The following is a 57,671-nucleotide window of genomic DNA, read 5'->3' as shown; positions in this document are numbered from 1 at the left end:
GAATCGTTATGTTCCTTGTTGGCCGATAATTTTCAGATTATCGATTGCGCTTGAGTGTCGAAATTTGAAGTGTGGTGAGTATAGATCATCAGGCGAGGTTTTTTTCGGGCTATTGACACAGGATAACTAATAGGCAGCCCCGGTATGCTGCATTCACTGCCTGATCCGGGATTTCCATTGAGTGGGGGAGTCTATTCCATTGGTTTACTTGGTCACAATTTTGTCGAGATACCTTACATTTCCAGAATATCGAGTCCAATTATATAAAACAGCAAAATAATCAGCTATTTAGATTTATTTCACAACAATAAATACCCATTTCATCTATGATTTAATGACTCCAAAGTGTCAGAATAATTTACACATCCAAAGTTCATCACTGATTATAATTAATCTCAATGTTTTTTAGATTTCTAAACTGATTTCACAAAAAATAAGTAAAAATCTTTTCAATGAGTCAAGCTGTTTATCGTAAAAAATTGTCGATTTTTTTTACACATTTCTATCTTTGCCTTGCTGGCATAATCTACTTAGTCAAATAATTAATCCATCAGATTCAGCAATATCACTGTATTTCTTAAAACACAGAACAATTCCTGCAAGTCTGGCATGAAAAATGCATGCTTTATTAAGTGTGCATATTATAAGAATGTGCTTCTGTTGTTTTTTAAATTAGGAGAATAATGATGGAATGTATCAAAAACAAATCTATACTGCTGATTTTGATCAGTATAGCGGTATGGTTTCCTACGTTTGTGCAAGCGGTTCCCATACAAAAGGGTGACGTATTTGCAGGATCAAAGGATGGCATGGTTGAACACTATCGGCCTGGAGTAGGATTTCTTGCAGAGTACAACATTGGCGGATCGGGGGAAGTGACCGGAATGGCATTCGATTCGAACGGGAATCTTTATGCAACGCGCTTTGGATTTAGTACGATTGTAAAGCTTGACAATACTGGGAATGTTATCAGCAATCCTTTTGTCGCCAACGATACAGGCTCTCACAATGAATCTATTTTCTTCGACAAGACCGGAAATTTCTACGTAGGTCAAGCCGACGGGACAAGAGATATTATTAAACGTGCAAGTGACGGAACATTTATTGACAGATATGATGTCGCCACAGACAGGGGTTCAGACTGGATTGACCTGTCGTCCGACCAAGCGACAATGTTTTATTCAAGCGAAGGCAGAGCAATAAGGCGCTATGATGTGAGTACAGATACACAGTTAGCTAATTTTGCAACGCTCCCAGGAAGTGGCAATGCTTTTGCGCTTCGCCTGTTAGATGATGGCGGTCTTCTGGTCGCAGACAGAAACGATATAAAGAGACTGGATAGCAATGGTAATGTTGTGCAGACATATGATACGAACACTGAAAATTTCTGGTTTGCTTTAAACCTGGATCCCGACGGAAAATCCTTCTGGAGTGCTGGATATCAAAGTGGCTTAATACAAAGATTTGATATTGCAACTGGAAATTTGCTCGATTCTTTTACCTCTCAAGGTCCTAGCGGCCCATCTGGTCTTGTGGTTTTTGGCGAAATAACACAAGGTGGAGGCGGTAATGGCGGTAATGGCGGCAACCCAATTCCGGAACCCTTTACGTTGTCTCTATTCCTAATCGGACTAATCGGTCTTTGGTCAGTTAATCGCCGATAGATTCTGGAAACAATGCATCTTACACAGAATCTGTGAATACCGTTCCCGAACTACCGGCTAGTGCCGGGAGTTCGGGAACGAGTGCAAGCCCCATTAGCTCTTTCTGGACACCTTCGAAGTACTGCAACACGGTATCTGGATGCTACGGCAACGCCCTGTGGTTTGGTTCTCCGTGTGTTAGGTTATGAGTGAGTATAACTATCAACCGCAATCCTGATCTCGAAGTATTTGCAAGCAAGAATCTAACTTCAGAACAACGTTTTGATAACAAAAGTGAAACAATAACAAACCATTAATTTGCGGCCAGACGTTGAAGTTCTCGCTTCTCGGCATCGGTTAACAGACTTAAAGGTTTGTTGTGCAATTCGGACATTCGTTTCTTTCTTTGCATTTCCTGCAGTTTCTTTAATGTACCTGAGAATTCTGCTTCTAGATCCATTTCATCATCCAGATCAAGGATTTCGCTCTCGATTTTTTCCAGTAATGCTGCATAAGGACTGTCTTGTAGATATGTCAAGATCGAAACTGTCGACGCACTACTGACGATATCAGGGCGACTAGCCAGAAACTCAACCAACGATTTTAGTACGACGAACTCTTCATTACTGTCATTGGCGAGCGCCACCAGTTCTTTATCCAGAGCATGGTAATATCCCGGATTGTAAAGCAGCAGCAATATCAGCCTATGATAAGGCGATACAGGTTGTTTCCGGGGAGCATGCTTTTGCCCACGAACCGGAGCTGCACGCTTTATCTGTAAGAGGGTTTCTATCTCAGTTTGCTCGAGGCCACATAACCCGGATAACCGCTTTAACAGCATCAGCATGAGTGCAGGCGCCCTGATGCGCTGTAATAATGGCTTGGCATCCCGAATTAATTTGGCGCGATTTTCGCTGGTTTGCAAGTTCAGATCACGTGTCAACTCGAGCAACAAAAATTCGGATAACGGCGTCGATTGCGCTATCTGCTGCTCAAACGCATCCTTCCCATTTTGACTCACGTAACTATCTGGATCCTCGCCCTCGGGCAAAAAAAGGTAATGAATTGTTTTACCGTCGGTCAATTGGGCGAGGCTGTTTTCAAGTGACCGCCAGGCCGCTCTTTTCCCCGCATTATCGCCATCAAAACAAAAAACTATTTTATCGGTCTGACGCAGCAGTTTTTGTATGTGAAGCGTTGTAATTGCTGTGCCCAGTGTTGCTACGGCGTAATCAATGCCATGCTGGGACAATGCAACAACATCCATATAACCTTCAACAACGATAGCGCATCCTGCTTCTCGAATTGCCTTGCGGGCAGAAAACAGATTATAGATCTCCTGCCCTTTAACAAATAAATCCGTTTCCGGAGAATTAAGGTATTTTGGTTCACCCTGATCGATGATACGACCACCGAATGCAATAACCTGTCCCTTCTGATTCAAAATAGGAAACATAATACGATCTCTGAAACGATCATACTGTTTACCATCCTCTCCGGAAATAACCAGGCCAGCACGTGTGAGCGTAATTCTTGTTTTCTTGGATTTATAGTGTGTAAAAGGCGCCGAGAGATTATGCCAGTCGTCGGGCGCATAGCCAATTCCAAATTGCGCAGCCGTTTTTCCAGTCAATCCGCGCATCTTCAGATATTCAATCGCTTTTTCAGATTGCTTCAATTGATCGCGATAGAATTGAGTAGCCACTCGCATCGCTTCAAGCAAGTCCTGTACACTAGGAATTTCACTGTCATCCTGCTGACTGCTTTTTGGAGATTCACTTGCCTTGGCGTCAGGTTGTTGCTCCGGAACATGCATGCCTACAGAAACAGCCAGTTCATGTACCGCCTCAATAAAACCGAGCCCGCTATATTCAATCAAAAAGCTAATTGCATTGCCGTGTGCACCGCAACCAAAGCAATGATAGAACTGTTTTGTGGGACTCACCATAAAAGACGGTGTTTTCTCGCTATGAAACGGACAGCACGCAACAAAATTCGCACCCGATTTTTTTAGGGAAACATGACGGTCAATTGCGTCTATAATATCGACGCGGTTCAATAAATCATGGATAAAGGACTGCGGTATCATGGTTCGAGGGCGATCAAATAATATTGAACTAAAACATGTCTCTTAAATATATACTCATATCGCTGAATCCCTTGATTGAGCCAACGCGTCATACGCACACTGAATCTTGCGCAAAATTCCCCCGCCTTTTACATTCCAGAAATAACACCAGAAATTCTGCTTATGCTCGGGCCAATAGGCAATGATTGTATCGGCTGGCACGCTATCCATATGATATTGGTAGTAGGTTTTTTATGAAAGATCATTTTATGGCAATGTCGCCACAATGTCATTTACTCGATATTACAGCACATTTCAGATGAACATTAAATTTACCAAAATGCACGGCCTAGGCAATGATTTTGTTGTCATTGACTGCATTAACCAGTCTGTTTCGTTAAACCGGGAACAATTGCGCTTTATTGCCGACCGTCATTTCGGTATAGGCTGCGATCAAATTCTGCTGGTAGAAAAAACCAGCGGTAATGCAGATTTTTTTTATCGTATTTATAATGCCGATGGCAGCGAAGTTGAACAATGCGGAAACGGTGCGCGCTGCTTTGTACGCTATGTACATGATTATGGATTGACGCAAAAAAAACAAATTAGCGTTGAAACTCGCAGCGGTCTGATCACGCCAACGTTACAAAAAAATGGCGAAATAACCGTAGATATGGGCACTCCAAAATTTGAACCTGAAGAAATTCCATTTATAGCCGACCAGCAAGCGCCGACTTATTTGCTTGATGTACTTGGAAAGTCAGTTAAAATAAGTGCACTATCCATGGGTAATCCACATGCGATACGTATTGTCTCGGATATTAACACGGCCCCGGTCGGTAGCGAAGGCGCTTTGATTGAATTACACCCTCGTTTTCCCAACCGGGTTAATGTCGGCTATATGCAAGTGATTAACCGTCATTACATTCGATTACGCGTTTTTGAGCGTGGCGCCGGCGAAACACTCGCATGCGGTACTGGCGCCTGCGCGGCTGTGGTGGCGGGTATTGAGCGGAATTTACTTGACACCCCAGTGACTGTCAGTACACGCGGAGGCGATTTAACCATTAGCTGGGAAGGTGCAAACAATCCTGTTTTGATGACAGGTCCTGCTGTTACAGTTTTTGAAGGCGAAATTAACTTGTAGCACAATGTGGGAAACACTATTTAATACTTGTTAGTCGAGGAAAAATAATGAAACCGGAGAATGTCGCGCACTATCTTGTGAGTCACCCTGATTTTTTTAACGAACACGCTGAATTGCTTTCTGACCTGCATATTCCCCATCCACACGACGACAGGGTCATATCATTGCATGAACGACAGGCCATCGCATTAAGAGACAAAAACAAAGTCCTTCAGGATAAACTGTTAGAGTTGATCAGTTTCGGCGAAGAAAATGATGCTATCGGAGAAAAAATGCATCGTTTAACCATCGCTTTGCTGGCCGCATCCAGTTTTGATGAGTGTCTAAACAGCCTGAATTACAGTTTAAGGGAAGATTTTTCCGTTCCGCACTTTGTTATGCGGTTATGGAACATTCACTACGAGAACATGGATTACGTTGAATTTACCGAGACCAGCGAAGACGTACACGCAATAGCCGCGAGTTTGACCCACCCATATTGCGGCAATCATGTCGCCAATGAAATAAAAGCGATGTTCGCTGAAAACGCCGAGCTACTCCACTCTTTCTCCATGATACCGCTCAATACGACCCGGCCGATAGGATTGCTGGTTTTAGCCAGTCCGGAAATTGAGCGGTTTTATGCCGATATGGGCACATTACATTTAAAGCGGCTTGGCGATCTTATCAGTGCTTCAATCGCTCGTCACGAAATGGTCTCAGATACAACCAGTGATGTTTCGCAAAGCGCATCCGATGAATATCAAATCTGAATCACTGACCGAGGCTTTCAGAGGACATCTCGCCAATGAACGCCGGTTATCACCCCATACCTGCAAAAGCTATATCCATGATATTCATATCCTGATTAAATACTTGACGCCCGAAACACTGCAGGAAGTTCAACCACAGCATATCCGTATGCTCATTGCGCAACTGCATGGCAAGGGGCTATCTGGCAGAAGCCTGTCCCGCATGTTATCCGCTTGGCGCCGGTTTTATCATTACCTGATTCGCGATCATTGTTTCAGTCATAATCCTTGTACCGGAATACGTGTCCCTAAATCACCCAAAAAGCTGCCGAAAGCATTGTCGCCAGATGAAACCGCGCAATTATTGACATTTACAGCTCTGGACCCTTTGACGATCCGTGACCGGGCCATGTTTGAGTTATTTTACTCATCAGGACTAAGACTGGCCGAATTGACCCAACTTAGGCCTAAAGATATAGATTTCTCTGACGGTACAGTACGCGTCCTCGGTAAAGGCGGAAAAACACGCATCGTACCGGTTGGCAAGGTCGCGATTGAAGCATTGCAAGCATGGTTGGCGCATCAGAAAAAAATCGCCAAACCGGATGTCGACGCGATGTTTCTGTCGAAACATGGCGATGCGATCAGTTCCAGAACCATCAGCCACCGCCTGAAAGTACACAGCAGACATCAGGGTATCAATCAGAATGTACACCCGCACATGCTGCGGCATTCTTTTGCGTCACATCTTTTGCAGTCCAGCGGTGATTTGCGCGCTGTTCAAGAAATGTTGGGACACGCACATATCTCATCCACACAAGTTTACACGCATCTCGATTTTCAGCATTTAACAAAAGTATATGATGCGGCGCATCCACGCGCCAAAAAGAAATAAATCCAATAATGAGTGGCAATAGATTTATCAGGAATGAAGATTTGGTTATACTTAACGCGACCAAAAAACCAGTGATGCTAACGGCAAAACATCTACACACATCGTAGTTTCTGACGGACACAAACAACACAACTCTATTTATATTTTAACATCAATAGGTTAAAACCGCCCCGAAGACAACAAACAGTATCCGTTTTATTCGTTTCATATCCATCTTGCGTCACTACTCGGGCGACGCAAGGATGAAGGGTGAATATCTAAAGTAGAGTTTTGGTAATATACTACCCTATGAATTTCGGTCAGGTGTTAAGTGGCCCTCATCCTGGAATCTCACTGTTTGAAATACCCGGGTATCTCAATTTTATAGTTTTTGTAGTGGTCGTTCGGTTGCACCGGGTTTCTTGTTTTTTATTGAGTTATAGAAGCAATTCAACATCCGGCTTGGCGACAGCGCTTTGATCCTTATTATTTTCTGGAGATGATATGGCGGTTCTAGTCACTGGTGGAGCAGGTTATATTGGCAGTCATACGGTAGTGCTGCTGCAAGAAGCAGGACATAAAGTTGTTGTATTTGACAATCTTTGTAACAGCCATCCTGAAGTTTTTAATCGGATAGAACAGATAACCAATATTCGACCTGTTTTTGTAGAAGGCGATATTCGTGACAAAGCCTCATTGGGACAGTTGTTTGCCGAATACGATATTGATTGCGTAATTCACTTTGCAGGCCTGAAAGCAGTTGGCGAATCGATGGACAAACCATTACTTTATTACCAGAATAATGTGGTCGGTTCTCTGAATCTATTTGAGATCATGGCGGCCAACAGCTGTAAGCGAATTGTATTCAGTTCTTCCGCCACAGTTTATGGCGATCCGGCTTCAGTACCCATTCGAGAAAATTTCCCGCTCTCGGCAACTAACCCGTATGGTCAATCGAAACTGATGATTGAGAATATCCTGCGCGATCTCGCAGTCGCCGATTCTACATGGCAGATTTCATTACTGCGTTACTTTAATCCGGTTGGAGCGCACCCCAGTGGATTGATAGGGGAAGACCCAAATGGAATTCCTAACAATCTGATGCCGTATGTTGCCCAGGTTGCAATTAACCGGTTAGAGAAACTGTACGTATTTGGTGGAGATTATCCAACTGTTGATGGTACCGGTGTCCGCGATTATATTCATGTCATGGATCTTGCAATTGGGCATCTAAAGGCGATGAGCGCACTTGGTCCGAATCATCACTGTCAGGCATATAACCTTGGAACCGGAAAAGGCTATTCAGTGTTGCAGGTGGTTAGTGCCTTTGTCAAGGCTGCCGGCCGGGAAATTGCGTATCAGATAACAGATCGCCGCCCTGGGGATATTGCCGAGTGTTTTGCCGATCCCTCATTCAGTGCGGAAAAACTTAACTGGAAGGCTCAATATGGCTTGCCAGAAATGGTACGAGATCATTGGCATTGGCAAACGCAGAATCCAAATGGTTACGAATCGTCTCTTGCCTGGTTGGCACCAAAACCAAAATCGCCAGTTTGACCCATGCACGATTGACATTGTTGGATGAACCAATTACGGCAACAGCACACAAACTTGCTCGTTTGATCTACACTGCTGGCGAAAGGAACCAAGTATGGTGATAAAGGGCAGGATTATTATGAAGAGCGATACCACCAACACATATTGCATCATTTGACTATACGCGTCCGCAAGCCGGAATCTGATCTCACTCCTGCTTCCGATATCATTTAAAATTTTCTTCAAGAACAGTGTGTTAATTTTCTTTCTTGAAAGAGATGTCTATAAATAAGACCTAATTTAACCGAGAAATCTAGCAGTCAGAATTCAAATATTTGCAAAAGATACGTGCAAACCTTGGACGACTTCGTTATAATAAAACACGGGAAATTTGTACACGAATATATTCTCAATATAAAGATTCAGGAATTTCCGGAAGTTATATTTTGTGTCACTCGTTATGCGGTCAATCAAACTGACTGACTAAAAAGGGTTCAAGGGTGCCACTAAAATTTCAGAGCCTTAAACAAGACAAGGCGAGAACAGAAAATCTTTACGCAACATATGATTGAAATGTAAGGAAATATTTTTTGTGAACAACGTCATATCGTAACGAAACGGGGTAAGCCGGCGATCCACGTTGCGAATGCTTGCAAATATGGATTTTTAGACATACCCCTAGGTTGTTCTAACTAACTTACTAAAAGTAGTGGCAATGAGCGCTAAGATTGCAAATCTTCTTACATCACAAGCGTGCTCCGGGACGAATTTGGCTGTTGCCGACCCTATCCATCACATAATCCTACAAATATTTAAATCACATTGCGAAGTTGTATACTCATATGAATACTATTAATTCCAGAATGAATACCAGTCCTTCGATTGCGGTTAAACAAATATCTATCATATTAATCACATCGCTATTCTTCACATGCATGGTCTTAGTTCCTGCAGGAACAGCACATGCCACAGGAAATGCAGTCAAATGGCATCCAGGCCATTACTATGCGATTATGGAATGGGGCAAGAATGATCCTGCACATCTGGCGCAAGTATATAGCGAAATCCTTACCACACCCGCATTACGCGGGATACAAATTCGTTACACCTGGGCAGAACTGGAACCAAATTGGGGCGTATACGACTTCACATCGATAGATCAGCGCCTTGCTGAACTTGCCGCGCTAGGAAAAAGACTCATCATTCTGCTGGACACAAAAACATACAACACCGACACTTTTCCCGTACCTGACTACGTTAGAAAAGAAAGATTTGAATGGGGATCATTCGCCTTTAGTGGGCATAACAAAACCGTTGCAAAAGGATACAGCACCAAGCTGTGGAACCCTCATGTTCATGACCGCCTAGTTGAACTCATTAGCAAACTGGGGGAACACTACAACGCCCATCCCTACTTTGAAGGCATTGGCCTGTCAGAAACCAGCATGGGTCACCCGATAAATGCATTATCCAATATTAAAGTCGATGATTATTATAACAACCTGCTTAGCTTAAATCAGCATATGCGTCGGCACTTCCCCAATACCATGACGTACCAGAACACAAATCACCCTCGGTGGATTTTAGAAAAATTTGCCAGCGAACTCAAAAACATGGGAACTGCATTGGGCGGCCCCGATACTTATATTGAAGATCCTAGTTTAAACTTAAAAGACCAACCATATACACCAGATGGCGTATATAGTTACTATGCCAAACTTTCCGGTATCGTACCCCTAACACCTTCGGTGATGCACAAGAACTATACAAATACGCGTCACGATGATAGAGGATACAATCCAACCGTCCCGGAACTGCTCTCTTTCGCACGTAACACTCTTAAAGCGAACTATATCTTCTGGACGCGGGCACCGAAGCATTATGAGGAAGTATTGCAGGTATTGAATTGGCGTGCACAAACAAAAGATCCTGCCGGCGGACTGGATTCAGCCTGTCCCGCAGCCTATTCCTCTTGCGTTGATTAGATTTTTTGTATTTATTCGGCAAAAAAGTACATGGGTTTGCGACACCAATCTGGCGAAAGAAGCGCAATAATGCTTCCACGCTGCGTTCAGAACCACAAAAAAAACAACTTGAATCTTTCAACCTTGTTTAGTAAAGTCTTTACCAGCATTGCTTTTTCCGGTACGGATTTGTGTTCTCAGGAAAAACTATCTTATCTAACCATGAGAGTGAAAAGCAATGGTCAGCTTTTTAGGTTCTCAACCATAGATTCAGCGGGAAAGGCATAAGCACTTCTTATAGAACGCATTATTTTGCAACAATTGCTCCTCCAGGAGAAAACAATACTGGGGCGCAGTCTATTGATAGAAGCCAATATAAGACTTTATCTATAGAAATTTTATTTCTGCCCTCATGGGTTTGGTAAGGAAAATTTAATGTCAACTTTAATTAATGTATGCGGCACAAGCCGTTCCGGCACAACGATGCTGGATCTTATGCTGGGAAATTCATCTGACGCATTCTCCTGTGGAGAAGTTGTTGCATGGTATAGACCATGGCGGCGGCATCATTTCAAACTTGTATGTCAATGTGGACAAACGTCGTGTCCTGTATGGAAACGATTAGCAGTCGTAGATGCTCATGAATTTCATCATGCTGTTCTATCGGAATCGGGTGTCGATTTTGCGGTCGATTCTTCAAAAGATCTTTGTTGGGTGCTGGATTCTCAGAAATGGGCAATGTCAAAAGGAATCACTACCTATAATATTTTAATTTGGAAGAATCCAGTCAATTTGGCGTATTCACATTGGAAGAGAGGAAAAGGACTCGATCACTGGCATAAGGAATTTATAGCATATCATGAACGATTTCTTAAATTAAATCTTCCTTTTCGTGCGGTCAATTATAATGAACTGGTAAAAAATCCTCAGAAAATACTCAACAATATCTGCAACTTTGTAGGCATGCCTTATTTTGAAGGAAAAGAAAGATTCTGGGAAAATCATCAGAGTCATTATTTGTTCGGAAGTGACACAACGTCACGACAAACATCCAGCAAGCAGTCTGAAATATGGACAAAAGATGACTTTCTCCCTAAATTTCAAGAGCATATTCAATATCTTGAAAACAAAATAGCGCATGATACAAAAGTACAGCAGATTTTAGACGAACTCAATAAATCTGACATCCGATACCAATTGGAATCTTCTGGCGGAGAAAAGATTTCCAGCACACCGAAACTCTACCCACTCTGGTATTACGGGAAAAAGGCAAAACAAATTTTCAAACGCCACTTCCCCGAAAACTATACCGGGAAGACTTAGATGTCGCGCCATCGCTCATAGGCAAGAGCATGAGCGTTAGTGTGGCGGTTTGTTAGCATTGTTTTTACTTTTGGCCATCTCTTTTATCTTTCTAAGATTGCTTAGAATTCTTTGGCTGTCTGGATCTAAATAAGCCGCTTCTTCTAAGTATGATAGCGCTTTATTATTATTGCCTTCAAAATAATACAATAATCCCATATGCTCTAAAGCCTCGGGAAAATCTGGATTGATTTTTAAGGCTTGGCCGAGCTCAATAAAAGCATTCTTGTAATTCTTACTATGAATATAGATAATGCCCTTTTGAAAATGGGCTTCAGGCATAGGAAACGAAGATAAAATCTCATCATATTTTAAGAGCGCTTTGTCAAACAGTCCTTGTCTTGACAGGGAATTGGCTTCTCGATATAAAATTTCCTTTTTGTCTAAAAGGACAACGTTTCCTGTTGAATATATATCCCCTTGACCTGAATATCCTGCAACTTTACCTTTTTCTGTGGCGCCAACAGATATTACATTTTCTGCATTGCATGCAGCAGGATAGTTCAATACATTAGGGCCAGAATTTCCTGCAGCCACAACAAATAATACATTTTTTTGTTTTTTTATTGTGTCACATAAATCTTTGTGCTCTTCTTCATTTCCTTCAAAACCTAAACTTAGATTCGCAATGTGGATATTGTTTTTTCCTATCCATTGTAATGCTTTAATCATGGCTTCTTTATTGATATTTCCATTCTTATCTGCAACTTTGACGCTTATTATAGAACTACCAGCTTCATTAATACCAAAGATGCTGTCTTGCGCAAGTGATCGTATATAAATCAATGAAACAATTGTTCCGTGGCCAAGATAGTCATAAAAACCTTCACCTGTAAAGTCAACCTGATTTACGATATATTCTTTTAATTGAGGATGATCATCAGCAACGCCAGAGTCAACAATTGCAATACTGTTGTTTTTATCTACCGTAACCTCCTGAGTTGAAGGAAAATCAGGTAAGTATAAGTAATCCCCAGAGACTGAGTCACGTATATCGATTTCCTCATAGTTTAGTAATTTTCCGATATTACTTGAAAATGTGCTTTGCGCGTAAGTGATAAAAAAAAGGATCACATATACACTTAATATAGGCCTTTTGTTCATGGTCTAAATCTTTCTCCTGGTCCAGACAACTCTTCAGGGTTTTCTAATTTAAAAACATGTTCAACTAAAAAATTCTTTACTTTAATCCACTCTTCGCCAGAGAAATCATTCTTAGCATAATATTCTAAAATCTTTGCTCCAGCAGAAATTGGATCGCAAACCATATCGTTAATTGATTCTTCTAGGTTAGATGGCCACTTATCTTCATTTGTATGTTTTTCGGTGTCTTGACCACTGTATGTGTGAAAACGTATAACTGTAGTTCGGCAAAACCTTCCTTTCTCGTTGTCTAGTACTTTTCTGTCTACGTGGCTAAGAGAATAAGAGTCCTGAATAAGATGTAGCAAACTCCCTATAGCTACACGTTTTACTCTTCTATCATGAAAAAAAGTGGCAATATCATTGTTATAGATATCATTATCGTTTGAGAACAATTCAGGAAACCCATGAATTTGTACATCTTTTATTTTAGTACTTCCCGATATTTCTCCTGTGCCAACCCGATATGTAAACTCAGCCCATATCAGGATCTTTCGCAGAGTTTCTTTCGCAGGAATGTTATCTTTGTATGCCATTGCATGAATAAACTGCAAATCACCAAAATGGCTTCTACTAAGCAAGTTATCACCATTGCTAAATATTACGGGATTGTTTTTTCGAGTAGCTTCGCTCCTAGCCTCTAAAAATTTAGCCGCCCATTTGGGCCCCCATTTTTTAATATGTGTATAATCACACCAAGGGCAAAGCATTTGTTCGGGATCATCATTCCAAAATATACCTTTTAAATAAGGGAGGTCATAGGTTAGATCAAAGTTTCTTCCGTGAATATTTGATGTGCTAATAGAAATCATAGTCATTTTTTCATGTACAGGTGATCCTTTTATAAAATTAGGCTTTATTTCATATTTTACTTGTCCAGTATTGGGATCAATTTCATACTTTGATTGCTCAGCAATCTTTTCATTTTCTTCCATTTGTTCAATAAGTAAATCTGGGTGTGATTGTGCCAAAAATGGAAAAAATGATGTGAAAAGTATTAATGCAATAAATGCCTTCATAGACAATGTCATCTTTAATTGATTATTGGGGTCATGGGAATACGTGCACACATAATTCCAGTGATACTAACCAGAATTAGGCATCCGAAATGGCGCAAGATATTACGTCAAAAATGAAACCTAACACGTCAAGTTGCATGCTATCTCCATCAATTTTCTGATAAAACGCCGATTTAGGTTTCATCATAACAAACTTAGTTCGATCCACAAACAAATCCGCTGCCTAACAAACTCAATCCATCATGCTTGCAGCTTGTCTGTCTGTGGCTGTCTTCCAACACACGTTTTTACATCTGGAAAATAAAATGATCTCTGGGTACAACCTGTCACTGGCAATTCCTCTCTTTTATGCAGTTTAGGTAACTGAATTATAGAAGTTTTAAAAGAACTCCCCCTTCATTTATGCAATATTCTGGATAGCCTTCATTTCTGATCTCCTGGAACAGCATCTTGGCAGTACGGCGGTCTTTCCTGGGACATCGGGCATTCAATTCCAACGCCAGCAACAATCTGGATTCAAACGGTTTCAGCTTGCCAGGCTTTTTCGCTCTTTGATATTTAACAGCACTGTCGCTTGGCGCTTTCAACCACTTCTTGATCGTGTTCCGTGACAGACTCGTGCGTCGTTGAACCTCGTTAATCGACAGATGTTCACGGTAAAACATCCGCCGTATTTTTGCATACATAACCATGGTAATCACCTCTTAGATTCTCCTGCCTAAAATTTAGGCAGAATAAGGAAATTACCTGGTCAATTTTCGACCGGTGTCAACAGTGTTGGTACATACGATGGTCGCACCAGACGATCGGTCGATCGCTTACGATAATCTAAAGTTGGCATATCTTTATGCCGCAATTTTTAATGAAGTATGAAAAAGGCAAACTCTGCGAAAGCAGGGGACGCAAAGTCACTGATCTAACGGGTAAAAACCCCATGATGGCAGGGCCGCCAGATAACGCTGCACGTATCAATCACGTGTGTGATTTGACGCGTACGGCTAACGTAGCTTCAACGCGCGCCCTGCCGGTTCTGTCCTTTTTAACCATAAGGAAGAACCAAACATGAATACCAAAATTCAAGCAATACCTACCAACAGCACTCTGGCACTAACCCCTACAACAAACCATCAGACCAAAGGAGTTGACTCAAACTGCAATACAAGGTTATGTATCTACAGGAATGCCATTAAGCCCAAAATAAACACCAATCCTTCCATTGCTGTTAAACATATGCAAATCATGCTGATCATGGCAATATTTTTCATAAGCATAGTCCTGGTTTCCTGGCAAAAGGCGCATGCTGCAGCCCAGCTTGAGAATAATTCAGTCAAATGGCATCCGGGCCATTATTATCAGATATTGGATTGGGGCAAAAATAATCCTACACATCTAGAGCAGGTATACCGTGAGATCCAGGAAACACCGGCATTGCGCGGGGTACAGATTCGTTATTCCTGGGCAGAGCTTGAAAAGGAATGGGGTGTATATGATTTCACGTCCATTGATCAACGCCTTGCTGAGTTAGCAGCACAAAAAAAACGGCTTATCATTCTGCTGGACCTGAAAACATACAACACCAGCATATCTCCCGCACCTGACTACACAAATAAGAAATGGTTTGATTGGGGGGTGTTTGCTTTCTCCCGACCCAACAGTACCATCCCGAGAGGATACAACATCAGTCTGTGGAATTCTCTCGTTCATGATCGCCTGGCTGCACTCATTAGCAGGATGGGAAAGCGCTACAATTCCCATCCCTACTTTGAAGGAATCGGCCTGACAGAAACCAGCATGGGAACACCTATAAATGCATTATCCAGCGCCCAAGTAGATGAATATTACAACAATATGCTTAGCCTGCATCAGCACATGCGCGAGCACTTCCCCAATACCATGACGTACCAGAACACAAATTACCCACGCCAGATTCTAGAACAATTTACTAACAGACTCGCAGAGTTGGGAACAGCATTAGCTGTCCCGGATGTTTTTATTGAAGATCCAGGTTTAAACTTAAAAGACAAACTATATACGCCAGATGGTGTATATAGTTATTTTCAAAAACTTTCCGGTATTGTACCCTTGGCACCTTCGGTGATGCATTTGGATTATACAAATACACGTCACGATGGTACAGGATACGATCCTACCGTCCAGGAACTGCTCAGTTACGCACGAGACAATCTTAACGCAAATTATATCTTCTGGATGCGGATACCGGAGCATTACGAGGAAGTGCTGCAGGTACTGAATTGGCGCAACCAAACAAGCGATCCTGCAGGAGGACTGGATTCAACCTGCCCAGCAACCTATTTCTCCTGCGTAGACATCGTTGAATCCCATTAATCGGCTGAGGTATTCTGATTTTCATGAAATCCATAATTTTATGAAACTATACCGAATTTTCCCATAAGTACCTCTAATGGGAACCATTGAAACAAATTACGAATAAATAGGGATATTTTGTCAGCTAGCACCTTTTAAACCACGAATAAAAGTAGTGATACGTTTACGCGCGTCACGGTCTCTAAATAACCTAACGGTATGAAAGATTGCAAATTTCAGACTTACACCCATCAGATCGGGAATATCCCTAACCCTTGGAGCAACATCAGGGGTTTCATAGCCTAAATCATTCAGTTCCGATTTACATAAACACTGGCATATCCAGTTTTCAGTTGGCGTTATGTACTTTCTCCTCCCGTCCGAAAAGGACGAATTATGCCCCAGCGATGACAATACCGGCACCCCGATTTCAGTTCCCAGGAATGCCTCAAGCTTTGCACATACCCCCGGCATGTCCGAGAGCATGTCTTCGTAACGCATCATCATTACACGCGGATGGTCCTTGACCTTCATGTAGTAGTGGATCGCTGATCGCCAATAGAGTGAGTAAACAACCGGATGATAACGCCTCGCATCGTGCCCCTCACCTTGGGAATATTTGTATGACGCAAGAATGGACCGTGGATCGCGTAAAAGAAAAATGAATCGTGCTGATGGGAAATGCTCCGCCAGCAAGTTGAAGTGGAAAAAATTTTGTGGCGTCTTGTCTGCCCAGCGGGACTTACCAACAGATTCCGCCACCTTGCCAAGCAGATCATTCATTAGTCCATACCAAGAATAAGGTGTAGATTTCTGTTTCGCCAGCACCTCACTACGAATTTCCTGGATGCGCGCTGGTGCAACTTGAAATTGACCAATAAATTCTTCACTGGCATTGGTACGAATAGTGACAACGCTAAGCAATTGATCGGTAAGTGCTTCCATCTGGACACTGCTCAGCTCGCCTTCCACAACATTCAATGCCATCACGGCCTGAATAAAATACAGATCGTTAACGGACAGTATGTGTGGTGAATTGTTCAGTAATCTGGACAGCAATGTTGACCCACTACGCGGCAATCCAATCACAAAGACCGCCTCATTGTTAACGCGATTCATTTCGCCACTCATTTATGAAACCACTCTTTGATCACCAGTCTTGGAAAAACCCATGCATCATGCAGATACCTGCCAAACAGACGCCTCGGTTCACTTATTACGCGATGCAGCCACTCCAACCCCGCCTTGCGCATCCACACTGGTGCGCGCGCCTTCTCACCGGCAATAAAATCAATAGTGGCGCCTATACATAAAATCACCTTGACGTGAAGCCGACCGCGCATGGCATGCACCCAAATTTCCTGCTTGGGCGCGCCCAATCCAACCATCAGAATGTCAGGCTTTGCGTTATTGATCTTTTCCACAACCAATACATTAGCAGGCGAATTCACACCAAAACCCATAGGTGGGCTATAAACACCACAAACTTCGACCCAAGGCCAGCGGACTCCAATTTGCTCAGCCGCCCGGCCAGCCACACCTTCCGCCGCCCCCATCAGGAATACTCGCACCCTTCCCTTTCTAAACTTGGCCGCCTCAAACAGCGCCGGACATAAATCACTCCCGGGCACCGTCTCGGGCAATGATTTTCCCAACAAGCGTGATGCCAACAACACCGGTTTTCCGTCCACCACCACCATGTTCGCATCTGCATAGGCGGCACTCAATTCAGCATCCTTTTGAAGCTTCACCACATGATCCACATTGGGTGTTACCACATAACGACTATGGTATTCCGACTCGCCGATCCAATCCAAAAGTTGAATAACAGCCTGATCCATTGTCAGTCGATCCAACTCGATACCAAACAGCCTTACCCGCTCAAGCATGACCCAGCACTTCCTTATATACCTTCGCCACGCCCTGTGCCATAGCATGATCCGAAAAACCCGCCATATGCGACCGGTAGGCGTTCTCGCGCATAGCGCGCCAGTCGTATTTTCCATCGACCAAATCCGCCAGTAAAGCAGCCAGTCGTTTCGCATCTCCCGCTGGCACCACCAGTCCGGTTCGTCCATGTTCCAGTACTTCCGGGATACCCTCGACATCCGATGCCACAACTGGCACCCCACTGGCCATAGCTTCCAACATTACCATAGGCATCCCCTCACCAAAGAGACTCGGCAGCGCCAATACATCCATCTTTGAAAATTCAGCGTTCACATCCTGGGTAAAGCCAATCCAGTCGATCATATCCGTTACCCCCAATCGCCCGGCCATCTCTTTTATAGCTTTCTCATACTCAACCGTTTCGAACGGACCTACCGCCCGCATGCGTACTGCTCGTCCCATCTGACGTAAATCAGCTAAGGCTTCAATAAGTATCTCCATGCCTTTACGAGGACGAAATAGCGCAACACTGCCAATCACCCATTCCGGGCCCGGAGCAGGTCGATCTGGTAGAGGGCCTGGCGCGGGAACCCCATTAGCCACCATAGCAATCCGTGCCGACGGCCAACCTTGTTGCTTTAAATAATTATCCAGACTTCTCGACACAGGAATCAATCGCGTAACTCCAGTCAAACTCAACCGTTCCATAATGGCATTCACACGATTGCGCCAAACACTTTCTGTATCTCGTGCGGCCGGGCTATGCACATGATGCACCATTGGCACCCTAGCCAACCATGCAGCAATACGCCCCAATAAAGCTGCGCGCGGAGAATGCGTATGCAGCAAAACATAGCCATTCTGTTTCACAATACGGGCAATCTCCCAGGCCGGTGTCAAATCGAATTTCGATTTCATTGGCATCGCAAATAATGGGACTGAAGAACCCCTATTTACGGAGAATTTATCAGGCTTAAGACAGACAAAACTTACCTCACAGCCATAATCCGGAAGAGATAACGCCAGCAAATCTTGCACGCGTTCGGCCCCAGAGAAAAATTCACCGTTAATAATATGTAGAACCTTCATTTTTTCTTCGCTTGCAATCATATAGGCAGTCAGTATTTATTAGTCTTGTCTTGCGTCCATGCATCACGGACATAATAGAAAAAATAGATAATCCCTTAGTACCAAAAATAATCTAGCAAATAGAATAGTCCTTCCAACCCAATTACATTCAGCCAAAATAATCTCACGGCCACCGTGTTAAATTTTAACACACACCAAGCTGTTTAACAGCTTGGCAGCAACTTGTTCTTGCCCATCTATCTGTCCAGATCAAAATTAACTTCCGGCAAAACCAAATGTTACCAGCAAGCGTTTCACCGTTTATCCACACCACAAATCCTTATCTCCACGAATCTCGCTCTTGCATTATTTTCAATCCTTTCGCACGAAAAATGCAAAAAAACGGGCGCGGTGTCGCAACCCCCGATTCAGTAACACCATATCGAACCGGCTTAACGGTTTCACCAGCGCCAACCCCGGCACGTAAACCAGCAATAAGAATGTTAACGCCCACCATACCCCGAATTCACGTCCAATAACCCAGCCGGAAACTGCCAGCAACATCACTAAACCAAGCCCGCGCAACGCACCTGACCAATCCAGTTCAATGCGGTTTTCCTGACGATTTAACCAACGTAATGTTAAACCGTTAAACAACCACACACTGAACACAATCCCGCTCGCTACACCAGGCAGCCCCCATTCCGATCCAACAATAACCATGAACGGTGTCAAAGTAGACAATAGGCCGAAATATTTCAGTTTCCGGGTGTAAGGGAATATCTGCATGACCATGATCACCAATTGGCTCTGGCTCGTGGCACCCAAGCCCACCAACATGATCAACATGATCATTCCTGCATCGGGAAAACGCTCACTACTGACCAGCATGATAAGCGCATCACCTGCAACAACCATCATCGCCATGCTGGCAGCAATAATAAGCATATTAATTTTCCACAACAACGCCATGCCCTGGTTAACTATGCCCGCCTCCCCGGCCACATAGCGAGAAATCAGCATAGGGCGAATAATACTGGCCAGCAGATTGGCAGGCAGGTAGCGCCCGACCATTGTGAGTAATTGCTGCAAAAAAGCAAACATGCCCGCCGTTTCAAGTCCCAGGGTACGTGCAACAAGAATTCTTAGTGTACCGGCATTAGATGCAGATTGAAGCAGATTCACCCCTGTCATATGCCAGGCGAAACTGGCTATCTCACGTACGCCAACTTGGTAATCACCTGCACCGGTCAATCCGCGTAATTTGCGAACCAAGAAAAACTCAGCCAGCAAAAAACAACCCAGCGAAACAATCAAATCTACCCATAGCAGTTGCTCTAAAGTTAGGCTACCCGCTGCCACCAGTATGGCCACACCGGCCAGACGCCCCAGGGGCAAAAGCGCACGAGTCAACTGCGACCAACGCTGTTCCAAGAGACATTCCAGCATTTCTGCGGCGTAACGAAAGCTGATGACAACAATGATGAGTCCTGCCGCCAACAAAGCAGTATCCTGTTGCGACACACTAAAGCCCATCCACCCAGCGATATCCGGCCAGTACATAACAATCAGCGTCGCCCAAATTACCATAATAGCGAGACGAATCAGGGTCATCCATCGAACAAACCCGGTCAACACACCCGGCGCGCCTCGTTCCACCAATTCTGGTAAAAAGCGCCGAACTGCATCAAGCATGCCGAATGAGCTTATCGGCACCATCATATCCACCATGCCCCATAGAACCATATAAGCCCCATAGTCTGTAGGTGACAACAGGCGTACAAGCCAGATTAATAAAATAAAAGAAGCGATAGCCTGTGCAGCCCGGCCCAGCAAAAAATGCTTGATCGCCTGGCGGAAACGTATACCGGAATATAGCCCAGAGTGTTTGTTCAAGGCGGACATAGTTAGCCAGCAACCCGTTTACCAGCAATCATGACAACCCGGGCAGGAACCCCAACTGCCGTGGCATCGTCAGGAATGTCATGAACCACAACGGCGTTCGCGCCAATCTTTGCCCTGTTGCCAATTCGAACGTTGCCAATGACTTTGGCTCCCGCACCAAATTCCACATCATCGCCGATTACTGCATGCCCTGAACCGATAGTAACCTGTTGCCGAATCTTCACCCGGCTGCCCAGCCTTGCACCCGGTGCGATAACTATCCCCATGCAGTGAGAGAAATTAACTCCGGGACCGATACGAACTTGATAGGGAATAAAAGCACCATACACTACCCGTATTACCAGCATTATGAGGCGCGGCATAAAAGGAATGCGCAGAAGGTAAAGCCGATGCATCAAGTAGTACAGCTTTTCCAATATTTTTACTCCTATAAATTCAAATGGAAAAATCCTTGGATAACTCAGTTTAAAATCGCTAATCAATCCGGGGCGCAGATAAAAAAGAACGTACGGGCAGACTCATCGGCTCTGTTGCACATAAATTTGTGCTTTCCATGATCAACTTCGATAATATTGTTCAGGTATTTTACTTGCCGGCGAACTTTATCCTTCGGACATTTGCCCTGTTCCTTCAATTCATCAATAGCGGGACTGAAAGTCGGCGCTTTGTCAGTATTGATCGTTTGTGGATGCGCCCATGGCCTGATGGATTTCAGGGCCTTTGCCAGAAAGCGTTTGGCCGCTTTCACGCTGCAAGTCGATGACAGGGAGAAATCAACTGTGTTTCCGTGCTTGTCGACAGCACGATACAAGCAGGCCCATTTCCCTTTGACCTTCACATACGTCTCACCTACCCGCCAGCTGTAATCCATCTATGGCTTCCAGTACCACCGAAGGCGTATTTCAATCTCTGGCGAACAATGCTGTACCCGGCAATATCAAGTTGAAAGAGTACTCGTATTATTGCGAGATCTTATGCTTATCGAGTTCTCTCCCATTAATTGGGATCATTGGACTCGAAATTGATTTCACAAAACCTAAAACTAAGGCAAGTGCGAAACAATGCCATGCCAATACCGAATATAACGCATCAGATATACTTTTCTTTCTCACTGCCAGAACAGTGGTTACCCCTAACCAAATAAATAGTTCAGCAACTATCAGCGCAAGTACGTGACTGATTGTCTCTGAATATGCCACACCTACTACTGACAGTATTCCTGCTGCGGCATGAAGTACAAACGCAACGAAAACAAACCATGCTTGTTGTACACTTAACCACCACCATGGGCGCCCGAAAGCCGTACGGAGATACATACCATAAGCATGCATCCTGTGACTTCTCCACAATCGACAAAGCATCTGCATGTTATTCTCAGAATGACCGGTGTGATGCACAGCTATTTCCGGAAGTCGGATGAGGCGCCATCCAGAAGCCCGTAAGCGAGCGCCTAATTCCGCTTCCTCACAAGCTGGAAGCCAGCGATGCGCAAGATAGCCGACAGATTCAATCGCTTTACGTCGGTACAATCCACCGCCGCCAAGATCTAAAACTTCCGTAATTTGATGCAATGCCGCCGCTCTGGAAGCACGCCGCTTATCACTCCTGGTTTTGATTCTCGTATCAAGCAACCTTCCCGCCACACCAGCCACTCCAGGGTTAGATTCAAGATAATTTAACGCTAACGACAAGAAACCGCGTTGCAATTCCATATCTCCATCTAGTATATATAGATACTCACCACGAGCATATTGGTAGCCAAGTTGCACAGCAGATGCACATCCACAATCCGCTTTGTGAACAAACTGAATAATTCGAACAGGATAACGTCTTGCTATCTCAATTGTCCTGTCTGTAGAAAGCGAGTCAACTAGTATTACTTCACCATCGTACTTCATCGCTTCGTTCAAAGCTGATTCAAGACACTTCGATATCAAGGCTTCTTCATTAAGTGCTTTGATCAAAATTGAAAGTTTCATTTTTTACTCCACCAGAACATTGCGTTTGTTTCTGTTGCAAATAATAGTATATTTCAAAATAAGTTTATGAATTATTTGACTTATGAATTTTAAATACTGAACCCAGATTCCTCAGTTGATCGCTTTTCAATACTTTAAATGCTCCGTTTATATTGGCTTTATACTGTTAGCTTCACTCCCCAGATGGGTGAAATCACTCATTGTTTTTCCCCATCTGAAAAAATAATGCTAAGTTGAAGTGCGGATTTTTTGCAACAGAGCCGTCTTGAATCCCCAATGACGCAATGTATCGCCTTGCAAAGCGTGCACCAATTTCAATTCCGATTCTGTCCATTTATGAGTCCACGCTTCAGGTTTGGGTTCGAGGTGCAAGGATTCCACGAGACCCCAAAACACATCATCTTTTTTTGCAGCAACCCCCATAAAATTCAGGATGCGCTCTAATTGAACATGTGGATCGTGCAACAATTCTTCATATCGCACCTCCAGTAATTGACCGTCAGGAATCAAAGTGATCCCTTGCGCTAATGACTGCATTTCTTCAAACCAATTCCGCGCTGCAAGCTCCAAAGGATTGGAACCCGCCGCAATCATCTGTCGCGGCGTCTTTCCTGCCCAGTACAAAACATGGTCGTTCCACCACGACACACGCAATAAGGAATAAGCCACCGCTCGTCCATCCCTGACCAAATGGATATACTTCGCATCTGGAAATATTTGCCTGAGAATGGGTATGCGGCGATTATTCGCAGTGCGTTTAGTCAGTAAAACCTGGCCACGGGACATCTGAAGGATACGCTCAAATCGATTTTGCAAGCATTCGGCCACTCTAGCTGTCAAAGAATAATCGCCATCGGGCGTAAGTGGAATACCGCAACTGGCATAAACCGATTCCGCCTCCGCTGGCGTTGGCGCAATAGAACGCAGCCAGTCGCGCCGCTCATTGAAGTAAGCATTGCCGTGTTCTTTAAACCATGATTTGCGTTTGTATTCTGGAAACTGATTAAGTATATATTGCAAATAAGCGAGGGAAGGCCACTTCGGAAAACGATTCTGGTAGTTGCTCAAATAGGCCACACTGCGATGCATGGACAATATTTTATAGAGCAACGTTGTACCGGAACGGCCAGCACCAAGAAGAAATACTACGCGATTACCCCCCCTCGCGCTCATAGCTGCGCCTGAATCTTGTTGACAATACGTTGAGGGCAATCTTGCACTTGCGCAAACAAATCAATTTCGAGGACCCATTTACCACTTTTCTCCGTCACAACCTGGAGAAACAAAATCATTTCACCGGTGATGCAATGATCACTTGTACGACACATAAAAATCACCATTTGTTTATTAATTGGCACACAATACGGCGCACATCTGAAACAGGGTACATATTGTTGATTACAAAGTTTAATTCCAAACCGAATGGCCACGACATATCGCTCTGCTTGATTTCTGACCGATTATTCATGAATTCTATTTACTTTTTATCTGAAAATTGTTTCGGAGATTTTACAAAACACGACCAATAAGCCGCTTGGCCCAACATAAACATCATAAGAAACTGAATGGGATTGGCGTAAAGATGAAAACTTGTGTAAGGCAACGTTATCGTAAGTATCAATAAACCGACAGCGCCCACTCTGAGAAAAATACGATGCATCTCGGGTATAGTTTCATTTTTGGCGGCACGCCCCGAAGCCCGGGCACCGGATAACAAAACAAAAAGAAATGCCAAATGCCCCAGAATACCTACTTCCCATAGCAGAATAATCGTAGAAGAACCTGCTATGGTGTAAGGAAAACGACCAACCAGTTCACCCACACCAAATCTGCTGGCAAAGGTAGCGCCCATACCATAGCCAAATAAGCTATGTTGAAGGTCCCCACTTTTGATATTGATTGCCCACCAATTCACGATATGGGTAACTCGACCCAGCTCATTTCCACCTAAAGACACCGTTTCGGGGTTAAGCGCGCTCATAACGCGGTCATAAGTTGAAGCAGCCTGATTCGTATTAAATGTACTTGTTGAAATATTTCCATAGTGAATCTTTTCATAAGCCATGAATATGGCGCCAGCTAACAAGAGCGTGCCAAGCATAACCAGGATTGATTCCATGGGTTTTTTCATGAGTTCTCTACGATAGTACAGGCCGATTGCAAACGGTAGCAACATGACTATCGCCTTGACTTCCGCAAGGAGCAGCGTACCTAACCCTGCAAAGACAACCAGGGCCATCCATGTGCTGCTTAATTTACCCTCACGCCATAATGCGATGGCAGTCAACATGGCAATTAACAACATAAAGGCCATACCCGCGCTCTCTCCACCTCCTTCAATATTACCCGGGAACGTGCCTATAACTGAATCCCAGGGAGAAAACCGCATACTTTTCAGCGCCACAAAAAAATACTGATAAATCGCCATGGGTAACTGCAAAATAGCAACGATCATAAGCGCTTTCCATAATTGCACCTGCATATCCTGACGGACCAGGCCGAGCATGAATACCAGCATTAATGGCCACATTAGAAAGTAATGGCGAGATCCATTCACTACATCCCCGAATTGAGGATCATTGATTAGCGTAGAGAAAGTGACAAATAGAAGAAAGATACCAGGCCAAAAAAAGTGACGTAAGAATTGTGTTGGTTGCGCGCCGATCTGGATACGTATCAGGTAAAGTAACGCAGGCAACAACAATGCAGCACTGACAAAAACGGTAAGCCATTGAAGTTGCGAAAAGCGTATGAAATAGGCGCTCGGCCCGGTGACCAGAAACGCCGCCAAGAATATGATCCAAACCGTCCATGACACAGGCGCGGCAAGCACGAAGAAAACACCGAACAAAGCCAATAGCGGGATCAAAAGAATCACGTTACCGAACGCGGAAAAAATGCCGCTTAACACCGCCAAAAGCAGGGCGCTAATAAGCAGAACAACAAGCAATGCCTTTGAATTCGTATTGTTAGATGTTAGCAAAGTCGATGCTATTGCTTTCATGATAATTCAATCGATGCAGATAAATAGTTATCGCGACAGTTGCCAAACCCGTCCAACTATCCGGAGCAAGATAATTTTTAAGCAACCAATATAAATCCGATTTCGCCACAAGAAAACTAAAATTGTAAGAACACACAAACAACATGTTTCAATTAAATGAGTTGATCGTCGCGTTCATTGATGAGCTTGTATAGGGCAGTTAAAAGTAAAACTGACAAATTACTTGCGCTGTAAGCCAACAAACGCGTTCGGAATTTGCACCAACATCTCTCCGAAGAAGCACGCTGAGAAAACACAATGGATTAACCGAACTAAAGTTATCAATGGCGAAAATTCCATCTGGACTCAGCTGTTTTCATAAAATGGCGTCGAAGCAGTCGATGCACAGTTAAAACTTAAGCTTGTACTCAAGAAATTCACGTCTTGAACCTTTTTCCTTTTGCACTTTCGTGGAAACTCAGGTCGTTCTCCACAACTTCCGCAGAAAACCATACGTTCCGGCCCATCTTGAAACATGAGCTACATGCTTCAATCCAGCTGATTCCCAATCAGTCTAATGCGCTCTTTAATACCAATTACTGCCAACATATCCCGAACGAAAGCTTCCTGTAGTTTATATGCCTGATCCTCAACAATACCAAGCGTGGACACACGCACCAGCATGCCATCGGATACATTTCCCGATAATCCATACCGAATTTGCTGTAATTTCTGATTGATACCCGACAAAACAGCCTTATCGCCGACTGTCACCCAATAGGTAATGGGTTCAATGCGGTTACCACGAACAGCCAACAGGCGTCTGCTTGGCAGGTCACCAAATTGCGTAGACAATTCACTGGCAACGTTCTTTTTAATTTGAAAGCCTTGCGCAAGATAACAGGCCTCAGGCTTATGTAAGGCCAGATGATCGCTTTGATCTCCACCATAAGCGATTGAAAGCATTACACGCATACCTTCAGCGTTTACATAGGTTCGAGCAAGTGTCTGGTTATAGAGCCTGTCAAGCTTTGCTTGGGTTTCCGGATCCACTTGCAAAGGAATAATTGATTGGTCTATCTGCCAGTCCGCAAAAGCTAAGGGAATCAGTGTATCGAGATGTGTCATATCGCGATAATCAGCTAATTTATTGGTTGGCGTCAAAACCATTGTCAATGCTGCCGTGGACACCATCAAAATACTCAGCGCAAAGCTAGCAATCAATTGTTTTTTCATTTAGATTCCTAATATCCTGATTATTATCTACAGTCATGCAGGCGATGCATTGACATAACGGGATTTGAAGAAGACCTGTAAAAACGCATCCACACTCAGGATTAATATCAGCGCACTGATAAACAAAACCATGCCTGCAAATCCATGCATAAATCCTTGACCTGCGGCATCGCCATAATGATACGTAATCAATGTGAGCGTGATGACACGGATAACATTGGCGGTAAAAGATATCGGCACAATCAAGATTGCCAATGTGATATTACGCCAGACCGAGCTATGCTGTATCAGATTCAGGTAAAACAACCCGAGTGCTTCAAGCGTCAGCAATGTTTGCAATCCGGCACAGGCGTCAGCAACCAGCAACTGATATTGGCCAATTTGCAGGATAACGCCATTACGTGCAATCGGGTAGTCAGCCCAGAACAAAATCTGCTCGGCCACATACGAGACCGCCATTTTCATGGGCATGGTCAGCATGCTGACTATCGGCCCGGGCAGGGGAATCATAAACAGCATAAAAAAGAATGGAAACCATAAACACTTCAATGCAGCACTGCCCCGCGTTATCAGTAACAATGCCGCCAGGGTAAAAATAAAAGACGCTATCTCTAATACAAGAATTTGTTGAGAACGGCCAATAATATAAAACCCCAGTGCTATCAGAAAAATGACCCAGCCCGCGCCAGAAGGTGACTTGCCCTCGCTGCACATAATCATTTCCGGCCACTTGCGATAGATAAGCCAAAGTGAAAGCGCCAGAATTATTGGGCCATGCACCTGTTCCTCGTGTGTCCATAATCCATTAGCAAGATCATAAAACGTTGGCACATACATTACCAACAGCCCAAACAGAATGGGCCACCAACTATTGGCACCCGTTTTCATGCCAGACTGCGTTGCCGTAAAAAGAATATGATTATTCTGTCCCATTATAAATCGATTAGAACGGTACCTATTATTGGAGTGCCATGACTTGACAGTTGCGATTTGATCGCCTGAATATCAGTAAAGCGCGTATGATTTTTGCGCACTGCCAGCAATACGCCACCAGCTCGTGCGGTTACCAGCAGTGCATCACTGCTGGTCATAAATGCCGGCGCATCATATAGAACAACATCATACTGATCATGCAGGGATTCACCTTTGTCTGCAAACATGGCCCGGCTGAGCAGCTCAGAGGGATTGGATGGCGGCTCTCCGGCGGATAAAATAGCAAGATCCGTAATGGATTCCTTTTTTGATATCACTTCAGATAAGGCCTTGCGCCCAGCAAGTGCATCTGAAAAACCCGGCATATCCTGTAAATTAAAAATCTCATGTTGACGCGGATTGCGTAAATCGGCGTCGATCAGTAACGTACGCTTTCCTAACTGTGAAAACAACACAGCAAGATTGGCAACAAGTAGACTGGCTCCGCCAGTCGGGTTAATCTCGATCACAGCGATTGATTTCTGTCCTGTTGAAAACCAGCGCATGATTAACTGACTGCGTACAGCACGCATGAATTCCACCTGGTCAATGAATGGCTGGTGCACAACAATTAAATCAGGCATATCATTTACTTGCTCCGGCGACAAGCTGGAATGATTCGATTGACTGGCCAGAGCTTGCTGAATATCTCTGTCCGTCACCAATCCGAGTTGCCGGGCAGCCGCACCAAAAAGTATGCCTTCTTGTTGCTGCAGTTGTAAAATTTTGTCGACATCATCCAGGGTGATCTTTTCCATATTCAGGAGAATTTGACCGATTTGAGCACTACGCCCAGGTGCCGATTCGGTCGAAGAAGCAGCGTCCTGCTTTAATACAAATCCAGGGTTTGATAGCATGGGAATATTCATTTTGTATTAATTGACAGTGTCATGCGCATGTCGCATGAAAGGTAATCGAAAGCGCAACAGCGACAGTAGTGACTTACGCTTGCGCAAATCCAGTTCACCAAAAACTGGTGCCTGTAATAATTCCGCCAAATCTTCCGTGGAACGCACACGCCGGTCGAGCATTTCCGCCAGCAAACCAGAACCCAATCCAAGCATAATGCCTAGAAATACCGAGAGAAGCATGTTAAGAAACAGCTTTGGACTGTCGTGTGTTACCGGTGGATTGGCCGCGTCCAGTATGGAAACGCCTGACAGGTTTGAGCGGCCTTCAAGGCTGGTTCTGTTTAAGTACTGCTGCGCGCTATCGTAAGCATGCTGCGCACCTTCTGCTTCTCTTAACAAGAGTTTCAACTCGTCGCGCGCCTGCTGAAGCGCGAGTACTTTGGTTTTCTGTGCTTCCAAAGCAGCATTGATTTCCGCTTCCCGGCTGATTGCGTTTTTCGAAGTCGCCCGGGTATGTCTTTCCAATTCCGCCCGAAGTTTGACTACTTGAGCTCTGGTGCCTTCGTATTCCGGATGATTTTTGCCCAGTCTCTGTTCCGCATCTGCCAGTTTGGCTTCAGCCTGAGCCAGATTTACTTTTAGTCCATTAATCAGTGCATTGTTGACAACACTTTGCCCTGCTCCGGTACGGTTGTTTTCCTGACCGGCGCCCATGACTTCCCCTTGCGCCAGGGTCAGTTGGGTGGACAGTTCGTTCAACCGTTTTGTCTCTATATCAAGACGGTTGTCAACATCGACAATACCTTCTTCCTGTTGGAAACGCGATACTCTCCGCTGCGCCATATCCAGCTGATCGCGCAATAAGTTTATCTGATTGGCCAGATATGCGGAGGCTTGTTGCGAAGGTTCAACCGTCAACCGAATACTCATTTCCTGATATGCGGCTGCAAATGCATTCGCCATGGCCGCAACAAACTCCGGGTCTGTTCCCTTATAGCTAATTGCGATGACATTGCTTTCCCGCGAAGGTTCGACAATCAGATTTTTAAGAAGCAAGGCTGCCAGCCAGTGACGAATATCACCCGCTGTACCGCTGGCTTCAAACTGTTGCACAATGCTCTGGTTACGGTCAAGTTTGAGGCGGTCTATTGCTGTCAATGCAGTTCTGGTGCTAGAGATCACATCCACCTGAGTGGCCATAAAGCCATGCATGAGTTGCATAGGCATGGTCAATCCTGTGACCGGATCAACACCTTTACTGGCAAGCAATACGGTTGCCGTCGCCTTATAGGACTTGGGCAACCATAGACTTAACGCCAGGGTCGTTAAAATCGTCACAAAAAATATTAACAATATAATCTTGAGACGAACCCGTATGATGCGAACAAACTGTGATAAATTCATAAGCCAATCAAACCTGTTATTCTGAAGGAAGGATTATGTGAATAGAGGGCGGACAGCATTCTCAAAACAAGCTCTCCTTAATATAAATAACATCGTTGGGCTGCACCAGGTCATCCGGTTTTACTTTAAAGACTTGCTGAACACCTGCAGCATCGCGGCGTTGAATACGAACACCCCGTTCAGTTCCGCGCGGGTTCAGCCCACCTCCGACTGAAAGCGCCTGTACTACAGTCATATCCGGTTCAAGCCGGAAAAACCCGGGGCGTTGTACTTCACCATAGATATAGAAACGGGGAGCCGGTTCTACATAGATAAGGTCGCCGCCGCGTATATTACGATTCATACCCATTTCACCGGATAGAATCATTGCATGCACGTCTATTTTTTCGTTAATAAAAGTATCGCCATGAGCGCGAATCAGGGTAACAATATTACCGCCATCAGGATTTATTCCACCAGCCATGGCCAATACATCGGTCAGACTTCGTTGGCCTTCAATCGCATAGCGGCCCTGTTTGTGAACAAAACCCAGCACGGATATCTGCTGGCTGTGCAACGATGTTGTCAAAATGTTAACCTGGGGCTTGCGTAAAAATCCACCGCTTTCCAACAGACTTGCTATCCGTTTCTCAGCTGCAATGGGCGTCAATCCGCCCAACATTACTTCGCCAAGCAGCGGAAAAGTGATTTGCCCATTCTCATTTACTTTTGTTTCAATGGTAAGATCCGGATTGCCGTAAACCAGAACCTTCAGCATATCGCCGGGTCCGAGTAATCCGCTATCCGCATTGTCCGTACCGGCGAAACTCACGCCAGTCACCCAAGACAACAGCAATATTCCTATGATTAATTGAGTTATTCTCATAACATTACGCACCAATATCAAGAATGATGATCACCAGTTTTAATTTTATTTAAGTCCGGTTATTCCGCGCTCGATTGAATCATTTTGCAATAGGTTATTCAATGCGGTATTGTCATCACCAAGTGGGTTATGCTCCGTTTCAGCAGTCGGGCGCAAAGCAGCCTGGGAATCAGTTTGATCAACGTTATCAACTGACGTATGAAGGTATTCAATATTTGCCGAGGCACGTAGGTTTGTCAATGCTGACTTCATAATTTCCTGGTGTTTCATATTGAGTAAATGCCTTTCAATTTGCGGCCCGGCCTGATCAGCAGTGAGCGGTTGCGCTTCCACTGCATTAATGACAAATAACAGGCTGTATTCATTTTCATTCAACAAAAACAGTTCGCCTTTTGCTTTTTTCGCCAGCAATGCAGACATTTCTGGATGCATTTCCGTGGTGCTACGCGCGGCCTCATCCTGTTCATAGGAAACATTATGCTTATCCATCCATTTTGCGACATCAGTTATTGACTTCGCAGTGTCAATAACTGATTCAAGTTCAGCGTTTTGATCTTTTGTAGCAAAACGCAATATCGACAGATTGTAATGTTTGCGCTGGGAAAAAAATCCAGGGTGTTCCTGATAAAACGCGTCAATCTCTTCTTTAGTGGGTTTCTCAGTATTGCTCAAAATACTTTGCATGTATGCCTGCGCAATAATTTCTGTTCTTGCGCGCGCTATCGCTTGCATGACACCCGGCGTGCGATCAAGATTATTTCGCTGCGCCTCAGCCTGCATGAGTTGCCGGTTAATCATCGACTCCACTAACTGTTTCTTGGCGACTTCAAGCTGATCCGGTTGTATTCGCGCTCTGGTCCGGTTCAATTCATCGTTCAATTGCAGCATTGTAATCTCTACACCATCCACGCTTACCAGCGCCTGACCAGCCTGTTTCGTTTCCGGCTCACTCTCGCAACCCGGTAAAATCAGAACAATAATCAGTAAACATGCACCAACTAATGAGTAACACGTTGGTGCAGCCTTAGTCTTTTTCATAAAAAATTAATTTACTCCTGTTCGTATATAAATCGCAGAAACCATACGAGTAGAATGTTTCAATCCTTGTGACCCGATAAGCCTGCCTTAGACCGCTCATTAACAGCACTATAAAATTTATTGCAATCGTTACCAAATTAACCGTGCGATGCACTTAAGAACTGTTGTATTCAACCTGTATCATTTTCAAGAATATCTTTTTATTTGTTTCTGTCCTAGCACTCTATCAAAGTACTACAACACAGTTGCAGTATGCCACGTCAAGATCCTGTGAGTGAGCTTGTCAACGCCCAAGGACTGCAACCTTTTGGAGCTAGAGTGACTATTCCTGCTAGACACGCCTAGCCATGTAACACACTGAACACAGCAATAGTGCTTTAGGTAAGCACTACAGCCAATCAACTACTGTTTGATTCTCGAAAAACAATATGTGACTAATATCCCCACAATTACGAAGAATCGCATGCAGCGATTCATTACTATCTTCTTTTTTCTTGTAGCGTCAAATGGTTATCTACGATTAATCAAGAAAATTTAACCCGCTATGCATCGACCATTCACACAACACGCCTCATTTTTTCATTCGGTTGAACCTGCGTTATTTGATCCCTGGTAACAAGCCAGTTATTAAATGACTCTCTAACTTCTGGATGACTACACGCCAGATCAACTGTAGCTTGCAGATATCCAATTTTGCTCCCACAATCATATCGCTTACCAGAAAATCGATATGAAAAAACCTGTTCTTTTTGTAACAAGCTGGCAATTCCGTCAGTTAATTGAATTTCACCGCCTACTCCTGGCTGCTGATTTCGAATTTCATCAAAAATGGCTGAAGTTAAAATATATCTCCCAACAACCGCGAGTGTACTTGGCGCGTTTTCTGGCAAAGGCTTTTCCACAATGTTGTCTACACTTAGCAATCCAGGATAATTTTCTGTACCGCTGACAATGCCATAACTGCTGGTTTGCGAGCGCGGAACATCCTGAACTGCAATAATACTTCGTTGCAATGCATTATATTTCTCAACCATTTGTACCAGAACCGGCTTTTCAGCAACCATCAAATCATCTGCCAAAAGAACTGCAAAATCGTCGCCGCCAACAATCTGTTCTGCACAAAGAATAGCATGACCGAGACCCAGTGCCCTTGGCTGCCTGACGTACATGCATTGCATATCTTCTGGAGTAATATTGCGTAACACTTCCAGTAAATTCTGTTTCTCAGCAAGTTCAAGCACTGTTTCAAGTTCTTGCGCAGTATCAAAATGATCTTCTATAGATCGTTTTGTGCGCCCAGTAATAAAAATCATTTGCCGAATTCCGGCCAGGTATGCTTCCTCAACTGCATATTGAATAAGTGGCTTATCCACTATGGGAAGCATTTCTTTCGGCGAGGCTTTAGTTGCCGGCAGGAATCGCGTACCCAGCCCGGCTATGGGGAAAACGGCCTTGGTAATTGTTTTAGATCGTCTTTCGAGCATCAATGAACTCCGTAAAATTGACAGAAAGCTTCCATCGAAAATAATGCATCTAAGCACTACCCAACCAACTTAAATTTGCCGTTCCTGGATATTGTTACAATCCAGGTTGCTGCTGAGACAAAAAAGCTTTTTAATGAATACTTGGGTAATCCACAAATCAGATGGTCGTGCTGAAGTCGTAAGAAAAAATGTTAATTAATTCTGCACTCATATTCGCTGTTAATCGCGCCCCCTACAATTAACTGTTTTGTAAAAAATGTGCGCCACGTCTACAACTTAATTCTGTATCACAAAATAGTAACTCAGATTCATAAAATACTGGAGTTTCACGAGCCCACATCCCTATCCATACTGACAGTATCCGAGGTGGATATAAACCCGCAAAACACCCAAGACTTTAATTCTACATATGATTTTTATATCGTTTATGCAAAATATTTGTCTTCTTCGTTTACAAATACGCCATTCTTATCCATAAGTCGGTTGATAAGCAGACCGCCGGGTACTTCTTGCTGCAAACACAACCAGAACCAGTCCAACCAACAACATGACATAGAACTCAGGCTCCGGTACTGGAGCAATTTCTATATTTCCGGAATAAGAACCGCTTGTGCGGCCGTTGCCAAGTTCTCCGCTTATCACCAAATCGTAATTATGACCGTTGGTCAAGCCTGAGAAACCGCCAAACCCCAGAATAAATCCGTTAACAGTTCTATCCGATACGAGAACATGATTTGAGGAATCGGTCACATCCCACAATCCCAAAGAACTGAAGATGACATCAAATCCGATCTGGCCAATTCCACCTAACCCGAAGCCACCAAAACCACTGAAACCACTAATTGCACTGAACCCCCCACTGCCTGTCATAGGATCAATTGCAGTAAACGTATAGTGATCCTCGAACGCTCCAGTGATTGAATTATTACCAAAATTGGCATGATAGCTAGAATTATTAAGAACAAAGTCCGCATCTATAGGTCCGGGTGTTGATGCTTTTGCAACTCCGACTCCGAATACAAAACATACCATTACCGCAATTACCATCTTACTGATTGAGTTTTTCATTTTATCCTCCATAAAATTAAAAAAAACTACTTCCCAAAAAGAACTAATGACACCTACAATTACATGTGCGTCAATGTGTACATTTATAAATAAACCATTCCAAGCGTTTATCCGGCATATTTACTCGAGCAATTACTTTACTCAGGCAACTACTCCGATAGAAAAGGTACATCCGACATTCGACATGTTTGGTTCAAACCACAAAAATTAATAGTAGTATGTTCTGCGGCGACTTGCGGCAAAACCAATCAAAATTAATCCAACAAGCATCAATGCATATACATCAGGTTCATATGCTATTGGAGAGGCATGATCAAAAGTCTTAGAATCAACCAAAACAAATAGACTTTGCGGATCAGGCATAGATATTTGATTTACAGCTGCCCGGTTTAGTGAATAATCACTCAATATCCCGGAGCTCGTATTAATCGAAACCGTAACATTTTCTTTTTGCAGCTGATTTAAATCACTATAACTTGTAACCATTGCCAACTGAGCGTAAAAATCGAGTAATTGGGCATGCGCATTTGATTGAGCCAGACCAAGAAAAAAAGGCAACGTAGCCATTGTTAGAAGCAATTTTTTAAAACTATTCATATTGCCAAATCTCCCAGAATCTAAAGAATAATGCTTTAAATACTTCGTATCGCCGAAATTTAAATCTATTCATGACACCAAGCAAAATAAAAACAGTTTAAAAACTTTATCGCAGTAATCGACGACATTGCGCCAAAGCGCTTTTATGGAGAAAAGAAACCATTACAGTATCTGTAAAATTCCCCATTTCAATTCCAGGGAATCAATTCGAATTTTGAATCCGACTTCATCGAAACTGTATCAGCTGGTCTCTTGCAATATAACATACTAATTATTACAAAAATATGAATTTAGCTTGCTCAACCTATATGTTATAAAAATAATAAATTAAATTTTATTATGTGGTAAATTATCACACTAATTACTCTTTAGCGAATGCTATACCAACTAATTTATAAAATCAACCGGTCTGTATAAAAAATAACACACCCACATAAAATTCATCTAGCACACGCTCACAGTTTATAGTTTAATAAATAAAACTATAGTATTAGAAAGCAAAGGCAAAATGATTTCAATGAGACAAATTGTCGCACCTGTAAGATTGGAAAATCCTATACATTCTGAGTAGAATGTAAAAACAACCCACGAATTCATTTGCAAACACGTATACAAATATGCGATGCGCCACAGAACAGATAAGCAAGACGAAAGATTGAATCGTTTATGATTACTCAAATTAATTTTTCACATATCTGCAAACGCCCCTGGAAATTACGGCGTCGACTGACAGGTTATGCACTTTTTCAAGACCGGTTTTTAACAATGCACGGAAGATGGATTAATCCACATTTTTTTGTCTATTCTGCAATCGAAAATGAAACGCCTTGCTTAAAACTCCAACAGATGATTAGAGAAATTAATCAACGCACCACGCTATCGAAAAATGGCGCGCATTTCATGCACGATGCAAAATCCGTTTTATACCCTGCAACAATAAACAAACCTTTTCGATTGAATCAACCGATTGAAAAGCATTTCCTTAAAACGTTCTATGTGTAATTTTTTGATATGAATAATTATTCTAGTAGATATATTTCTTTAGCCCAGCATACTTCTGTTTAAATTGAATTATAAAAAAAATAATTATTTAGGCCTTCTCTTGTGGCAAAACCCGCCCTATCGTCAAGCCTGTGCCGCCACACACCTTAAAGCGGGAATGTCCGCGTTGGCAGCTGCCGTAATGATGATTTTTTTCAGCCAGCCAACCCATGCTTCATTCATTGGAAAAACAATCCGTCCCTATGCAAGCTATTCGCTTACAGCAGACGACAATATTCTGCGCATACGAGACAACATGGATACGCAAGCGCTTCTTGGCACTGACAATCTGTTTGATTTCGCACAGCGTTTTACGGGAGGAGCTATCCTCGACAAAAGAATCAGCCGACAACAACTGAGCGCCAATGGGAACTGGAGTTACAATCGATATGAAAAATTCAGTCAAATAAACAATAAGGCATTGGACGTTCGCGGCAATTGGAACTGGTTCCTGGGTAACCAGCTTGAAGGAAACATGGGCGCCAGTTTTGCAAAAGGTCAGTCACCGTTCCTATTTCAACCTGGCATCATAAATATTCGCTCCGAAGAAAAAGAATACTTTGACTTAGCCTGGCGATTTCATTCGAACTGGAGATTGCATGGAGACTATACCCACTTCAAATTCAAGTCCAATAATCCCCGTCTACGCTTCCAGAATCGCCAAGAAGATATTTTTGGAACAGGTTTCGATTATTTAGCAACCAGCGGCAGTTCGATCGGCATACACTATCGAAATATTCAAGGAAAATTCACAACCCCTATTCAAACGACAGAAGGTTTTCTTTCAGAAAATAACTACGATCAGAATGAAATCAAGGGAAAAATCAATTGGATACTAACCGGAAAGTCAAGTGTAGAATTCCTGGGAGGGTGGGTTGAAAGAACGAATCCATCCGTTACATCAAGTGACTTCAATGGATTTAATGCACGTTTAAAATATAATTGGAAACCCACGAGCAAGACAAAAATAACAATTTCCGGATGGCGCGAAACAGTAGCAATCCAAAGCCTGAACGCCAACTTCAGTCTCAATACTGGAACAAGCATTACACCGATATGGAATTTGACCGAAAAAATAAAGTTATCAGGCTATTTTTCATACCTTTCGCAAAAAACCGATCGCTTCTTTAGATTCACTACAAATGAAACAGCTTTAGGCAACACTAACGATATTATCACTGCATCTATGGAATTATCCTATACCCCTTATTACGGTGTTGAAGTCAGTGCATCCGCCTACCATAACAGTCTTTCCACAAACGCACCTCTTGGAGGTTTTAATGCCAATGGTGGTGTTATTAATCTGCGCTATCTGTTCGGAAAACCATGACCACAAACGATTTACCGATTATCGCTTTTTTTAAACACATTTTAGACCCCACAATCATCTGGGGTCTGTTAATACTTTTAACCTGGGTATACGGTGAAACCTTTACCAGTCAGTACCTGGTATTAGTCATCATTGTCTTTTTCGTTTCCACTTTCGTATATGGACAAACAACGCTCTATCGCAATTGGCGTCACTGCAAGTTATTAGCTTACACTCGTGACACACTGACCGGCTGGATTATCATTGTTGGTATTTTGCTTTTTTTAGGCTATACCACCAAGTTTGCAGTACATTTTTCACAGCCGGTCATTCTAACCTGGTTTCTCGTTACGCCGTTCGTACTCATTGGCAATCATCTGATTCTAAGAAAAATTGTAGACATACGGCGCAATAAAGGTGAAATACGTTCCTCAGTAATTATTGGCGCAAATGACGTCAGCCTGAAATTACTTAAAAACATTTCTTCACAACCACTGTTACTTATCGAAAACAAAGGCTTCTTTGATGACAGATTGGAACAACGGAACAATGGCAACTTCGGATCCTATCTTGGCAAAATGCGCGATGTCATTTCTTATATAAAAAACAATAAAATCGATATCGTCTTTATCAGCCTGCCCATGACTTCTCAACCCCGCATCCAGAAAATCATAGAAGAGCTAACCGACACCACTACGTCTATTTATTTCTTACCGGACATCTATGTTTTCGATTTACTTCAGGCACGTGTCGACTTTCTTGGCAATATGCCCGTGGTATCGCTCAGTGAATCACCCTTTACGGATGTCGACGGCGTCATCAAGAGCATAAGCGATTATTTATTAGCTGCTTTTATTCTTATTTTATTATCTCCGCTTATGCTGGGCATTGCCCTGGCAGTCAAACTAACTTCTCCCGGCCCCGTTATCTTTAAACAACGCCGTTATGGCAATAATGGCGAAGAGATCATTGTTTACAAATTTCGCTCGATGACCGTCACCGAAGATGGCAACAATATCGTCCAGGCAACGAAAAACGATAAACGGGTTACGCGTATTGGTGCTTTTTTACGGCGAACGTCACTGGATGAACTGCCACAATTTATCAATGTATTACAAGGAAGAATGAGTATTGTCGGACCCCGGCCACATGCTGTAGCTCACAACGAGAGTTACCGCAAACTTATCAAAGGTTACATGATGCGCCACAAAGCAAAACCAGGAATTACCGGCTGGGCGCAAGTAAACGGATGGCGCGGAGAGACGGAAGTACTTGAAAAAATGCAAGCACGCATTGAGCACGACCTGTACTATCTCAACAACTGGTCGCTCTGGCTAGACGTCTGGATCATTATGCGCACGGTATGGATCGTCCTGCGCAAGGACAATGCACACTGATTTTGTTGGCTTAAATAGCAGGATTGGAGTGTTGCCGTTTGTTTTTAGCAGACAATTCTCCATGCCGCGTCTGGTCCTCCGTTGAGACGTGGGCGTAACCGATCATGCGACCAAAATTTTCCGGTAGGTGATTGACAGCCCATTTCTGAGCTTCTGTTTCTGATTTGCAGATTTTGGTAATTGAAGGAATACCAGACTTTCTGATTTGAACTTTGTAAGTACCTGAAGGCGTTTTGGTGATTGTTGCTATTTTCGCCCCTCTTCGCACGAACTGTGCTGAAATTGTGCCGAAATAGAAAATCAGTGGATAGACGCAATGCCTAATTCTACTTTGTCAGATTCAAATGACCCCAAAAGTGTATCAAACTGATGTATAATAACACTTTGTTTAATAATTATTAATCACGATCATGTCGTGAAAATACTAAACGGTCACTCCAATTTGCCCTTCAGGGGCTTCCAGAAGCGCTTAGCGCACATTTATCGTTATTTTCATCATTTTTTGTATCGGCGACGCGCGATGCGTCAGCGACATTCTATGGCTACCTGCGTGGACTGTTTCAATCTGAACGAGCAAATATGTTACGCATGGGCGAAGTCAATGAAGTTGACCACCAGGCGATGCAACACATGCTGACATCAGACGCGATTGACTGGAATGGATTTGGCGAGCAGATTGCGATTGAGACGGATGCGTTGTTGGGTGGTTCTGCTGCTGTTTTGATTATCGATGAAAGCGCTTTTGCGAAGAAAGGCGAATCATCAGCAGGTGTTTCCCGACAATGGAATGGCCGTCTTGGTAAGGTAGACAATTGTCAGGTTGGTGTATTTGCCAGTTTGTGCCAAAACAGCATGGCCAGTTTGATTGATGCGCGCCTGTATTTGCCACAACATTGGATGAGCGATTCGGATCGTTGCAAGAAAGCAGCAATACCTGAGGCATGCCAGTATTATCAAAGCAAATGCGAGATTGCATTATCAATGATCGAAACAGCCAAACAACGCGGTGTGCGTTTTGGTTATGTCGGCATTGATGGCGGCTATGGCAAGGATCCTGCTTTCTTGCGTGGTGTTGATAAACTTGGCTGCACATTTGTCGCTGATGTTCACTGTCGGCAGATGGTTTATCTTGAAGACCCAAAACCGGGCATTCCTGCCTGGAATAGCCGTGGCAGGCAACCGAAACGCCTGAAAGCACAATCTGAGGCGATACGTGTTGATCAATGGGTATCAGAGCAGCCGGATGCAGTATGGCGGCGCATTAAACTGCGCGAAGGCGAGAAAGGTATGCTGGAAGCGGAATATCTTCATGCATTTGTATGGGTATGGGATGGCAGCGAGAAACAAGCGCATCGCTGGCACTTGCTGGCAAAGCGGGAGGTTGGCGCTAGCGAAATATCGCATTATAGCTTATCCAACGCGTCACTTGAAACACCGTTACAGCAACTGGCGCAAGTACAGGCGCAGCGTTTCTTCATTGAGCACAGCTTTCATGAAGCAAAAAGCGAATGTGGCATGGCTGATTATCAAGTGCGCCGGTGGGATGCATGGCATCATCACATGGCGCTAGTCATGCTGGCAACGCTATTCTTGGTCAAGCAAAAGATGCTTGGGCGCAAGCAATGGCCGATGTTATCCTTCAATGACCTGGTGACCGCATTAGCGCACATGCTGCCAGAAAGACAACTTACCACCGAGGATCTGGCAGATGTTATTCATAAGCGGCACCGGCGACGGCTCAGCGCTAAAAAGTCTTTTGCTAGGCGAAAAGTGGCTTTTGGGTATTCTGACAAAGTAGAACTAACGCTTTGATCTATTGGCGCCCTGAGCACGAATCGAACGTGCGACCTACCCCTTAGGAGTTTCAAGGCCGCAATATTAATGATATTTAATCAAGATTAATGTTAGTATATTAATCATGCTGTTATATTAATATAATGATTAATCAGAATTAATAATTTCATATCACTTTTTATCTATAATGTAACCCCACTGTAACCCCGGATTGGTAATGATATGGCAAAAAAAATCATATTCAATAAAACAAATATTGAGGCACTTCCAATACCTGAGGCGGGTAAACGAGACACATACCATGATACAAAGATTTCAAGTTTACAGATTCGCATAACTCCAACCGGCACAAAAACCTTTAGTGTTTTCCGTCGTATCAAAAATGGCAAACCTGAGAGAGTTACATTAGGTCGATATCCTGATATGACCGTCGAAAAAGCGAGAAAAATGGCGGCAGAAATTAATCTACAGATGATTACAGGTAAAAGCCCAGCTGAAATAATACGCGAATCAAAACGAGAGATGACTTTAGATGATTTGTTTCAAGAATACATGGAACGCCGAGCAGTTTTTAATCGTAGACCAGACAAGCCCAAAGACACTTATCGGCTTTATTTATCTGATTGGTGCAAAAGAAAACTATCATCTATTAAACACGAAGAGGTGGACAGGCTTCATAAAAAGATTGGCCGTAACAATGGACAAGTAACGGCTAATATCGTCCTCAAATTGCTTCATGTAATGTTTAATAAAGCAATCAATGAATGGAGAATATGGAGCGGTGAGAATCCTGCACATGGTATTGCTAAGTTTCCTGAATTATCCCGCGATAGGTTTTTACAAAGCGATGAATTGCCTAGATTCTTCAAATCATTAGCGGAAGAAGAAAATGAAACAATACGTGACTATGTATTGATGTCATTACTAACAGGTGCGCGGCGTTCAAATGTTCTATCAATGAAATGGTCAGATATTAATTATGAGCGGCAAGAATGGCGCATACAAGAAACTAAAAATGGTACACCACATACAATAACATTATCGCCTGAAGCCATAGCAGTCTTGCAGAGCAGAAAACCAGTTAATGACGATGTATTTGTTTTTCCTAGTAGTAGTAAATCAGGACACCTTGAAGAACCCAAAAAAGGCTGGAAGCGCATTTTAAAACGTGCAGAAATTGAAGATTTGCGCATTCATGATTTAAGACGCACTTTGGGAAGCTGGCAAGCCAAAACAGGCGCTTCATTGGCGATTATCGGCAAATCGCTCAATCATAAAAATCAGAATACAACAGCAATTTATGCTCGTCTTGATCTTGATCCAGTACGTGATAGTGTTAATACAGCCACTAATGCAATACTAAAAGCAGCAGGATTGAGGAACGGCAATAGTGTGGTGCAACTGAGTCGAAAAAATAAATGCTGATTCAGTTAATACCGAAACCAAGAGAGCAATAAGAAAAATATGAAATACCCGGAGTGGGCGCCAAAAGTACTTATTGAACAACATAAAAATAAGCTCTATCGCGAGGCGCCTATTGTTTACGATAGCGCGAATATAACAGACGTAGAAGGATTGGAGTTTTACAATAAATATCTTTTTCTAACCATCTCTAAAGGTAGTGATCAAGAAAGTGCTGCTTTGCTTGGAAAACTAATTACAGATTTAAGAATGAAAAAGGTTTGGGGAGCGCTTACAAAAAGAACCGATGATGATCTTTATTTTTGTTTATTTTTTTCTGTGTGTGAAGATGGTATTGAAGGTTGGAAAAATGACTTAAAACACACTTCCGCGGACAGAAAGATTTTTTACAATGAAATACATGAAACAAGCCAAAAATTAATAAACTTAATGAAGAAATCCGGTAGGTTTGACTATTATTCATTAACTAATTTTGTTGACAATAGCGACCTTGAAAAATTACTAAAGCTATTGGATTCTCCATACGATACATTTATTGCTGATTTGGTTGTTTCCGAAATTATGCCTCAAATTTCTGATATTCTGAATGACATATCTGAAAAAGCAAGACAATACGGTGAGGAAGAACTTTCAGTAAAAAAACCAAACTCTGAGAATGCTGGTATTCATTACTTTGTTCGCAAACTTTCTCAATATCTTAGATATGTCTATAAGCAACCTCTGCATGATGTTGTAGCGATGACAACCGAAGTTGTTTTTGATAGACCAAATGTAGATTCAGACTACGTACGCAAACTTGTTGGGTGATAACCGGGAGGATTATGTGCATTATTTAGCATTTAAGTTCCGGGGAACTTTTCTCATTAAATTCATAAAATAACATCCTTATTGTATCAAGCCATTCTTCCATAAAATTCTCTCTGTAACTGAACATTACTAATTAAATATGAGGGAATATTATGGATGCAGACAGTGCAATCGCACAAATCCTAAGAAAACAATCTTCAGACCCATTATTAACACCATCCGAGGCAGCCGCATATATCGGCGTAACTGAAAATACACTCAGTGTTTGGAGATGTGTTGGCCGCTATAACATACAATTTGTGAAAGTTGGCCGCCTAGTCAAATACCGCAAATCTGCACTAGATGCCTTTCTTGATCGTCGCACTATCGGTGGCGAATCTTAATCTTAAACGCCAAAATTACTTATAGTGCATGAGCATTAGGAGAAAGAAAAACTGGCTGTCTCCCGAACGCCGGGAACCCGGTGGGTTTGCAGCTTTACCGCATTGCCTACTTGGAAGCCAGGCTTTTACCGGATTATCCGCTCATGCTATAAAGCTACTTATTGACCTGCTGACGCAATACAGGGGTTTCAACAATGGCGACCTTTGCCTAGCATGGTCAGTGATGGAGAAACGCGGCTGGAAGTCACGCGATACACTCAACAAAGCCCGCAAAGAATTGCTTGATGTCGAATTGATCGTTGTTTCACGTTACGGTGACCGTAAACGCCCGCATCTCTACGCTTTAACCTTTTTTGCGACTGATGAATGTGGTGGGAAACTCGACATTAAAGCTACCGAAAGACCGTATAGCTGGTGGCGAAAACATGAACCGTTGCCACCGATTAAAATTAAATCCACTCCCTCACCCGGCGTGTCAAAAGTAGTTGATATGACACGTCCAGCGTGTGACTCTTCCGGCGAAACAGTTAAATATAACCCGCCAACCGTGTCAAAACAGCAATTTCTCAAAACATATGACCCGCCCACCGTGCACCTTTCTAAATCGCCATACTATAGGTTTAAATTGGATCAATGTATTTGATGGAGCAATTGATTAATGGGTAAGCGCTTGTCCAATCCGCGGTTGGCAAAACTACATCGGAATTACACCATTGAAGAAACTGCCAACTTGTTTCAAGTTCATAAAAATACGATCGGCAGTTGGATCAAGCAGGGATTACCTGTTTGTGGAAAGAAACGACCATTTCTAATTCTGGGACGAGACCTCCGTGTTTTTCTTGAAGCTAAAAGAACTAAGAACAAACGATCCTGCAAGCCGGATGAAATTTATTGTGTACGGTGCCGTGAACCAAAAAAACCTGATGCAGATTTGATTGAATACAGAACCATCACTGACACTCTAGGAAATCTTGTAGCCTTATGTCCAGATTGCGAATCTATCATGAACAGGCGCATCAGCTTGGATAAATTATTACGAATACCGGCTTACTCGAGTATTGCTCAATCGCTGGCAGGATTACACATAACACCGTGCATTAATCCCACCGTAAACAGTGACTTCAGCAAAGGATAAAAACATCATGAACAAACATCATCCGGATAATGAAAGAATCAAGCGTAAATACTTTTCGTTTCTCAAAGAAGCCATGCGCCAAAGTGAACAAACCATCGATGGGGTAGCCAAAGCTATTGCACGCTTTGAGAACTATAACAAGTACCGGGATTTCAAATTATTCCATTATCAACAGGCAATTGCATTTAAAAAACATTTATCTGAACAAATCAACAAACAGACTGGTAAAAAACTCAGCAAAGCAACTCTCCATTCAACAATGGCAAGCCTTAAAAAATTCTTTGAGTGGTTAGCCAGGGAACCGGGCTACAAATCACGCATTCAATATTCTGATGCGGAATACTTCAACATATCAAGCAAAGATATGCGTATCGCAACTGCCCGGCGGCAAAAGACTGTTCCGACGATAGAACAAATCAAGCACGCCATTCAATTGATGCCCAATCATACGGATATAGAACGCCGCAATAAGGCATTAATCGCATTTAGTTTACTAACAGGTGCAAGGGATGGTGCACTCGTTTCGATCAAACTAAAACATGTCAATTTCCAAAATAATAGCGTATTCCAAGATGCGCGTGATGTCAGTACCAAGTTCAGTAAAACCTTTGTCACATATTTTTTCCCCGTTGGCGATGAAGTTCGACGGATTGTTGCTGACTGGATCGATTATCTAAAAGAACAAAAACTTTGGGGCAATGATGATCCACTTTTTCCAATGACAGAAATCGGTTTAAATGAAAATTATCAATTTGGTGTTATTGGATTGAAACGAAAACATTGGAGTACCACTGCACCGGTTAGAGGTATTTTCAAAAATGCTTTTGAGTCCGCGGGATTACCTTACTTTAACCCACACAGTTTCAGGAATACACTAGCAACTCTCGGCGAGACAATCTGCAAAACACCCGAAGAATTCAAGGCATGGAGCCAGAATCTGGGACATGAAGGTGTAATGACTACTTTTCTTAGTTATGGACAAGTGGCAGAGCATCGTCAAAGTGAGATTCTTAAACAACTCGCAGCACCAAGAAAAACCTCTGAAACTGATATCAATGAACTTGCCCATGGGATGATGCAATATTTTCGTGATTCGGGTATAAAAGTTTAATCAAAAAATGATTCTTTATAGGACAGTCCATAATCACATGACCGAAGAACACAGCGGGTATAATCAACAAATCAGCATAAGCAAGATTGATAAGTGAATCAGTGAACAAAAAAATAGTTATCTGACATGGTGGCGACTTGAACGCAGTAGAAATTGAAGAATCAATATCCAGATTAGCGGAACAGCCATTTGTTCCAGAAGAATTTCCTTATGCTTTCCTGGAAGCTTTTGGAAATAAGGCCACCACAATCAATCGCCTGAAAAGTGGAAATACGAATAAGAGCGATATTGAAGGGGCAGTACTTCAGTATAACAATATCCACATAGCCGCTTGTTCTGCTGGCGAAGTTCAGAAAGCACTTGAGAAACTGAGAAACAGCCCAGCGACCAGCCGCCAGAAAGCAAAATTTATTCTCGCTACCGATGGTAATGAATTTGAAGCGGAAGATATCACCAGTGGTGAAACGGTTGCTTGTGCCTACAAGGATTTTCCAGACCATTTCGGTTTCTTTCTGCCATTGGCTGGAATAACAACCATAAAGCAAATTCGCGAAAATTCTTTTGACATCAAAGCCACTGGTCGACTCAACCGTCTTTATGTGGAGCTGTTGAAAGAAAACCCAGATTGGGGAAGTGCAGATCGACGCCATGACATGAATCATTTTATGGCACGACTTATTTTTTGCTTTTTTGCCGAGGATACTGATATTTTTGATGGTATTGGTTTGTTTACTGACACCATAACGCAAATGAGCGCAAAGGATTCATCGAATACACACGAGGTCATCAGTGAAATCTTTCGTGCCATGAATACGAAAACAGAAGAACGTACAATCGCAAAATTGCCCCGCTGGGCTGGTTCATTTCCCTATGTCAACGGCGGACTGTTTTCCGGCAGCACCGAAACGCCCCGCTTCAGCAAAATAGCGCGTAGCTACCTTTTGCATGTAGGCAATCTGGATTGGAAGAAAATCAATCCCGACATTTTCGGCTCAATGATCCAGGCCGTGGCGGAAGATGAAGAACGTGGGGCACTGGGGATGCATTACACCAGCGTGCCAAATATCCTGAAAGTGCTTAATCCGTTGTTTCTGGATGATCTGCGAGTCAAACTTGAAGAAGCCGGAAACAATTCGCGCATGTTGCTGAATCTGCGCAAACGTATGGCCAGGATTCGGGTTTTCGACCCCGCCTGTGGTTCGGGAAATTTTTTGGTGATCGCCTACAAAGAGATGCGCGCCATTGAAGCAGAAATCAGCAAGCGACGCGGTGAAGCAGATTTACCTTCCGGAATACCGCCAACAAATTTTCGCGGCATTGAATTACGTGATTTCCCGGCGGAAATTGCCAGGCTTGCCTTAATCATTGCCCAGTTTCAATGCGACGTACTTTATCGTGGAGAACAATTGGCTCTGAAGGAGTTTCTGCCACTGAATACTCTAAACTGGATCACCTGCGGAAATGCGTTGCGACTAGATTGGCTGAGTATTTGTCCGCCAACCGGTACTGGTGTCAAGCTGCATAGTGATGACTTATTCAATACACCGTTGAATCAAGCACAAATTGATTTTGAGAATGAAGGAGGAGAAACCTATATATGCGGAAACCCTCCTTATGTGGGTGATAAATTTCAAACTGATGCTCAAAAACAAGATTTGAAATCAGTATTCAAGGGAAAAAACATCTCGAATGCGGTGGACTACATAGCTGGTTGGTTTTGGAAAGCTGCTGAATATATTTCTAAGAGCGGAGCTTTCGCTTTTGTTTCAACCAACTCGATATGTCAAGGGGTACAGGTTTCAATCATTTGGCCACACATCTTCGCAAGACATCAGGAGATATTCTTCGCTCACCAAAGTTTCTATTGGTCAAACAATGCCACTAATAATGCCAATGTTATATGCATTATCGTTGGTGTTCGCTCACCTGGTTCTGGGAAAAAATTTATTTATTTCAATGACCAAAAAAAAGAAGTTACAAATATCAATGCTTATCTTGTGGATGGCGCGAATATTATTGTTGAAAAGCATTCCTCTCCAATTTCTGATCTTCCGGCCATGGTGACAGGCAATATTCCGAGAGATAAAAAAAATTTTATGCTTAGCTCCTCTGAAAAAGAAGCGATAGTCATGTCTTACCCTGCGTCAATAAAATTAATCAGAAAAATTCTTGGTTCTAAAGAGTTCATTAATGGAGTTGATCGTTATTGTCTTTGGATTTCAGATGAAGATTTATCGCTTGCTAACTCTATTGCGCCTATAAACGAGCGTCTCCAACGCATCAGGGAATATAGAGAAACAGGTAGCGAGCGTGGTAAATTAGGAATTGATACACCCCATAAATTTGAAAGAACCATAATAGGATTAGATCATCAGATAATCATACCTAGAGTATCCTCTGAGCGTCGGGAATATATTCCTATTGGCTTGTTAGAGCGTGACATAATCATCTCCGATGCCGCGCAAGCAATTTACGATTCACCTCTTTATGTATTCTCTGTAATTTGTTCAAAATTACACATAGCATGGATCAGCGTTACTGCAGGGAGAATGAAATCGGATTTTCGATATTCATCAGGTGTTTGTTATAATAGTTTTCCACTTCCATCACTTACCGAAAAAAACAAGGCTGATCTTACCCGTTGCACGGAAGATATTCTGCTGGCTCGTGAAGCACATTTCCCAGCGACCATAGCTGATCTTTATGATCCAGATAACATGCCGGAAAATTTGCGCCATGCCCATGAACGAAACGACGAAGTGCTGGAACGCATTTATATTGGTCGCCGCTTCAAGAATGATACCGAGCGATTGAAAAAATTGTTCGAGCTCTATACTAAAATAACCGGTGAGCAAAAAACAGCGGATTTACGAACAACAAAGACTGCCAAATCATGATGAATATCAAATCCATTCCTTCTGTTTCCGTCAATTACGCCTGCAACGGCAGCTCCACGAAAGCGAATGAAATGGGGATGCGCGTCATGCAGGAACGTGCCTATGAAAAGCGCGGCGAACAATATCTGCTGATCAAATCTCCACCGGCATCAGGCAAAAGTCGTGCTTTAATGTTCATCGCGCTGGATAAGCTATATAACCAAGGGCTAAGGAAAGCGGTTATCGTAGTACCGGAGAAAACCATCGGAGCCAGTTTCAATAACGAGCCGTTAACCCAATACGGATTCTGGGCTGATTGGGAGGTTGCTCCACAGTGGAATCTTTGCAATGCGCCAGGGGATGACAATGGTGGCAAAGTTAGTGCAGTAAAAACCTTCCTCGATAGTAATGAGCGTGTACTGGTTTGCACCCATGCAACATTCCGCTTTGCCGTGGAACGCTTCGGTGTTATGGCCTTTGACGATTGTTTGATTGCTGTCGATGAGTTTCACCATGTGAGTGCAAATCCCGATAACAAACTCGGAACTCACCTTGGTCAATTCATTGCACGGGACAAAGTGCATATTATCGCCATGACGGGTTCCTATTTTCGTGGCGATGCCGAAGCTGTGCTGACTCCGCAAGATGAAGCCAGGTTTGAGACAGTCACTTATACGTACTATGAGCAGTTGAACGGCTATCAGTACCTAAAGCAATTGGATATCGGTTATTACTTTTACACTGGCTCGTATACCGATGAAATCCTCAATGTTCTCAACCCCGAAGAAAAAACAATTATTCATATCCCCAATGTCAATTCACGTGAAAGCACCAAAGATAAAATCAAAGAAGTAGAGCATATCATTCATGAACTGGGTGATTGGCAGGGTATTGATGAAAATACCGGCTTTCATCTTGTGAAAACCCCAAAAGGCATGCTGAAAATAGCCGATTTGGTGGATGATGAAGCAAAACGGGATAAGGTACTCATTGCATTGCGTGACCCTGCTGCTAAATATAATCGTGATTATGTGGATATAATTATCGCTCTCGGCATGGCGAAAGAGGGCTTTGACTGGATTTGGTGCGAACATGCACTCACGATTGGGTATCGCTCAAGCTTGACAGAAATCATTCAGATTATTGGCCGCGCCACCCGTGACGCCAAGGATAAAACTAAAGCACGTTTTACCAATCTGATTGCTGAACCGGATGCGTCTGAGGAGGCTGTGACTAATGCTGTAAACGATACGCTCAAAGCAATTGCAGCTAGTCTGTTGATGGAACAAGTACTTGCTCCAAAATTCAACTTTACGCCGAAGAATAGACAGAACGGCCCCACTGAGGGTTATGATTATGGCGATGAAGGGTACGATCCCAATAAAGAGAATGTCGGCTTCAACCAGCAGACAGGTCAGTTCCAAATCGAAATTAAGGGTTTAGTAGAACCCAAAAGCAAGGAAGCCACTCGCATTTGCAAGGAAGATTTAAACGAGGTTATTGCGGCATTTGTACAGGATAAAACTTCTTTGGAGCGCGGCCTGTTTGATTCCGAACTGGTGCCAGAGGAACTGACCCAAATACGCATGGGCAAAATCGTGAAGGCTAAATACCCTGAATTGGATCAGGAAGATCAGGAAGCAGTACGACAGCATGCTATTGCTGCGCTGAATCTGACTCAACAGGCAAAGAAAGCTCTTAATTCAACAGGCGACGCAACAAAAACCGGTAACACTGCCTTGATTCAGGGTGTTCGTAAGTTTGCAATGGATGTGCGTGAACTGGATATTGATCTAATTGATCACATTAACCCATTCAATGAAGCTTATGCGATTCTGGCTAAAGCCATGAATGAAGATAGTTTAAAACAGGTGGCTTTGGTGATTGCCAGTAAAAAAGTAAACCTCACTATTGAAGAAGCGCGCGAATTGGCAAAACGAGCGCTAAAATTCAAGCAAGAACGCGGAAGACTTCCATCTCTGACATCACAAGATCCCTGGGAAAAACGAATGGCCGAAGGTGTTGCTTTTCTTGCGCGAATGAAAGCGGAGGCAGCGAATGGCTAAGGCAGGTCTTACGGATGAAGATAATGCGCTTCTCGCCGAGCTTGGTGTTGAGGTGGAAATTAAAAAGACCGGAAACCGGACTCCACGAGAAGAACGTATCATTGCCGGTTTTGAGGATATTGAACGATTTTTTGAACAGCATGGCCGTGTACCTATACACGGTGAGGAACGGGATATTTTCGAACGGCTTTACGCTGTGAGACTAGACAAAATCCGTGATTCACAGGAATGCCGTGCAGTTCTGGCTGATAAAGACAGGCATGGCCTGCTTACCAACGACCCAACTGTCGTTCAACATGAAATGGATAATCTGGATGACGATACTCTGCTCTCGGAATTGGGCGTACTGAATGCCGGTAGCAATGACATTACAAAACTAACGCATGTAAAATCCCGTGCGGAAATAAAAGCCGCCGAAGAAATTGCCAAACGTACCCCATGTCTTGACTTCGGAAAATTCAAACCATTATTTGCCGAAGTACAAGAAGAGTTGACATCTGGAATTCGCACAACCCGTAAATTCAAAGATGATGCACAGGTCGAACAAGGAGATTTTTTCATTCTTGGTGGTCAGAAAGTCTTTGTTGCAGAAGCAGGGGAAGAATTCATCGCAAATTATGGCCGTCCAGATTGTAGATTGCGTGTAATCTATGACAATGGCACTGAAAGCGACATTCTTATGAGGTCATTGCAACGAGCATTAAACAAAGATGAAACCAGCCGCAGAATTATCAAGCCCTCAAGTGGCATCCTGTTTACCGATGTGGCTGAAGAAGGTGATACGGAAACTGGCACAATTTATGTACTTCGCAGCAAATCAGAACATCCGCAGATTCAAGAACACCGTGATGTTATCCATAAAATCGGTGTAACCAGCAGTAATATTGAAAGACGTGTCGCCAATGCCAAACTAGACCCTACTTTCCTTATGGCTGATGTTGAGATTGTGGCCACATATGAGCTTTCAAACATAAATCGCGTGAAACTGGAAAATTTGATTCACAGGTTTTTTGAATCGGCGAAACTTAATATTGAAATTAAAGACAGATTTGGAAATCCTGTTGTACCACGCGAATGGTTCTTGGTTCCGCTATTCGTGATTGATGAAATGATTGAAAAGATCAAGGATGGATCAATTGTTAATTATAAATATGACTCCAGTACCGGGAAGATAGTAAGATAATTCATATTCGGTAATTTATGTGTGTATTACCAAATCATTGACTTGGCGACCGGCCAAGTGCAACTGCGCAGCAAACCCGCATTGATTCAAGCTATATTAAAATTCGCTTTATTCTATGAGCGATAATACTCAGGAATTTGATCATTTATTCCCCATTTAGGAGGATAAAAAAGCTTAATAGGTTCATTACTAAGAGAAAATTTCTGTTTTATTCGCGTACGTCCTCCAGCTGTAAGGTCGGGGCGATAAGCTCTGGCATATTTATCTATTTCGCAAAAAATATTTTGGCAATCTATTAATTGCAAATCACGTCCATATAATTTTTTAAAACTTATACCGCGAATCGAAAACTCTTCATTTTGCCGATCAGTAACATAATGAATAATTTCGGCTGGCGAAAACTTGCTAATATCACTAAAACATTTTTTTATTCCTCGCAGCGCACCCGGCCCCGGAGCAATAAAATCACTTTCTAAACCACATTCAAGATCGCTATAAGCAAGATCGATAGCATATTGATAAGCCAGAAAATCACCCAAGGTTGGGTAGCTTCTTAATATATTGAAAGTTTTCTCAAGATTCCCAATACCCGTAATACGATCTGGAACATTATCTCGCATCATGCATTCCAGTAATTTCAGATTATTCTGATGCTTGCGTGGATAACCAAATTCTCGGATACCAGATGGCATGATATATGCTGCTGAGTATATTTTATTTTTGCCATTAATAAACGACGTCAGAATAGCGTCATACAGTCGGAAATCATAATCAGCATAGCTGATTTGTCCTTTTAAGGCAGTGCACAGTTTTTCCCAAGTTGAAATACGATTGAAGAAGCGAAAAAGTAGGGTACGGAAAAAAACTTCTTTGGGAGATTGATCGCCGGAAAAAATAACATGGCGGATAAGATACTGGCTGACTCTGTCAGAAGCGCGATAAGCGTTAGTAAAACGGTAAGACTTTAAAATAAAATCTTTTGTTAAACTGCTATTTTGCCCTGCTAAACGTTTAAAAAAAATGTTCTGTCGCTCTTCTGCGAATTTCCAATATTGATCATAGAGTTCACTTGCCTGAATCATTTATTGTCTAAATTTTTTGAATGATCCTCAGTTATGGTTAAACCAAATGGCTCTCCTGAATTTTTTTCATCAACTAGATTATCTAAAACTTCTTTATATTCAAGTATGTTATAAATAGCCTCCTTTTGCTCAATAACAAATTTTCCCATGCTAATGAATGATGAACTAAAATATGTCACTATTGAAATAATAGCTATAACCATAGTCCATACTACCCTTTTAGTAATTATTATCTCTTTATTAATTGATTCAATTTGATTTAGTTTATCAGATACTTTTGACTCAACATCACGAAATTCTTTTGTTAGAGTTTGCAATGAATAAATTTCGTCAGTAGAAATTTGATTCAAAACGTTCACTGGAATACTGTTATAACCTTGCTCTTTTCTATATTTACTGTCTTCATGATCAAGATCGGCAAACCATATTAAGAAAAAAGGCAACCCTTGGCTCAGATGAATAGGAGTTGGCCCAGCATTATAGAATGAGAACAACAAGTTGCCATGAAACCCAGGATCAACATGAAATCCCGAAATATTTACAAGTCCTTTATGTTTGAATTGCGCTCTAATCGATATAAAGGCAATAGCATCTTTTGGAATTCTTATGCATTCTTTGGTTAATAAAAACGCAAATTGCCCAGGTGGAATAACAAAATCTTGGTTTTCTAGCAAAATTGTCTTAGCATGGGGATCATTAAAATTACGATGATCCTTTGTAACAAAAATTTCATTCCCAATTTCAAGAGCGTACGACGCTTGATCTATGTTAGAAGGGTTAAAAGGAGAAATCAGACAAGGTAATTTCTGCTCAAGGGTTTGACTACTCCAAAATGCCATGTCGGTAATTTTTTGATCTAAAGGTTTGTGTAATGGTCAAAGAAAATAGATTTTTTCTTGACTTCGTTTAATCGTAATGGCGTTTCGGAGACTAAATCGACCTTTAACTGCGATGCAGCGACAAGTATGAGCGAACATATTCTTGTAACACTATCAATCATTGATTCTCTGTATCTAAAAGATTCGAGATGATCGACTGATTCACAAGCTTTAGCGAATTCTCCAGCAACAACAGGAAAAGCTTTTATTAGCCATAAGGAGTCATGGATATCAACTCCTAATTGCCTGATTAAATCATTGCCTAGTTCATCTAAGCTCGAAAATTTTTGTTTGTCAGAAGGGATTAATCTGTCAGAAATACGCAGATTGAGAATGTTTGCACATGTTACTGATATAATGAAAGAATCAATAACAACTCTTTTTAGAGTTTGTTCATTGGGATTGTTCAAGATACAATCGCAGATTTTGCCGGAATATTTAGCAAAATGCAGGGCCATATGATTTAGGCGCTGATGTATGCTAAGCCGCGTAATTTCTTTATGAAATAACTCATCATGCCCCAGTTGAGCTATTTGCAAATTGAACAACTGTTCTTGAATGCCGCTCATGACTTATTCAAGGTTAAAGACAGCCCCATTAAAACTAAGATAAATAATATATAACCTTACACGCGGTTTAATACATTCTACTAAAAGTAGTCAACACAATCAATTAAACTCTTGTAACTCTCTCCCCTATTTAAAATAAAGTTCACATTTCGCCACAAATAATTTGATTTACGACTTTGTTTATACGTTCTTTAGTATTAGGACATTTATTAGAGCTAGAAAGGCTATTTAAGTGCTTTCCAAGGTACTTTAGAAATTTAGAATTATGCGGGCAATGCAAACCTCGCAAAAAACTTAGTGCATCAAAAAATAAAAGTCCTTAACTTTTTTATTTAATTTTTGAAGCGTTAAAGCATTTAATTTAACAAATCAAATGCAAACCAATCCTTTGAGAAATTAACAAAATCAGATTGAGTGCGACTATCGACACCCTCCAGATTAAGTATTAATCATAAATACTCTAGTCTTATTATCTCTCGTTTACCATATCAGCCACTCGTAACCCCAGAGTAACCCTAATAAATATATTCACTAGCTAAAAAGTATTAACTATATGATTATTTTGGCGCCCTGAGCACGAATCGAACGTGCGACCTACCCCTTAGGAGGGGGTTGCTCTATCCACTGAGCTACCAGGGCGTTATATCCAGAAGATTCGTATTTTACGCGAGTATTTCACTTCACATAAGTCATATATTTTTTAGAAACTTCGCATAAGCTGCGCTTAAATCGCCTTTTTTCTTCCCTTTTTCAAAATCTTTTGAAAAATTCCATGACAAGCTACAGGTATTTGTTGTTCTATTCTCCGTCAACATTTTTTTTCTTACCTCTTTTCTCTGAGGCTCTGAATTTTTACTGATGTCATTTAAATGAATTCGCTCAACTTGAGATCAAGCGCATTACTCAGTATAGTTGACGCATTTTTCAAAAACAGGTTGAGATGATGACGACAAGACACTGCCCACTTTTAATTCTCGGCTCCGGCCCTGCCGGCTATACCGCTGCTGTTTATGCAGCGCGTGCAAATTTAAACCCTGTCATTATCACCGGACTGGAACAGGGCGGCCAATTGATGACAACTACCGATGTCGATAACTGGCCGGCTGATGCAGCGGGGGTGCAAGGTCCTGAGCTTATGGAGCGTTTTCAAAAGCATGCAGAACGGTTTAATACTGAAATTATTTTCGATCATATTCATACGGCCAAACTCAAGGAAAAACCGATCACATTAACAGGTGACCAGGGAACATACACATGTGATGTGTTAATTATCGCCACGGGCGCATCTGCAAAATATCTTGGCATCCCGTCTGAAGAAGCGTTTATGGGACGCGGCGTATCAGCCTGCGCAACCTGTGACGGTTTTTTTTACAAGGGACAGGATGTTGCCGTTATTGGCGGCGGCAATACTGCCGTAGAGGAAGCACTGTATCTTTCCAATATCGCCCGAAAGGTTACAGTTGTGCATCGACGGGAACAATTCCGTTCCGAAAAGATTCTTATCGATAAGCTAATGGAGAAAACCAGCAACGGCAACATTAAATTGGAACTGAATTACGTCCTCGATGAAGTACTCGGTGATGATAACGGCGTAACCGGCATGCGCATCAAAAGCACACAAGATGAGACCGCCAAAACAATCGATGTTCATGGTGTTTTTATCGCCATTGGACATAAACCCAATACGGATATTTTCGCCGGTCAATTGGAAATGGAAAACGGTTATATCATCACGCGCAGCGGAAATCAGGGTAGTGCAACCTCAACAAGCATTCCCGGCGTTTTTGCGGCAGGCGATGTACAGGACCATATCTACCGACAAGCAGTAACCAGCGCCGCCAGTGGCTGCATGGCGGCGCTTGATGCTGAAAAATATTTCGATAACTTATAGAAATTCTACCTGCCTACACGCCTGACGCAATCGACAAATGACCAAAAAGAATGGCTTAACGCCTGCGGATATGAACGACAGCAACTTGTTTCGTGCAGCAATGCAAGATGTTGCGCCATTAGCTGCGTCTGACAAGACCATTCTGAAAGCGTTGAAACCGGAGCCTGTGCCGCGGCAAAAAAACGCATACGAACAATTCTCTGAGACCGATACCGTTTCCGACGCAAATATTATGGAAACTGACGTCGACGACGAATGGTCTTTTCTACGATCAGGTGTTTCACGGCAAACCTTGCGCCGTTTAAGACGCGGTTACTGGCCTATTCAGGACAGCCTGGACCTGCACGGGCTCATCCAGAAAACTGCAAAAAGAGAGCTGGCAGTTTTTTTAAATAGCGCCCAGGAAAACAATTTCCGGTGCATAAAAATCATACATGGCAAAGGACTCAGTTCCAAAGACCGGATTCCTGTATTGAAAAACAGTATTGGCAACTGGTTAGCACAACATCAGTCTGTACTCGCCTTTTGCCAGGCCAGACCGGAGAATGGCGGCGGCGGCGCAGTATTGGTTTTGCTCAGAAGTTAAGCAGCAATCCGTCCCGGCAATATCGAAACAGCTACAACGATGGATTCGAGTCGTGCGGAAATAATTTCTCATATTTCCGTTGACATTCGATGCAACGTTGCGCAGAGGGATTTGCGATTAATCGTTCAAATCCAATTTCCTCTCCGCAATCAACACAATCACCAAACTCAAGTTCCATCAGATATTTCTCGGACATTTCAAGTTCACGCATTTCATTGATTTGCTTATCAACTAATGCGGTATCGACATCAGCCAAAATATTATTGATATCATCTGCCTCTCGAATATCAAATTCTTCACTGCTCTGCACAAGCTCACTTCGCACTTCTTCCTGCAGTTCCAGATAACGTTTGTGCAAAGCAGATTTGATCTGTGTTAATTGCTCTTCTGTAAAATTTGCCATTATATTTGATACTCCTGCCTACAATAAGTATGGGTTTATGCGGTTCCGCCTTATACTTATTCCCGGTCTCATGATTTTTGATTGATTCCAAACAGCTCCAATAGCTCCCCATCAATGACACGAAACCAGGATATTCTCGTTCGTCTATTCATTCTCACTATTCATGTTTTTTAGATACATTAAATCTGAAACAATTTCATTTGAATTATGTGAGGCATTTACCGAAAGATATACCCGGGCAATTTTACCAAACGGGTCAATTAAAAAAGTATTCCGTTTGGCGAATTTAACAATACCCAGATTCAACAGCGAACGATAATGCGTAGCCGTTTCTGCAGCCGTATCGGCCAGCAGTGGAAATTGCAAGCCAAATTTCCGGGCAAAATCAACATGACTATTAACCGTATCCACGCTAACGCCGACTACTTCTGCATCCAGCGCCTTTAATTTGTCCAGATCGTCACGAAACGCACACGCCTGACGGGTGCACCCCGGGGTATCATCTTTTGGATAGAAATATAACGCCAGCCATTTCCCCCTGAAATCTGCTAGAGTCTGCACATTCCCATTCTGGTCAGTTAATTTA

General features: G+C 42.8%; 49 protein-coding genes, 1 tRNA gene, 1 pseudogene and 1 riboswitch (1 of these 52 cut by a window edge). Of the genes and pseudogenes, 22 read left to right on the top strand and 29 right to left on the bottom strand.

Features of this window, described 5'->3' with window-relative positions; genetic code table 11:
- Window positions 1-686: 686 nt before the first annotated feature.
- Window positions 687-1,664, top strand: coding sequence for a hypothetical protein (locus MRK00_07525; protein ID MDR4517220.1), 978 nt, complete (start codon window positions 687-689; stop codon window positions 1,662-1,664).
- A gap of 292 nt (window positions 1,665-1,956) precedes the next feature.
- On the opposite strand, the gene dnaG is transcribed toward MRK00_07525, so the two are convergent.
- On the bottom strand, window positions 1,957-3,732 hold the full coding sequence (gene dnaG / locus MRK00_07520; protein MDR4517219.1) for a DNA primase: 1,776 nt from the start codon (window positions 3,730-3,732) through the stop codon (window positions 1,957-1,959).
- 298 nt (window positions 3,733-4,030) lie between these two features.
- Between dnaG and dapF the strand changes: the two genes are divergently transcribed.
- The 6 genes from dapF (at window position 4,031) to MRK00_07490 (ending at window position 11,286) form a co-directional block, all read left to right on the top strand.
- Window positions 4,031-4,858, top strand: coding sequence for a diaminopimelate epimerase (gene dapF / locus MRK00_07515; GenBank protein ID MDR4517218.1), 828 nt, complete (start codon window positions 4,031-4,033; stop codon window positions 4,856-4,858).
- A gap of 47 nt (window positions 4,859-4,905) precedes the next feature.
- Window positions 4,906-5,610 carry a DUF484 family protein gene (locus MRK00_07510; GenBank protein MDR4517217.1) on the top strand — a complete coding sequence of 235 codons (705 nt, stop codon included), beginning with the start codon at window positions 4,906-4,908 and terminating at the stop codon, window positions 5,608-5,610.
- Window positions 5,594-6,484, top strand: a complete 891-nt coding sequence (xerC, locus tag MRK00_07505; protein MDR4517216.1) for a tyrosine recombinase XerC — start codon at window positions 5,594-5,596, stop codon at window positions 6,482-6,484. Before MRK00_07510 ends, xerC begins: the two co-directional genes overlap by 17 nt.
- Before the next feature lie 483 nt (window positions 6,485-6,967).
- Complete coding sequence (gene galE, locus MRK00_07500; protein MDR4517215.1) at window positions 6,968-8,020, top strand: UDP-glucose 4-epimerase GalE; 1,053 nt, start codon at window positions 6,968-6,970, stop codon at window positions 8,018-8,020.
- A gap of 842 nt (window positions 8,021-8,862) precedes the next feature.
- Window positions 8,863-9,984: a beta-galactosidase gene (locus tag MRK00_07495; GenBank protein MDR4517214.1), complete on the top strand. Its 1,122-nt coding sequence runs from the start codon at window positions 8,863-8,865 to the stop codon at window positions 9,982-9,984.
- Between the two features lie 462 nt (window positions 9,985-10,446).
- Window positions 10,447-11,286, top strand: coding sequence for a sulfotransferase (locus MRK00_07490; GenBank protein ID MDR4517213.1), 840 nt, complete (start codon window positions 10,447-10,449; stop codon window positions 11,284-11,286).
- Window positions 11,287-11,322: 36 nt separating this feature from the next.
- On the opposite strand, the gene MRK00_07485 is transcribed toward MRK00_07490, so the two are convergent.
- The 3 genes from MRK00_07485 to MRK00_07475 form a co-directional block, all read right to left on the bottom strand.
- Entirely contained in the window at window positions 11,323-12,429 is a 1,107-nt protein-coding gene (locus tag MRK00_07485) for a S8 family serine peptidase (protein MDR4517212.1), read from the bottom strand.
- Window positions 12,426-13,487: a hypothetical protein gene (locus MRK00_07480; GenBank protein MDR4517211.1), complete on the bottom strand. Its 1,062-nt coding sequence runs from the start codon at window positions 13,485-13,487 to the stop codon at window positions 12,426-12,428. Before MRK00_07480 ends, MRK00_07485 begins: the two co-directional genes overlap by 4 nt.
- Window positions 13,488-13,855: 368 nt before the next feature.
- On the bottom strand, window positions 13,856-14,188 hold the full coding sequence (locus MRK00_07475) for a hypothetical protein (protein MDR4517210.1): 333 nt from the start codon (window positions 14,186-14,188) through the stop codon (window positions 13,856-13,858).
- Window positions 14,189-14,354: 166 nt separating this feature from the next.
- Window positions 14,355-14,441: riboswitch (cyclic di-GMP riboswitch) on the top strand.
- A 108-nt stretch (window positions 14,442-14,549) separates the two neighbouring features.
- Here MRK00_07475 and MRK00_07470 point away from each other — a divergent pair.
- Window positions 14,550-15,833: a glycoside hydrolase gene (locus tag MRK00_07470; GenBank protein ID MDR4517209.1), complete on the top strand. Its 1,284-nt coding sequence runs from the start codon at window positions 14,550-14,552 to the stop codon at window positions 15,831-15,833.
- Window positions 15,834-15,953: 120 nt separating this feature from the next.
- Here MRK00_07470 and MRK00_07465 read toward each other — a convergent pair whose 3' ends face one another.
- From MRK00_07465 to MRK00_07375, 19 genes and pseudogenes are all read right to left on the bottom strand, one after another.
- Window positions 15,954-16,943 carry a sulfotransferase gene (locus MRK00_07465; protein MDR4517208.1) on the bottom strand — a complete coding sequence of 330 codons (990 nt, stop codon included), beginning with the start codon at window positions 16,941-16,943 and terminating at the stop codon, window positions 15,954-15,956.
- A complete protein-coding gene (locus MRK00_07460) occupies window positions 16,940-17,701 on the bottom strand; it encodes a WecB/TagA/CpsF family glycosyltransferase (protein MDR4517207.1) in 762 nt (253 codons plus the stop codon). Before MRK00_07460 ends, MRK00_07465 begins: the two co-directional genes overlap by 4 nt.
- A complete protein-coding gene (locus MRK00_07455) occupies window positions 17,694-18,791 on the bottom strand; it encodes a glycosyltransferase (GenBank protein ID MDR4517206.1) in 1,098 nt (365 codons plus the stop codon). Before MRK00_07455 ends, MRK00_07460 begins: the two co-directional genes overlap by 8 nt.
- A 351-nt stretch (window positions 18,792-19,142) precedes the next feature.
- Entirely contained in the window at window positions 19,143-20,666 is a 1,524-nt protein-coding gene (locus tag MRK00_07450) for an oligosaccharide flippase family protein (protein ID MDR4517205.1), read from the bottom strand.
- Between the two features lie 11 nt (window positions 20,667-20,677).
- Window positions 20,678-21,037 carry a hypothetical protein gene (locus MRK00_07445; GenBank protein ID MDR4517204.1) on the bottom strand — a complete coding sequence of 120 codons (360 nt, stop codon included), beginning with the start codon at window positions 21,035-21,037 and terminating at the stop codon, window positions 20,678-20,680.
- A gap of 179 nt (window positions 21,038-21,216) precedes the next feature.
- Window positions 21,217-21,621 (bottom strand): annotated as a pseudogene (locus MRK00_07440) (IS6 family transposase).
- 13 nt (window positions 21,622-21,634) lie between these two features.
- Window positions 21,635-22,654 carry a glycosyltransferase gene (locus tag MRK00_07435; protein ID MDR4517203.1) on the bottom strand — a complete coding sequence of 340 codons (1,020 nt, stop codon included), beginning with the start codon at window positions 22,652-22,654 and terminating at the stop codon, window positions 21,635-21,637.
- A 228-nt stretch (window positions 22,655-22,882) separates the two neighbouring features.
- The gene (locus MRK00_07430) at window positions 22,883-23,827 is read right to left on the bottom strand and encodes a sulfotransferase (protein ID MDR4517202.1); all 945 of its coding nucleotides are present in this window, start codon (window positions 23,825-23,827) and stop codon (window positions 22,883-22,885) included.
- Window positions 23,824-23,982 (bottom strand): hypothetical protein, encoded by a 159-nt coding sequence (locus MRK00_07425; GenBank protein ID MDR4517201.1) that lies wholly within the window; start codon window positions 23,980-23,982, stop codon window positions 23,824-23,826. Before MRK00_07425 ends, MRK00_07430 begins: the two co-directional genes overlap by 4 nt.
- A gap of 149 nt (window positions 23,983-24,131) precedes the next feature.
- On the bottom strand, window positions 24,132-25,658 hold the full coding sequence (locus MRK00_07420; GenBank protein ID MDR4517200.1) for a hypothetical protein: 1,527 nt from the start codon (window positions 25,656-25,658) through the stop codon (window positions 24,132-24,134).
- A gap of 528 nt (window positions 25,659-26,186) precedes the next feature.
- The gene (locus MRK00_07415) at window positions 26,187-26,873 is read right to left on the bottom strand and encodes an EpsI family protein (protein MDR4517199.1); all 687 of its coding nucleotides are present in this window, start codon (window positions 26,871-26,873) and stop codon (window positions 26,187-26,189) included.
- Between the two features lie 33 nt (window positions 26,874-26,906).
- A complete protein-coding gene (gene xrtB, locus MRK00_07410; protein MDR4517198.1) occupies window positions 26,907-27,761 on the bottom strand; it encodes an exosortase B in 855 nt (284 codons plus the stop codon).
- 44 nt (window positions 27,762-27,805) lie between these two features.
- The gene (locus MRK00_07405; GenBank protein ID MDR4517197.1) at window positions 27,806-28,702 is read right to left on the bottom strand and encodes a polysaccharide biosynthesis tyrosine autokinase; all 897 of its coding nucleotides are present in this window, start codon (window positions 28,700-28,702) and stop codon (window positions 27,806-27,808) included.
- Between the two features lie 18 nt (window positions 28,703-28,720).
- Window positions 28,721-30,100 carry a chain length determinant protein EpsF gene (gene epsF, locus MRK00_07400; protein ID MDR4517196.1) on the bottom strand — a complete coding sequence of 460 codons (1,380 nt, stop codon included), beginning with the start codon at window positions 30,098-30,100 and terminating at the stop codon, window positions 28,721-28,723.
- A gap of 61 nt (window positions 30,101-30,161) precedes the next feature.
- Window positions 30,162-30,965: a polysaccharide export protein EpsE gene (gene epsE / locus MRK00_07395; protein MDR4517195.1), complete on the bottom strand. Its 804-nt coding sequence runs from the start codon at window positions 30,963-30,965 to the stop codon at window positions 30,162-30,164.
- A gap of 45 nt (window positions 30,966-31,010) precedes the next feature.
- On the bottom strand, window positions 31,011-32,003 hold the full coding sequence (locus MRK00_07390; GenBank protein MDR4517194.1) for an EpsD family peptidyl-prolyl cis-trans isomerase: 993 nt from the start codon (window positions 32,001-32,003) through the stop codon (window positions 31,011-31,013).
- A 557-nt stretch (window positions 32,004-32,560) separates the two neighbouring features.
- The gene (galU, locus tag MRK00_07385; GenBank protein MDR4517193.1) at window positions 32,561-33,487 is read right to left on the bottom strand and encodes a UTP--glucose-1-phosphate uridylyltransferase GalU; all 927 of its coding nucleotides are present in this window, start codon (window positions 33,485-33,487) and stop codon (window positions 32,561-32,563) included.
- A 468-nt stretch (window positions 33,488-33,955) separates the two neighbouring features.
- Window positions 33,956-34,555, bottom strand: coding sequence for an FxDxF family PEP-CTERM protein (locus MRK00_07380; GenBank protein MDR4517192.1), 600 nt, complete (start codon window positions 34,553-34,555; stop codon window positions 33,956-33,958).
- 207 nt (window positions 34,556-34,762) lie between these two features.
- A complete protein-coding gene (locus MRK00_07375) occupies window positions 34,763-35,152 on the bottom strand; it encodes a hypothetical protein (protein ID MDR4517191.1) in 390 nt (129 codons plus the stop codon).
- A gap of 666 nt (window positions 35,153-35,818) precedes the next feature.
- Between MRK00_07375 and MRK00_07370 the strand changes: the two genes are divergently transcribed.
- The 12 genes from MRK00_07370 (at window position 35,819) to MRK00_07315 (ending at window position 51,676) form a co-directional block, all read left to right on the top strand.
- Window positions 35,819-36,154, top strand: a complete 336-nt coding sequence (locus tag MRK00_07370; GenBank protein ID MDR4517190.1) for a hypothetical protein — start codon at window positions 35,819-35,821, stop codon at window positions 36,152-36,154.
- 100 nt (window positions 36,155-36,254) lie between these two features.
- Window positions 36,255-37,523, top strand: coding sequence for a hypothetical protein (locus tag MRK00_07365; protein ID MDR4517189.1), 1,269 nt, complete (start codon window positions 36,255-36,257; stop codon window positions 37,521-37,523).
- Complete coding sequence (locus tag MRK00_07360; protein MDR4517188.1) at window positions 37,520-38,899, top strand: undecaprenyl-phosphate glucose phosphotransferase; 1,380 nt, start codon at window positions 37,520-37,522, stop codon at window positions 38,897-38,899. Before MRK00_07365 ends, MRK00_07360 begins: the two co-directional genes overlap by 4 nt.
- Before the next feature lie 555 nt (window positions 38,900-39,454).
- Complete coding sequence (locus tag MRK00_07355; GenBank protein ID MDR4517187.1) at window positions 39,455-40,711, top strand: IS701 family transposase; 1,257 nt, start codon at window positions 39,455-39,457, stop codon at window positions 40,709-40,711.
- A 204-nt stretch (window positions 40,712-40,915) separates the two neighbouring features.
- Entirely contained in the window at window positions 40,916-42,118 is a 1,203-nt protein-coding gene (locus MRK00_07350) for a site-specific integrase (GenBank protein MDR4517186.1), read from the top strand.
- Between the two features lie 39 nt (window positions 42,119-42,157).
- The gene (locus MRK00_07345) at window positions 42,158-42,922 is read left to right on the top strand and encodes a hypothetical protein (GenBank protein ID MDR4517185.1); all 765 of its coding nucleotides are present in this window, start codon (window positions 42,158-42,160) and stop codon (window positions 42,920-42,922) included.
- A gap of 152 nt (window positions 42,923-43,074) precedes the next feature.
- The gene (locus MRK00_07340; protein ID MDR4517184.1) at window positions 43,075-43,305 is read left to right on the top strand and encodes a helix-turn-helix domain-containing protein; all 231 of its coding nucleotides are present in this window, start codon (window positions 43,075-43,077) and stop codon (window positions 43,303-43,305) included.
- A 28-nt stretch (window positions 43,306-43,333) separates the two neighbouring features.
- Window positions 43,334-43,948 (top strand): hypothetical protein, encoded by a 615-nt coding sequence (locus MRK00_07335; GenBank protein ID MDR4517183.1) that lies wholly within the window; start codon window positions 43,334-43,336, stop codon window positions 43,946-43,948.
- A gap of 499 nt (window positions 43,949-44,447) precedes the next feature.
- Window positions 44,448-45,551: a tyrosine-type recombinase/integrase gene (locus MRK00_07330; protein MDR4517182.1), complete on the top strand. Its 1,104-nt coding sequence runs from the start codon at window positions 44,448-44,450 to the stop codon at window positions 45,549-45,551.
- Window positions 45,552-45,688: 137 nt separating this feature from the next.
- Window positions 45,689-48,448: a lactate dehydrogenase gene (locus MRK00_07325; protein MDR4517181.1), complete on the top strand. Its 2,760-nt coding sequence runs from the start codon at window positions 45,689-45,691 to the stop codon at window positions 48,446-48,448.
- A complete protein-coding gene (locus tag MRK00_07320; protein MDR4517180.1) occupies window positions 48,445-50,493 on the top strand; it encodes a DEAD/DEAH box helicase in 2,049 nt (682 codons plus the stop codon). The genes MRK00_07325 and MRK00_07320 overlap by 4 nt, the downstream gene beginning before the upstream one ends.
- The gene (locus tag MRK00_07315) at window positions 50,486-51,676 is read left to right on the top strand and encodes a GIY-YIG nuclease family protein (GenBank protein ID MDR4517179.1); all 1,191 of its coding nucleotides are present in this window, start codon (window positions 50,486-50,488) and stop codon (window positions 51,674-51,676) included. Before MRK00_07320 ends, MRK00_07315 begins: the two co-directional genes overlap by 8 nt.
- A 113-nt stretch (window positions 51,677-51,789) precedes the next feature.
- On the opposite strand, the gene MRK00_07310 is transcribed toward MRK00_07315, so the two are convergent.
- The 4 genes from MRK00_07310 to MRK00_07295 all read right to left on the bottom strand — a co-directional run bounded on the left by MRK00_07310 (window position 51,790) and on the right by MRK00_07295 (window position 54,844).
- The gene (locus tag MRK00_07310) at window positions 51,790-52,758 is read right to left on the bottom strand and encodes a putative DNA base hypermodification protein (GenBank protein ID MDR4517178.1); all 969 of its coding nucleotides are present in this window, start codon (window positions 52,756-52,758) and stop codon (window positions 51,790-51,792) included.
- A complete protein-coding gene (locus MRK00_07305; GenBank protein MDR4517177.1) occupies window positions 52,755-53,597 on the bottom strand; it encodes a hypothetical protein in 843 nt (280 codons plus the stop codon). Before MRK00_07305 ends, MRK00_07310 begins: the two co-directional genes overlap by 4 nt.
- 17 nt (window positions 53,598-53,614) lie before the next feature.
- Window positions 53,615-54,205 carry a hypothetical protein gene (locus MRK00_07300; protein ID MDR4517176.1) on the bottom strand — a complete coding sequence of 197 codons (591 nt, stop codon included), beginning with the start codon at window positions 54,203-54,205 and terminating at the stop codon, window positions 53,615-53,617.
- A gap of 563 nt (window positions 54,206-54,768) precedes the next feature.
- A tRNA-Arg gene (locus MRK00_07295) sits at window positions 54,769-54,844 on the bottom strand.
- Between the two features lie 304 nt (window positions 54,845-55,148).
- Here MRK00_07295 and trxB point away from each other — a divergent pair.
- Window positions 55,149-56,096 carry a thioredoxin-disulfide reductase gene (trxB, locus tag MRK00_07290; GenBank protein MDR4517175.1) on the top strand — a complete coding sequence of 316 codons (948 nt, stop codon included), beginning with the start codon at window positions 55,149-55,151 and terminating at the stop codon, window positions 56,094-56,096.
- Window positions 56,097-56,133: 37 nt separating this feature from the next.
- Window positions 56,134-56,682, top strand: coding sequence for a Smr/MutS family protein (locus MRK00_07285; GenBank protein ID MDR4517174.1), 549 nt, complete (start codon window positions 56,134-56,136; stop codon window positions 56,680-56,682).
- Between the two features lie 31 nt (window positions 56,683-56,713).
- Here MRK00_07285 and MRK00_07280 read toward each other — a convergent pair whose 3' ends face one another.
- Entirely contained in the window at window positions 56,714-57,085 is a 372-nt protein-coding gene (locus MRK00_07280) for a TraR/DksA family transcriptional regulator (GenBank protein ID MDR4517173.1), read from the bottom strand.
- A gap of 144 nt (window positions 57,086-57,229) precedes the next feature.
- Window positions 57,230-57,671 carry the 3' portion of a peroxiredoxin gene (locus MRK00_07275; protein MDR4517172.1) on the bottom strand. The gene runs 107 nt beyond the window's last position, so only the last 442 of its 549 coding nucleotides appear in the window; its start codon lies beyond the right edge, outside the window; its stop codon occupies window positions 57,230-57,232.

Origin of the sequence: Nitrosomonas sp. (assembly GCA_031316255.1) — a bacterium.
GTDB lineage: Bacteria > Pseudomonadota > Gammaproteobacteria > Burkholderiales > Nitrosomonadaceae > Nitrosomonas.
The sequence above is the reverse complement of the archived record's forward strand: the minus strand, read 5'-3'. Positions and strand labels throughout refer to the sequence as shown.

Coding starts and splice junctions, on each gene's coding strand:
- MRK00_07525 (MDR4517220.1), top strand. CDS start 687: ATGGAATGTATCAAAAACAAATCTATACTGCTGATTTTGATCAGTATA.
- dnaG (MDR4517219.1), bottom strand. CDS start 3,732: ATGATACCGCAGTCCTTTATCCATGATTTATTGAACCGCGTCGATATT.
- dapF (MDR4517218.1), top strand. CDS start 4,031: ATGAACATTAAATTTACCAAAATGCACGGCCTAGGCAATGATTTTGTT.
- MRK00_07510 (MDR4517217.1), top strand. CDS start 4,906: ATGAAACCGGAGAATGTCGCGCACTATCTTGTGAGTCACCCTGATTTT.
- xerC (MDR4517216.1), top strand. CDS start 5,594: ATGAATATCAAATCTGAATCACTGACCGAGGCTTTCAGAGGACATCTC.
- galE (MDR4517215.1), top strand. CDS start 6,968: ATGGCGGTTCTAGTCACTGGTGGAGCAGGTTATATTGGCAGTCATACG.
- MRK00_07495 (MDR4517214.1), top strand. CDS start 8,863: ATGAATACCAGTCCTTCGATTGCGGTTAAACAAATATCTATCATATTA.
- MRK00_07490 (MDR4517213.1), top strand. CDS start 10,447: ATGCTGGATCTTATGCTGGGAAATTCATCTGACGCATTCTCCTGTGGA.
- MRK00_07485 (MDR4517212.1), bottom strand. CDS start 12,429: ATGAACAAAAGGCCTATATTAAGTGTATATGTGATCCTTTTTTTTATC.
- MRK00_07480 (MDR4517211.1), bottom strand. CDS start 13,487: ATGAAGGCATTTATTGCATTAATACTTTTCACATCATTTTTTCCATTT.
- MRK00_07470 (MDR4517209.1), top strand. CDS start 14,550: ATGAATACCAAAATTCAAGCAATACCTACCAACAGCACTCTGGCACTA.
- MRK00_07465 (MDR4517208.1), bottom strand. CDS start 16,943: ATGAGTGGCGAAATGAATCGCGTTAACAATGAGGCGGTCTTTGTGATT.
- MRK00_07460 (MDR4517207.1), bottom strand. CDS start 17,701: ATGCTTGAGCGGGTAAGGCTGTTTGGTATCGAGTTGGATCGACTGACA.
- MRK00_07455 (MDR4517206.1), bottom strand. CDS start 18,791: ATGAAGGTTCTACATATTATTAACGGTGAATTTTTCTCTGGGGCCGAA.
- MRK00_07445 (MDR4517204.1), bottom strand. CDS start 21,037: ATGCCGCGCCTCATAATGCTGGTAATACGGGTAGTGTATGGTGCTTTT.
- MRK00_07435 (MDR4517203.1), bottom strand. CDS start 22,654: ATGAAACTTTCAATTTTGATCAAAGCACTTAATGAAGAAGCCTTGATA.
- MRK00_07430 (MDR4517202.1), bottom strand. CDS start 23,827: ATGAGCGCGAGGGGGGGTAATCGCGTAGTATTTCTTCTTGGTGCTGGC.
- MRK00_07425 (MDR4517201.1), bottom strand. CDS start 23,982: ATGTGTCGTACAAGTGATCATTGCATCACCGGTGAAATGATTTTGTTT.
- MRK00_07420 (MDR4517200.1), bottom strand. CDS start 25,658: ATGAAAGCAATAGCATCGACTTTGCTAACATCTAACAATACGAATTCA.
- MRK00_07415 (MDR4517199.1), bottom strand. CDS start 26,873: ATGAAAAAACAATTGATTGCTAGCTTTGCGCTGAGTATTTTGATGGTG.
- xrtB (MDR4517198.1), bottom strand. CDS start 27,761: ATGAAAACGGGTGCCAATAGTTGGTGGCCCATTCTGTTTGGGCTGTTG.
- MRK00_07405 (MDR4517197.1), bottom strand. CDS start 28,702: ATGCTATCAAACCCTGGATTTGTATTAAAGCAGGACGCTGCTTCTTCG.
- epsF (MDR4517196.1), bottom strand. CDS start 30,100: ATGAATTTATCACAGTTTGTTCGCATCATACGGGTTCGTCTCAAGATT.
- epsE (MDR4517195.1), bottom strand. CDS start 30,965: ATGAGAATAACTCAATTAATCATAGGAATATTGCTGTTGTCTTGGGTG.
- MRK00_07390 (MDR4517194.1), bottom strand. CDS start 32,003: ATGAAAAAGACTAAGGCTGCACCAACGTGTTACTCATTAGTTGGTGCA.
- galU (MDR4517193.1), bottom strand. CDS start 33,487: ATGCTCGAAAGACGATCTAAAACAATTACCAAGGCCGTTTTCCCCATA.
- MRK00_07380 (MDR4517192.1), bottom strand. CDS start 34,555: ATGAAAAACTCAATCAGTAAGATGGTAATTGCGGTAATGGTATGTTTT.
- MRK00_07375 (MDR4517191.1), bottom strand. CDS start 35,152: ATGAATAGTTTTAAAAAATTGCTTCTAACAATGGCTACGTTGCCTTTT.
- MRK00_07370 (MDR4517190.1), top strand. CDS start 35,819: ATGATTACTCAAATTAATTTTTCACATATCTGCAAACGCCCCTGGAAA.
- MRK00_07360 (MDR4517188.1), top strand. CDS start 37,520: ATGACCACAAACGATTTACCGATTATCGCTTTTTTTAAACACATTTTA.
- MRK00_07350 (MDR4517186.1), top strand. CDS start 40,916: ATGGCAAAAAAAATCATATTCAATAAAACAAATATTGAGGCACTTCCA.
- MRK00_07345 (MDR4517185.1), top strand. CDS start 42,158: ATGAAATACCCGGAGTGGGCGCCAAAAGTACTTATTGAACAACATAAA.
- MRK00_07340 (MDR4517184.1), top strand. CDS start 43,075: ATGGATGCAGACAGTGCAATCGCACAAATCCTAAGAAAACAATCTTCA.
- MRK00_07335 (MDR4517183.1), top strand. CDS start 43,334: ATGAGCATTAGGAGAAAGAAAAACTGGCTGTCTCCCGAACGCCGGGAA.
- MRK00_07330 (MDR4517182.1), top strand. CDS start 44,448: ATGAACAAACATCATCCGGATAATGAAAGAATCAAGCGTAAATACTTT.
- MRK00_07320 (MDR4517180.1), top strand. CDS start 48,445: ATGATGAATATCAAATCCATTCCTTCTGTTTCCGTCAATTACGCCTGC.
- MRK00_07315 (MDR4517179.1), top strand. CDS start 50,486: ATGGCTAAGGCAGGTCTTACGGATGAAGATAATGCGCTTCTCGCCGAG.
- MRK00_07310 (MDR4517178.1), bottom strand. CDS start 52,758: ATGATTCAGGCAAGTGAACTCTATGATCAATATTGGAAATTCGCAGAA.
- MRK00_07305 (MDR4517177.1), bottom strand. CDS start 53,597: ATGGCATTTTGGAGTAGTCAAACCCTTGAGCAGAAATTACCTTGTCTG.
- MRK00_07300 (MDR4517176.1), bottom strand. CDS start 54,205: ATGAGCGGCATTCAAGAACAGTTGTTCAATTTGCAAATAGCTCAACTG.
- trxB (MDR4517175.1), top strand. CDS start 55,149: ATGACGACAAGACACTGCCCACTTTTAATTCTCGGCTCCGGCCCTGCC.
- MRK00_07285 (MDR4517174.1), top strand. CDS start 56,134: ATGACCAAAAAGAATGGCTTAACGCCTGCGGATATGAACGACAGCAAC.
- MRK00_07280 (MDR4517173.1), bottom strand. CDS start 57,085: ATGGCAAATTTTACAGAAGAGCAATTAACACAGATCAAATCTGCTTTG.